Source organism: Actinomycetota bacterium (genome assembly GCA_016700055.1).
Lineage (GTDB): Bacteria > Actinomycetota > Acidimicrobiia > Acidimicrobiales > Ilumatobacteraceae > Kalu-18.
The window spans coordinates 1483118-1538696 of record CP064997.1 but is presented as its reverse complement, the minus strand read 5'-3'; the positions used below and the strand labels follow the sequence as shown (position 1 = coordinate 1538696).

At 69.7% G+C, this 55579-nt stretch carries 56 protein-coding genes, 4 tRNA genes and 1 pseudogene (2 of these 61 cut by a window edge); 41 read left to right on the top strand and 20 right to left on the bottom strand.

The annotated features are described in order from the left end of the window. From ssb to dnaB, 4 genes are all read left to right on the top strand, one after another. Positions 1–409, top strand: the 3' portion of a protein-coding gene (ssb, locus tag IPM43_07440; GenBank protein ID QQS26165.1) for a single-stranded DNA-binding protein. 38 nt of this gene lie to the left of the window's left edge; only the last 409 of its 447 coding nucleotides appear in the window; its start codon lies off the left edge, out of view; it ends in the stop codon at positions 407–409. Positions 410–460: 51 nt separating this feature from the next. Continuing rightward, positions 461–916, top strand: coding sequence for a 30S ribosomal protein S18 (locus tag IPM43_07435; protein ID QQS26164.1), 456 nt, complete (start codon positions 461–463; stop codon positions 914–916). Further along, positions 916–1362 carry a 50S ribosomal protein L9 gene (rplI, locus tag IPM43_07430; protein QQS26163.1) on the top strand — a complete coding sequence of 149 codons (447 nt, stop codon included), beginning with the start codon at positions 916–918 and terminating at the stop codon, positions 1360–1362. The genes IPM43_07435 and rplI overlap by 1 nt, the downstream gene beginning before the upstream one ends. A 180-nt stretch (positions 1363–1542) precedes the next feature. Then, positions 1543–2940, top strand: coding sequence for a replicative DNA helicase (gene dnaB, locus IPM43_07425; protein QQS26162.1), 1398 nt, complete (start codon positions 1543–1545; stop codon positions 2938–2940). 86 nt (positions 2941–3026) lie between these two features. Here the strand turns inward: dnaB and IPM43_07420 are convergent, their stop codons facing one another. Next, entirely contained in the window at positions 3027–3368 is a 342-nt protein-coding gene (locus IPM43_07420) for a hypothetical protein (protein QQS26161.1), read from the bottom strand. Positions 3369–3560: 192 nt separating this feature from the next. Between IPM43_07420 and IPM43_07415 the strand changes: the two genes are divergently transcribed. From IPM43_07415 to IPM43_07375, 9 genes and pseudogenes are all read left to right on the top strand, one after another. Next, positions 3561–4337 (top strand): SDR family oxidoreductase, encoded by a 777-nt coding sequence (locus IPM43_07415; protein QQS26370.1) that lies wholly within the window; start codon positions 3561–3563, stop codon positions 4335–4337. 56 nt (positions 4338–4393) lie between these two features. Then, a complete protein-coding gene (locus IPM43_07410) occupies positions 4394–5170 on the top strand; it encodes a maleylpyruvate isomerase N-terminal domain-containing protein (GenBank protein ID QQS26369.1) in 777 nt (258 codons plus the stop codon). Between the two features lie 61 nt (positions 5171–5231). Beyond that, the gene (locus tag IPM43_07405) at positions 5232–5441 is read left to right on the top strand and encodes a hypothetical protein (GenBank protein QQS26160.1); all 210 of its coding nucleotides are present in this window, start codon (positions 5232–5234) and stop codon (positions 5439–5441) included. Between the two features lie 45 nt (positions 5442–5486). Then, positions 5487–7457, top strand: coding sequence for an EAL domain-containing protein (locus IPM43_07400; protein QQS26159.1), 1971 nt, complete (start codon positions 5487–5489; stop codon positions 7455–7457). Positions 7458–7503: 46 nt separating this feature from the next. Further along, positions 7504–8094 (top strand): ribosome biogenesis GTP-binding protein YsxC, encoded by a 591-nt coding sequence (ysxC, locus tag IPM43_07395; GenBank protein QQS26158.1) that lies wholly within the window; start codon positions 7504–7506, stop codon positions 8092–8094. A 124-nt stretch (positions 8095–8218) separates the two neighbouring features. After that, positions 8219–8353: pseudogene (locus tag IPM43_07390) on the top strand (YbaY family lipoprotein). Continuing rightward, the gene (locus IPM43_07385) at positions 8331–8957 is read left to right on the top strand and encodes an META domain-containing protein (protein ID QQS26157.1); all 627 of its coding nucleotides are present in this window, start codon (positions 8331–8333) and stop codon (positions 8955–8957) included. Before IPM43_07390 ends, IPM43_07385 begins: the two are co-directional and overlap by 23 nt. Positions 8958–9084: 127 nt before the next feature. Beyond that, the gene (locus tag IPM43_07380; GenBank protein QQS26156.1) at positions 9085–9507 is read left to right on the top strand and encodes a nitroreductase family deazaflavin-dependent oxidoreductase; all 423 of its coding nucleotides are present in this window, start codon (positions 9085–9087) and stop codon (positions 9505–9507) included. 7 nt (positions 9508–9514) lie between these two features. Further along, positions 9515–10333, top strand: coding sequence for an isocitrate lyase/phosphoenolpyruvate mutase family protein (locus tag IPM43_07375; GenBank protein ID QQS26155.1), 819 nt, complete (start codon positions 9515–9517; stop codon positions 10331–10333). A 70-nt stretch (positions 10334–10403) separates the two neighbouring features. Here IPM43_07375 and IPM43_07370 read toward each other — a convergent pair whose 3' ends face one another. After that, a complete protein-coding gene (locus tag IPM43_07370) occupies positions 10404–10949 on the bottom strand; it encodes a DUF937 domain-containing protein (GenBank protein ID QQS26154.1) in 546 nt (181 codons plus the stop codon). 193 nt (positions 10950–11142) lie between these two features. Further along, positions 11143–11216 (bottom strand) — tRNA-Gly (locus IPM43_07365). A gap of 81 nt (positions 11217–11297) precedes the next feature. Between IPM43_07365 and IPM43_07360 the strand changes: the two genes are divergently transcribed. The 3 genes from IPM43_07360 to IPM43_07350 all read left to right on the top strand — a co-directional run bounded on the left by IPM43_07360 (position 11298) and on the right by IPM43_07350 (position 14655). Continuing rightward, complete coding sequence (locus IPM43_07360; protein ID QQS26153.1) at positions 11298–11867, top strand: dCTP deaminase; 570 nt, start codon at positions 11298–11300, stop codon at positions 11865–11867. A 57-nt stretch (positions 11868–11924) separates the two neighbouring features. Continuing rightward, positions 11925–13967: a beta-propeller domain-containing protein gene (locus tag IPM43_07355; GenBank protein ID QQS26152.1), complete on the top strand. Its 2043-nt coding sequence runs from the start codon at positions 11925–11927 to the stop codon at positions 13965–13967. A gap of 127 nt (positions 13968–14094) precedes the next feature. Next, positions 14095–14655 (top strand): CAP domain-containing protein, encoded by a 561-nt coding sequence (locus tag IPM43_07350; GenBank protein QQS26151.1) that lies wholly within the window; start codon positions 14095–14097, stop codon positions 14653–14655. A 27-nt stretch (positions 14656–14682) separates the two neighbouring features. Here IPM43_07350 and IPM43_07345 read toward each other — a convergent pair whose 3' ends face one another. The 4 genes from IPM43_07345 to gpmA form a co-directional block, all read right to left on the bottom strand. After that, positions 14683–15555, bottom strand: a complete 873-nt coding sequence (locus tag IPM43_07345; protein ID QQS26150.1) for an SDR family NAD(P)-dependent oxidoreductase — start codon at positions 15553–15555, stop codon at positions 14683–14685. Between the two features lie 10 nt (positions 15556–15565). Continuing rightward, entirely contained in the window at positions 15566–17860 is a 2295-nt protein-coding gene (locus IPM43_07340) for a 4Fe-4S dicluster domain-containing protein (protein ID QQS26149.1), read from the bottom strand. 75 nt (positions 17861–17935) lie between these two features. Then, positions 17936–18361, bottom strand: a complete 426-nt coding sequence (locus tag IPM43_07335) for a cyclic nucleotide-binding domain-containing protein (GenBank protein ID QQS26148.1) — start codon at positions 18359–18361, stop codon at positions 17936–17938. 24 nt (positions 18362–18385) lie between these two features. Next, the gene (gene gpmA / locus IPM43_07330) at positions 18386–19132 is read right to left on the bottom strand and encodes a 2,3-diphosphoglycerate-dependent phosphoglycerate mutase (protein QQS26147.1); all 747 of its coding nucleotides are present in this window, start codon (positions 19130–19132) and stop codon (positions 18386–18388) included. Positions 19133–19197: 65 nt separating this feature from the next. Here gpmA and IPM43_07325 point away from each other — a divergent pair, with 65 nt between their 5' ends. Next, a complete protein-coding gene (locus IPM43_07325; protein QQS26146.1) occupies positions 19198–20895 on the top strand; it encodes a carboxypeptidase in 1698 nt (565 codons plus the stop codon). A 22-nt stretch (positions 20896–20917) separates the two neighbouring features. Beyond that, positions 20918–21748, top strand: a complete 831-nt coding sequence (folP, locus tag IPM43_07320) for a dihydropteroate synthase (protein ID QQS26368.1) — start codon at positions 20918–20920, stop codon at positions 21746–21748. A 39-nt stretch (positions 21749–21787) separates the two neighbouring features. Here folP and glgP read toward each other — a convergent pair whose 3' ends face one another. Genes glgP through IPM43_07305 form a run of 3 tightly spaced genes read right to left on the bottom strand, consistent with a single transcriptional unit; the run spans position 21788 to position 26052 of the window. After that, entirely contained in the window at positions 21788–23938 is a 2151-nt protein-coding gene (glgP, locus tag IPM43_07315) for an alpha-glucan family phosphorylase (protein ID QQS26145.1), read from the bottom strand. Positions 23939–23977: 39 nt separating this feature from the next. Then, positions 23978–25372 carry a HAMP domain-containing histidine kinase gene (locus IPM43_07310; GenBank protein ID QQS26144.1) on the bottom strand — a complete coding sequence of 465 codons (1395 nt, stop codon included), beginning with the start codon at positions 25370–25372 and terminating at the stop codon, positions 23978–23980. Next, positions 25369–26052, bottom strand: coding sequence for a response regulator transcription factor (locus tag IPM43_07305; GenBank protein QQS26143.1), 684 nt, complete (start codon positions 26050–26052; stop codon positions 25369–25371). Before IPM43_07305 ends, IPM43_07310 begins: the two co-directional genes overlap by 4 nt. A gap of 137 nt (positions 26053–26189) precedes the next feature. Here IPM43_07305 and IPM43_07300 point away from each other — a divergent pair, with 137 nt between their 5' ends. The 10 genes from IPM43_07300 to IPM43_07255 all read left to right on the top strand — a co-directional run bounded on the left by IPM43_07300 (position 26190) and on the right by IPM43_07255 (position 36259). Further along, the gene (locus tag IPM43_07300) at positions 26190–26756 is read left to right on the top strand and encodes a hypothetical protein (GenBank protein ID QQS26142.1); all 567 of its coding nucleotides are present in this window, start codon (positions 26190–26192) and stop codon (positions 26754–26756) included. Continuing rightward, entirely contained in the window at positions 26734–27114 is a 381-nt protein-coding gene (locus IPM43_07295; GenBank protein QQS26141.1) for a hypothetical protein, read from the top strand. Before IPM43_07300 ends, IPM43_07295 begins: the two co-directional genes overlap by 23 nt. Then, positions 27114–28088 carry an FAD:protein FMN transferase gene (locus IPM43_07290; GenBank protein ID QQS26140.1) on the top strand — a complete coding sequence of 325 codons (975 nt, stop codon included), beginning with the start codon at positions 27114–27116 and terminating at the stop codon, positions 28086–28088. The genes IPM43_07295 and IPM43_07290 overlap by 1 nt, the downstream gene beginning before the upstream one ends. Continuing rightward, a complete protein-coding gene (locus IPM43_07285; protein QQS26139.1) occupies positions 28088–28660 on the top strand; it encodes a ferric reductase-like transmembrane domain-containing protein in 573 nt (190 codons plus the stop codon). The genes IPM43_07290 and IPM43_07285 overlap by 1 nt, the downstream gene beginning before the upstream one ends. Before the next feature lie 102 nt (positions 28661–28762). Beyond that, positions 28763–30619, top strand: coding sequence for a molecular chaperone DnaK (dnaK, locus tag IPM43_07280; GenBank protein QQS26138.1), 1857 nt, complete (start codon positions 28763–28765; stop codon positions 30617–30619). A gap of 14 nt (positions 30620–30633) precedes the next feature. After that, entirely contained in the window at positions 30634–31188 is a 555-nt protein-coding gene (locus tag IPM43_07275) for a nucleotide exchange factor GrpE (GenBank protein ID QQS26137.1), read from the top strand. Between the two features lie 24 nt (positions 31189–31212). After that, complete coding sequence (dnaJ, locus tag IPM43_07270; GenBank protein QQS26136.1) at positions 31213–32376, top strand: molecular chaperone DnaJ; 1164 nt, start codon at positions 31213–31215, stop codon at positions 32374–32376. Between the two features lie 78 nt (positions 32377–32454). Next, positions 32455–32790, top strand: a complete 336-nt coding sequence (locus tag IPM43_07265) for a MerR family transcriptional regulator (GenBank protein ID QQS26367.1) — start codon at positions 32455–32457, stop codon at positions 32788–32790. Beyond that, entirely contained in the window at positions 32777–33712 is a 936-nt protein-coding gene (locus tag IPM43_07260; GenBank protein ID QQS26135.1) for a DUF3445 domain-containing protein, read from the top strand. The genes IPM43_07265 and IPM43_07260 overlap by 14 nt, the downstream gene beginning before the upstream one ends. 51 nt (positions 33713–33763) lie before the next feature. Next, the gene (locus tag IPM43_07255) at positions 33764–36259 is read left to right on the top strand and encodes an AAA family ATPase (GenBank protein ID QQS26134.1); all 2496 of its coding nucleotides are present in this window, start codon (positions 33764–33766) and stop codon (positions 36257–36259) included. A gap of 205 nt (positions 36260–36464) precedes the next feature. On the opposite strand, the gene IPM43_07250 is transcribed toward IPM43_07255, so the two are convergent. Together IPM43_07250 and IPM43_07245 are read right to left on the bottom strand one after the other, a co-directional pair. Next, entirely contained in the window at positions 36465–37763 is a 1299-nt protein-coding gene (locus IPM43_07250; GenBank protein ID QQS26133.1) for a HAMP domain-containing histidine kinase, read from the bottom strand. A 23-nt stretch (positions 37764–37786) separates the two neighbouring features. Further along, on the bottom strand, positions 37787–38491 hold the full coding sequence (locus tag IPM43_07245) for a response regulator transcription factor (protein ID QQS26132.1): 705 nt from the start codon (positions 38489–38491) through the stop codon (positions 37787–37789). 69 nt (positions 38492–38560) lie between these two features. Between IPM43_07245 and IPM43_07240 the strand changes: the two genes are divergently transcribed. Further along, positions 38561–39838, top strand: coding sequence for an adenylosuccinate synthase (locus IPM43_07240; protein ID QQS26131.1), 1278 nt, complete (start codon positions 38561–38563; stop codon positions 39836–39838). Then, complete coding sequence (locus tag IPM43_07235; protein QQS26130.1) at positions 39835–41163, top strand: adenylosuccinate lyase; 1329 nt, start codon at positions 39835–39837, stop codon at positions 41161–41163. Before IPM43_07240 ends, IPM43_07235 begins: the two co-directional genes overlap by 4 nt. 8 nt (positions 41164–41171) lie before the next feature. On the opposite strand, the gene IPM43_07230 is transcribed toward IPM43_07235, so the two are convergent. Beyond that, positions 41172–41588, bottom strand: coding sequence for a hypothetical protein (locus tag IPM43_07230; GenBank protein QQS26129.1), 417 nt, complete (start codon positions 41586–41588; stop codon positions 41172–41174). Positions 41589–41693: 105 nt separating this feature from the next. Here IPM43_07230 and pyrE point away from each other — a divergent pair, with 105 nt between their 5' ends. Further along, positions 41694–42263, top strand: a complete 570-nt coding sequence (gene pyrE / locus IPM43_07225) for an orotate phosphoribosyltransferase (GenBank protein ID QQS26128.1) — start codon at positions 41694–41696, stop codon at positions 42261–42263. 98 nt (positions 42264–42361) lie between these two features. Beyond that, positions 42362–43252, top strand: a complete 891-nt coding sequence (locus IPM43_07220; GenBank protein QQS26127.1) for a universal stress protein — start codon at positions 42362–42364, stop codon at positions 43250–43252. 36 nt (positions 43253–43288) lie between these two features. Here IPM43_07220 and IPM43_07215 read toward each other — a convergent pair whose 3' ends face one another. Further along, on the bottom strand, positions 43289–44233 hold the full coding sequence (locus IPM43_07215; GenBank protein QQS26126.1) for an enoyl-CoA hydratase/isomerase family protein: 945 nt from the start codon (positions 44231–44233) through the stop codon (positions 43289–43291). Between IPM43_07215 and IPM43_07210 the strand changes: the two genes are divergently transcribed. Both IPM43_07210 and IPM43_07205 read left to right on the top strand, forming a co-directional pair. Continuing rightward, positions 44172–44792: a hemolysin III family protein gene (locus IPM43_07210; GenBank protein QQS26125.1), complete on the top strand. Its 621-nt coding sequence runs from the start codon at positions 44172–44174 to the stop codon at positions 44790–44792. The genes IPM43_07215 and IPM43_07210 overlap by 62 nt on opposite strands. Positions 44793–44806: 14 nt before the next feature. Beyond that, complete coding sequence (locus tag IPM43_07205; GenBank protein ID QQS26366.1) at positions 44807–45613, top strand: thioesterase family protein; 807 nt, start codon at positions 44807–44809, stop codon at positions 45611–45613. Between the two features lie 19 nt (positions 45614–45632). On the opposite strand, the gene IPM43_07200 is transcribed toward IPM43_07205, so the two are convergent. From IPM43_07200 to clpS, 6 genes are all read right to left on the bottom strand, one after another. Continuing rightward, positions 45633–46142, bottom strand: a complete 510-nt coding sequence (locus IPM43_07200) for a hypothetical protein (protein ID QQS26124.1) — start codon at positions 46140–46142, stop codon at positions 45633–45635. Between the two features lie 42 nt (positions 46143–46184). Further along, positions 46185–46260: transfer RNA gene (locus IPM43_07195), tRNA-Phe, on the bottom strand. A gap of 32 nt (positions 46261–46292) precedes the next feature. Continuing rightward, positions 46293–46369: transfer RNA gene (locus IPM43_07190), tRNA-Asp, on the bottom strand. A 30-nt stretch (positions 46370–46399) separates the two neighbouring features. Further along, positions 46400–46475, bottom strand: a tRNA-Glu gene (locus tag IPM43_07185). Positions 46476–46555: 80 nt separating this feature from the next. After that, positions 46556–47035 (bottom strand): DUF2017 family protein, encoded by a 480-nt coding sequence (locus tag IPM43_07180; GenBank protein QQS26123.1) that lies wholly within the window; start codon positions 47033–47035, stop codon positions 46556–46558. A gap of 2 nt (positions 47036–47037) precedes the next feature. Then, the gene (gene clpS, locus IPM43_07175; GenBank protein ID QQS26122.1) at positions 47038–47355 is read right to left on the bottom strand and encodes an ATP-dependent Clp protease adapter ClpS; all 318 of its coding nucleotides are present in this window, start codon (positions 47353–47355) and stop codon (positions 47038–47040) included. 58 nt (positions 47356–47413) lie between these two features. Between clpS and IPM43_07170 the strand changes: the two genes are divergently transcribed. The 7 genes from IPM43_07170 to IPM43_07140 form a co-directional block, all read left to right on the top strand. Beyond that, a complete protein-coding gene (locus IPM43_07170; protein QQS26121.1) occupies positions 47414–48364 on the top strand; it encodes a protoheme IX farnesyltransferase in 951 nt (316 codons plus the stop codon). Positions 48365–48508: 144 nt separating this feature from the next. Next, complete coding sequence (locus IPM43_07165) at positions 48509–50110, top strand: cbb3-type cytochrome c oxidase subunit I (GenBank protein QQS26120.1); 1602 nt, start codon at positions 48509–48511, stop codon at positions 50108–50110. Next, positions 50110–50733: a cytochrome c oxidase subunit 3 gene (locus IPM43_07160; GenBank protein QQS26119.1), complete on the top strand. Its 624-nt coding sequence runs from the start codon at positions 50110–50112 to the stop codon at positions 50731–50733. The genes IPM43_07165 and IPM43_07160 overlap by 1 nt, the downstream gene beginning before the upstream one ends. Before the next feature lie 13 nt (positions 50734–50746). Next, entirely contained in the window at positions 50747–51874 is a 1128-nt protein-coding gene (locus tag IPM43_07155) for a hypothetical protein (GenBank protein QQS26118.1), read from the top strand. A 56-nt stretch (positions 51875–51930) separates the two neighbouring features. Then, positions 51931–53181, top strand: coding sequence for a cytochrome c oxidase subunit II (coxB, locus tag IPM43_07150; protein QQS26117.1), 1251 nt, complete (start codon positions 51931–51933; stop codon positions 53179–53181). Positions 53182–53194: 13 nt separating this feature from the next. Continuing rightward, positions 53195–55195, top strand: a complete 2001-nt coding sequence (gene ctaD / locus IPM43_07145) for a cytochrome c oxidase subunit I (GenBank protein QQS26116.1) — start codon at positions 53195–53197, stop codon at positions 55193–55195. Beyond that, positions 55188–55579, top strand: the 5' portion of a protein-coding gene (locus IPM43_07140) for a cytochrome c oxidase subunit 3 (GenBank protein QQS26115.1). It continues 244 nt past the right edge of the window; only the first 392 of its 636 coding nucleotides appear in the window; its start codon is at positions 55188–55190; its stop codon lies beyond the right edge, outside the window. Before ctaD ends, IPM43_07140 begins: the two co-directional genes overlap by 8 nt.

Here is a 55579-nt window from a genome sequence, read left to right as displayed (position 1 = left end):
CCGCGACCCCGAACTGCGCTTCACGAACGCCGGCAAAGGCGTCACCACCCTCGGCATCGCCGTCAGCCGGCGGTACCAGGTCAACGGGGAGTGGCAGGAGCAGACCTCGTTCATGAACGTCGTCGCCTGGGACCAGCTCGGCGAGAACGTCGCAGCATCGCTGCACAAGGGCACGCGCGTGCTCGTCACCGGGCGGCTCGAGGTGCGTGAGTACACCGACCGCGACGGCAACAAGCGCACCGCGGTCGAGATCGTCGCCGACGAGATCGGCCCCTCCCTGCGCTGGGCCACGGCCCAGGTCGAGCGCACCTCGCGCTCATCCGAGGCAGGAGCTGGCGAGCGCCCGAGCGCTGCCGGCACCGCCCGCCCCGCTGAAGGGGCCTACTACGGCGACGAAGAGCCGTTCTGACCCGCACCCCACAAGTACGCGTAAACGACCGACGAGGAACGAACCCACCCCATGGCCAGCAAGAAGAGCAGCCCACGGACCCGCAGCCCGAAGGACTCCGGGCGCAAGCCGAAGAAGAAGACGAGCGTGCTCGTCACCGAAAAGGTCGAGTACATCGACTACAAGGACGTCAACCTGCTGCAGCGGTTCATGTCCGACCGCTCCAAGATCCGCGGTCGCCGGGTCACCGGCAACACGGTGCAGCAGCAGCGTGAGGTCGCGACGGCGGTCAAGAACGCCCGCGAGATGGCCCTGATGCCATACACGAAGCGGGTGGCGAGCGCCGGACGCCCGGCCAGGGGCCGTCGTGACGAGGAGTCACAGTCCTCCGGGCGGGGCGAGGCGGAGTCCTCGGCCGAGGCGGTCGTCGACCAACTCGACACGGTCGCGGCGATCGATGCGGTCGACGCGGTCGATGCGGTTGTCGGTGACGCGGTGGCCGTTGGCGGAGAGGAAGGTGAGCCGTGATGAAGGTGATCTTGCGTGCCGACATCGACCAGCTCGGCAAGCGTGGCGACATCGTCGACGTGCGTGACGGTCACGCCCGCAACTACTTGTTCCCGCGCGGCCTCGCGATGACGGCCTCAGAGGGTGCCGTATCGCAGGCGGCGGCCATGCGCCGTGCCCGTGACCTGCGTGACACGGCAGACCGCGAGGCGGCCCAGACGGTCGCTTCGGCGCTCGTGCCGAAGGTGATCACGATGCCGGTGAAGGCCGGTGCAGAGGGCCGCCTCTACGGATCGGTGACCGCTGCCGACGTCGTCGAGGCGGTCGAGGCCCAGACGGGCATCGTTCTCGACCGCAGGCGGCTGGCGATGCCGGACCACATCAAGCAGACCGGCGAGTACCACGTGATGACCAAGCTCCACCAGCAGGTCGAGTTCCCGATCACGATCGACGTCGTCGCCAAGTGATCCCGCCGGCCAGCCGTTGGCGGCCGGTGACGAACTGACGAATGGGCCCCGGCTGAGCCGGGGCCCATTTCGCGTGGTGGTCCACAGGTCGCCGGGGTTGTCCACAGCGCGCCCACAGCGATGTCACAGGTCTGTGCTACTAGCAACCCACAGGCAAGACCGACGACAGTGAGACCACCCATGTCCGAGCTCATCGACTACCCGAGAAGAGGGTCTCGCCGCGCAGGGCGCGACGACGCTCCCCGCCGACGCACCGATCAGCGGGTGCCCCCGCACAACCTCGACGCCGAGGAGTCCTTGCTCGGAGCGCTACTGCTGTCGCGCGACGCGGTGGGCACCGTCGCCGAGCTTGGCCTGCTCGCCGGCGACTTCTACAAGCCCGCCCACCAGCTCGTCTACGAGTCCGTCAGGGTCCTGATGGCCGCCGGCCAGCCCGTCGACGCGGTCACCGTCGCCGACGAGCTGCGTCGCGCCGGCCTGCTCGAGGAGATCGGTGGCATCGATCTCCTGCTCGAGCTGCAGAATGCGACGCCGGCGATCTCGAACGTCGGGCGGTACTGCAAGATCGTCCAGGACACCTCGGCGCTACGGCGGCTGATCGCCGTAGCGAGCGACATCGCCGAGATCGCCTACCTCGAACCTGACGACGTGGCGAAGGCCATCGACGAGGCCGAGACGAAGGTGTTCGAAGTGAACGAGCGCCGGGTGTCCGACTCCGTGCGCCCCCTCGGTGAGCTGCTGCAGATGGTCAGCGATCATCTCGAGGCCACGTACGAGCGGGGCACCTCGATCATCGGCACCGCCACCGGCTTCCACGACCTGGACGAGCTGCTCTCCGGGCTCCAGCCGTCGACGTTGAACATCATCGGTGCTCGGCCGGCGGCGGGCAAGACCTCGCTCGCCCTCGGCATCGCCACCCACGTGGCGCAGACCACGAACCAGCCGACGCTCGTGTTCTCGCTGGAGATGGGCCACGTCGAGATCGCCCAGCGGATCCTGTCGAGCGAGGCGCGCGTCGACTCTCAGAAGCTGCGCACCGGCCGCTTGAGCGAGGCGGACTGGTCCAAGATCGGACGCGCCATCGGCCGGCTGGAGGTGCCGCTCTTCATCGACGACAACCCGAGCGTGACGGTGATGGAGATCAGGGCCAAGGCTCGCCGGATCAAGGCCCGGTTCGGCTCGCTGGCGCTGATCGTGATCGACTACCTGCAGCTCATGACCGGTTCCACCGGTGCCGAGAACCGCCAGCTGGAGGTGTCCGAGATGAGCCGCAACCTGAAGGTGCTCGCCCGTGAGCTGGAAGTGCCGATCGTCGCGCTCAGCCAGCTCTCCCGAAACCTCGAGTCACGCGCGGACAAGCGACCGATGCTGTCCGACCTGCGCGAGTCGGGCTCTCTCGAACAAGACGCCGACGTCGTGATGTTCATCTACCGAGACGAGATGTACAACCCCGACAGCCCCGACAAGGGGTCGGCCGAGGTGATCGTGGCCAAGCACCGCTCCGGCCCGATCGGCACCAAGCGCTTGGTGTACCTCGCCTCGTACACGCGCTTCGACAACGCCGCCCGCGGGGTGTAGGGCTCAGCCCCGCCGCGGCGCCAGGACGCGAAAGAGGCGGAGCCGGCTCGGCGGCTCCGCCTCTTTCAGATACGCGCGACTCGAACTTACGCGGCCTTCACGACCCTGGTGGCGGGCTTGCGCACCCGCGGCGTCGCCGGCGCCTTCGTCTCCATCTTGACGAGTGCAGGGTGCATGGCCTTCATCATCTTGCGAACGAAGGCTGCCTGCTCATCGACCAGGCGCTTGCGGAACTTCAACTGCGAATCGACGAACTCGCTGAACGTCGGGACGTCCTCGAGGAACTCCCAATCGGGGCGCTCCGGGACGTATTCGGACACCGCGTCGGCGGCCTTCTCGGTGTACTTGAGCACCGGCTCTTCCACCTTGGCGACGAGCTTGAAGTACCCGTCTTGCCAATCCTTCATCTTCTCCATTACGGCTGACACTTTCAGCACCTCCTCTGGGCTCCTCGCCCAACAACAAGAATATGCCGAAGTGCTAACTATTGCAAGCGGTTGGGGGTGTGACAGTTAGCACTGCGATCCGCCGGCGACGAGCAGATCTCCATATCATCGGCCTCGCGCGCCACCCGGGCGCGAGGGGGGCAAGGGCGCGATGGGATGCGGAGTCCGATGAAGATCGAGGAGCTGTTCGCGATCAGCGACAAGGTGGCCGTGGTCACCGGCGGGTCGCGGGGGATCGGGCGGATGATCGCCCATGGCCTCGTGGTCAACGGGGCGCGCGTGTACATCACGGCGCGCAAGGCGGAGGCGTGCGACGAGACCGCGCGGGAGCTGTCCGAGCTCGGTACGTGTGTGTCGCTGCCCGCAGACCTTTCCGACGCCGAGGGCAGGGAGAGCTTTGTCTCCCGGCTCGCCGAGCGTGAGGACGGCCTCGACATCCTCGTCAACAACGCCGGGGCGGCGTGGGGCGCCCCGCTCGGGGAGTTCCCCGAGGCCGGCGTCGACAAGGTGCTCGACATCAACGTCAAGGCGCCGTTCCTGCTGACCCAGTCGCTGCTCGCGATGCTGAGCGCCCGCGCCACCGCCGAGGACCCTGCCCGCGTGATCATGATCGGGTCGATCGACGGCATCAGGGTGCCTATCGGCGACAACTACTCGTACTCCGCCTCGAAGGCCGGGGTCCACATGCTCGCCCGGCACCTGGCCCACCACCTCGTGCAGCGGCACATCACCGTCAACACGATCGCGCCGGGACCGTTCGAGTCGAAGATGATGGCCTACCTGTTGGAGGATCCGTCGAGCCGCGACGCGATCGCGCGCTCGGTACCGCGCGGGCGCATCGGCACCCCCGAAGACGTCGCCGGAGCGGTGATCTTCCTCGCCAGTCGCGCCGGCGCCTACCTCACGGGCACGGTGATCCCCGTGGACGGCGGGATCTCTACTCACGGGTAGGGTCCGCCCCAGACGAGCGGTCGAGCAGCCGAGAGGAGTACACGGTGAGTGATCGGATGCGCACGACGGACGCGCTCGAGCGGTGCTGGAGCTCACTCGATGCGCTGTTCGCAGGCCTCGACGAGGAGCAGTGGCAGGCGGCGACGCTCTGCCCGGGTTGGAGCGTGCGCGACGTCTGTGCCCACCTCGGCGGGATCGAGCACATGCTGACCGACTGGTTCCCCGAATCGGCCGAGACCCCGCTGCCGTTCGCGCGGATCGGCGAGTTCCTCACCGAGACCGCAGCACTCGACTCGACCGCGCTGCTCGCGCGCTACCGCGCGCTCATCGAGCGCCGCCGAGGACAGCTCGGCGCACTTTCCGACCTCGAGTGGGACATGCCATCGATGACCCCCGTCGGCCCCGGCACGTACGGCGGCTTCATGGCGATCCGCGTCTTTGACTTCTGGGTGCACGAGCACGACGTCCGCAGCCCGCTCGCGTTGCCCGGCCACGACACCGGTCCGGCCGCCGAGATGGCGCTCGACCAGGTGCAGGGCTCGCTCGGCTACATCGTCGGCAAGCTCATCGCGCTGCCCGACGGGATGTCGATCACCTTCTCGCTGACGGGACCGGTGGTGCGAGAGATGCACGTGCAGGTCTCCGGCCGCGCCCGGGTGGTGCCCCAGCTCGCGGACGCGGACGTCGTGGTCACTGCGGACTCGCTCACGTTCATGCAGCTCGCCTGCGGGCGCATCGACCCCCAAGAGCAGATCGCCGCGGGCCGGATCAGCTGGACAGGGTCAACGGAGTGGGGAGAACGCGCGGCCCGCAACCTGCGGTTCACGATGTAGCCGACCCCTCCGTCGCCCACGCGATCTGCGCCTCCGGGCGCGTCGAGGCCAATATGGTTCGATGTTCCTCGGAGAGGATCTCCTCGCGTGGTTGGTGCTCGCCCTCGGCGGCGCGCTCTTCGTCGGGAACATGCTCGCGATGTTCAAGCCGCCGCCGAGACCACAGGCCGAGGGCGACCTGCAGCGAGCGCCGGTCGGTCGCAGCTTGCTGATGGCGCTCGCCGGGTTCGTCGCCGCCGTCTGGGCGCTCGGCTCGCTCGTCTCCGGCTGAGCGCGATCGCCGCCACGCCTCGCTGCGAGAAGTACTGTCGCCCCGATGGCAGGCACCGACGTGGGGAGCGGGCCGGCGAAGGGGAAGTCGTGGCGCACCGCGGTGCAACTCGGGCTCACCTCCGTCGTCGTCGCATCGCTCGCCGCGGTGCTGCTCTGGCGACATCCGCGAGACACCACGACCACCGAGCTGGTGGCCGTCGCCCTCGCCGGGACCGTTCTCGCGACGCTCGTCGCGCTGTGGAGCCGGCACGGGCGGCGCGCTGGCGTCGGGCAAGGCGGTGAACTCGACGACGCGGCTCGTGCGCCAGCACCCGTGGAGCTGCGCCCGGCGGCGTCTCTGCCGGCCGACCACTTCGCCGACTTCGTCAGCCACGTCCACTTCGGCGTATTGATGCTGCGTCATCAGTCCGGCGACGATCCGGAGTCGATCGTGATCACGTCGGCCAACTCGGCGATGCAGCGCTACCTCACGGTGCCACCGCCCGACACCGTCGGATTGCGGCTCGTCGACGTGTTCCCCGGGCTCCAAGCGCCGCCCGGCCAGGCCCTGCTGGAAGGCCTCCGCACACTGCACGAGCAGGCCGAGACGGTGTGGGTGCAGATCGAGACCGAGCTGTGGCCGGGGCTCGGCATCCAACACCTCGCCCTCGGAGCGGTGCCGCTCACCGCGCAGTCGATCGCCGTCGTCGTCGACGACGTCACGGCGCGCGTCAACGCGGAGCGCGCCCTCGCGGAGCGGGCCAGCTCCGACGCGCTGACGGGACTGGTCAACCGCGGCGAGTTGCTCGACCGGCTGCGCCGGCGTCTCGAACAGCGCGACGCCGGCGACGTCACGCTGCTCATCGCAGACCTCGACCGGTTCAAGGACGTGAACGACACGTTCGGCCACGAGCGGGGAGACCAGTTCTTGAAGAAGGTGAGCGAGCGCCTTCAGCTCGTCGCCCCGACCGGGGCGACGGTGGCCAGGATCGGCGGTGACGAGTTCGCGCTGTTGCTCGCCCCCGGGGCGACGACGCAGGACGGCGTCCTCGCCGCCGAGGCCATCGAGGAAGCGCTGCTCGAACCGGTCTCGGTCACACCGTGGCTGCAGCTCCACGTCGGCACGAGTATCGGCATCGCCAGCGCCCCTCTGCACGCCCGCGACGCGGACACCCTGGTGGTGCGGGCCGATGTCGCGATGTACGAGGCGAAGCGCACCTGTATCGGCCACCAGGTGTACGAGCCCTCGCTCGACCGTTCTTCCGTGCGCCGGATGGTGCTGCTCGGCGACCTGCGGCGGGCGATCGCGAACGGCGAGCTCGTGCTGCACTACCAGCCGGTCGTCGATCCCGACGGCTCGATCGTCGCCCTCGAGGGGCTCGTCCGCTGGCGCCACCCGGATCTCGGCACCGTCCTGCCCGGTGAGTTCATCGAGCTCGTCGAGCTCGGCAGCCTCAGCCAGCCGCTCGCGTTCACCGTCGTCCGGCAGGCCGTGGCGCATGCGATCACGTGTCGCGAGATGGGCAACGACATCGGCGTCAGCATCAACCTGACGCCGCGCAACCTCACCGACGCCGGCTTGCTCGACGGCCTCGAGCGTGTGGTCGGCGAGGCGAAGCTGCCGCCGGGAACCTTGACCGTGGAACTGACCGAACGCCATCTGCTCGCCGACTCGCCCGAGACGCACGAAGCGCTCGGTCGGCTGCATCGGGCGGGGCTGCGGGTGGCGATCGACGACTTCGGCACCGGCTCGACCTCGCTGTACGTGCTGCGCAGCCTGAACGTCGACGAACTGAAGATCGACCGGGTGTTCGTGGACGACCTCCGCCAGGGCCACGACGCCGTGGTGCGCTCGATCGTCGACCTCGCCCACGATCTGGGGCTGACCGTCGTCGCCGAAGGTGTCGAGGACCTCGCCACCCAGCGCCGGCTGGTGGAGCTCGGCGTCGACCGCATGCAGGGCTTCGCCATCGGGAGGCCGGTACCCGCGGACACCTCCACCCGCCTCGTCGCCGCCGGCGCGCGCTCGAACTGATCCGCTCGAGTCGCCCGGCGGGGGCGTCTGCCTACACTTCGGCGCGATGTCGAGCCCGCTGCAGCTGAGCTTCGTCCGCTCGGCGACGGCGGTGAGCCAGCTGCCGCCCTCGCCCGTCGAGGTGGCCTTCGTCGGGCGCTCCAACGTCGGCAAGTCCTCGCTGATCAACGCGCTCGCCAACCGCAAGCAGCTCGCCCAGGTGTCGAACACGCCGGGGCGGACCCAGTTGATCAACCTGTTCGTGCTCCCCTCCGGCGCGACGGTGGTCGACCTGCCCGGCTACGGCTATGCCGCGGTGCCAGGTCGGGTGAAGCGGGGCTGGCAGCAGATGATCGAGGGCTACCTGCTCGGGCGCGAGGAGCTGGCGCAGGTGTTCGTGCTCGTCGACGGCGAGATCGGCCCGACCAAGCTCGACGACCAGATGCTGGCCTGGGCGCGGGCGAATCGAATCCCCCACACGATCGTCGCGACGAAGATCGACAAGGTGAAGCCTTCGCGCCGTGATGCCCGCAAACGCGAGCTCGCCGCTGGCTGTGCACTCGAGGTCGGCGACGTGGTGTTCGCGAGCGCGACCACCGGGCTGGGCATCGACCGCCTCCGCTCCCTCGTCGCCGCTCACCTCGTGCTCCCACCGTGAGCGCGAGCCCCGTCGCCGGTCCCCCCGCGTTCTCGGTCGGATCTGTGACACATAGCGCGCCTGATCCGACCGAGAATGGGAAGCGGCAGTACCTTTTCGGGCGGGTCGAGAGAAAGGGATTGTCATGGGCGAGGTTGCCAAGAGCTCGGTGAGCGGATCGGCCGCGTACAGAGAGCGGATGGCTCTTCCGCCGGGAGCGGTGTTCGAAGCAGTTCTGGAGGACGTGTCCAAGGCCGATGCTGCCGCGGAGGTTCGGGACGGCGCGCATCGAGGAGCCCGGGAACCCGCCTTTCGACTTCCGCATCGACTTCGATCCCGCTCGCATCGACGAGCGCCACACCTACGCCGTTCGCGCCCGCATCCTGGTCGACGGCAAGCTGTTCTTCACCACCGATCAGCACCACCCGGTGCTGACCCGCGGCGCACCCGACACCGTGACCATGGGAATGAAGCACGTCGCGGGCGAGGCAGGCGTTGCCAAGCCGCTCGGGCCGACCCCGACGGGGCCAACCGCCACCTTGGAGGGCACCTACTGGAAGCTGACCTGGCTGGCCGACGCGCAGGTCGAGGTGGTCGAGGGCCAGCGCGAGCCCCACATCGTCTTCGACGCGGAAAGCATGGGGGTGCACGGCTCCGGTGGATGCAACCGGTTGACGGGGAGCTACATGTTGGAGGGTGACAGCCTCACGTTGGGACCCGTCGCCACGACCATGATGGCCTGCATCGACGGCATGGAGACCGAGTATGCCTTCCTGAAGGCTCTGGGGCTGGTCACGGGCTACAAGCTCGACGGCGAGAAGCTCGAAGTGAGCGACGCTGCGGGACAAGCGCTCGCCAGGTTCGAAGCCGTATACCTGCGCTAGGACCCTCCACCGTCTCAAACCCCCTCAAGTTCTCGGTCGGATTTGTGACGCATAGCGCGACAGATCCGACCGAGAACGCGTGGGAGTATGCGGAGGACGGAATTGTCCTTGCCCCGGGGGTGCACCGATGCTGAGGTTGCTCAACACCTTTCACACCTGGGTCTACCGCACCACTCGGGGTCGTCTCGGGCGACGCCTGCTGTGGGTGCCCTGCCTGCTGCTGATCACGACCGGTCGTAAGACCGGCAAGAGGCGGGAGACCGCGCTCGTGTACGCCGAGGACGGGGACCGATACGTCGTGGTGCCCTCCAACGCCGGAGCGGACCGTGCGCCGGGCTGGCTGCACAACCTGCGCTCCAAGCCCGACGTGGAGGTGTACGTCGGGCGGCGTCACGTGACGGCGCTCGCTCGGGTCGTCGGGCGCGACGAGCCCGACTTCGCTCGCCTGTGGAAGCTCGTGAACGAGAACAACGGCGGGCGGTACGACAACTACCAGTCGAAGACCAAGCGCCAGATCCCTGTCGTCGTGCTCGATTCGACCGCAGGCTGAACGTCGCATGGCCGAACTCACCGGTACTGCTGGGCACTTCCTCGCCATGCATCGTCGCGGCCGGCCGCTGCTGCAGCCCAACGCGTGGGATGTCGGGTCGGCGCGGCTACTCGAGTCGCTGGGCTTCGAGGCGATCGCGACTACGAGCAGTGGCTTCGCCGCGACGCTTGGTCGCCTGGACGGTGCGGCGACGCGCGAAGAGACGCTGGCGCATGCAGCCCAGCTCGCCACCGCGGTCGAGGTGCCGGTGGCGGCCGACACCGAGAACGGCTTCGCCGACGATCCCGCCGGAGTTGCCGAGACGGTCCGGCTGGCCTGTGAGACGGGTCTCGCCGGTTGCTCGATCGAGGACTACACGGGTCGAGACGACGATCCCATCTACGACGCCGGGCTGGCTGTCGAGAGGGTGGCCGCAGCTGCCGAGGCGGCGCATCGCGGCCCGACTCAACTGGTGCTCACTGCGCGAGCGGAGAACCTCATCCACGGTGGTGACGACATCGCCGACACCATCGCGCGCCTGGCCGCCTACCAGGAGGCAGGTGCCGACGTCTTGTTCGCCCCCGGTCTGCGGTCGATCGACGACATCCGCTCGGTCGTGTCGTCGCTCGATCGACCGGTCAACGTCCTCGCCCTGCCCGGCTGCCCGTCGGTGGACGAGCTTGCCGAGGCAGGTGTGGCCCGCATCTCGGTCGGCGGCGCGTTCGCCTACGCAGCCCTGGCGGGTCTGATCGACGCTGCTCGCGAGTTGAAGGACTCGGGTACGTACGGTTACTGGGACCGGGTGGCCGGCGCCCGATCGGTGATCCGCGACGCCTTCCAACCCTGACCACCCTCAGGTTCTCGGTCGGATTTGTGACACATAGCGCGACGGATCCGACCGAGAACGCGGGGACTTCCTAGCGCTTGCCGCCGCCGAGCAGTCCGCCGAGCAGGTCGCCCAGGCCCCCGCCGCCGCTGTCGCCACCGAGGCCGCCGCCGCCGCCGAGCAGGCCGCCGAGCAGGTCGCCGAGGCCCCCGCCCCCTCCGCTGTCGCCGCCGAGGCCGGCGGACGATCCACCGCTCGACTTCGAGAGGAACGACATCACGAGCGGTGCCAGCATCGAGAGCAGGCTCCCGATGCCGCCGCCTCCGCCGAGCCCGCCGAGTTGCTGGGCGACGGCGTCGGTGTTGTCACCGAAGACGTTGCGCACGATCTTCTCGCCGTCGGCGGTGTCGACCTGGTCGAAGTCGATTCCACCGTCGAGGAGGTCGTTGTCGTGCTCGCTCAGTGCCGCGGACAGCGACGCGGCACCCGCGGGATCTTCCGCATTGGCCGCGAGGCCGCTGAGCAGTGCGGGAAGGGCGCGGCTGACGGCCGCCTGGGTCTCCTCCTCGCCGAGGCCGAGCTTGCCGGCGAGTTGGCCGATGGGGATCTGGCTCAGAAGGTCTTCGATGGTGGCCATGGCGTTCTCCCTGGGTGATGTCTTGTCGTGGAGGGATGTCGAACCGACACGTCGCTCCCAGACCCTCCAGCGTCAAAAACCGTAGCCATGGCCCCCGCTGGCCACTGCATCGGACACGTCCTCGCGGTTCTCGGTCGAATTTGTGACACATAGCGCGACGAATCCGACCGAGAACACTGGGGGGCCGAGCAACTGGAGCGGGTGACGGGAATCGAACCCGCGTTCTCAGCTTGGGAAGCTGATGTTCTGCCTCTGAACTACACCCGCGAGGATTGCGCCGGCGAGGCTAGCGCGACGCACCGACGGAGGCCACGGCGCTCCCCGGCGGGCTTCACTAGGGTGCGGCACGTGATCCTCTCCGACCGGAGCCTGCGCGAGGCGATAGCTGCCGGACGCATCGTGATCGATCCCCTCGACGAGGCGCTCATCCAGCCGTCGTCGATAGACGTGCGTGTCGCGAACCTGTTTCGGGTGTTCCGCAACCACACCGCGGGTGTGATCGACGTCAAGTTGGACATGCGGATGCTGACCGAGCTCGTCGAGATCCCCGACGACGGCGTGTTCATGCTGCACCCCGGGGAGTTCGTGCTCGGCTCGACGCTCGAACGCATCACCGTGCCCGACGACCTCGTCGGCCGGGTGGAGGGCAAGTCGAGCCTCGGACGGCTGGGACTGCTCATCCACTCGACGGCGGGTTTCATCGACGCCGGCTTCGACGGCCGCATCACCTTGGAGCTGGCGAACGTCGCCAGCTTGCCGATCACGCTGTACCCGGGCATGAAGATCGGCCAGGTCAGCTTCATGGAGATGACCACGCCCGCCGACCGTCCGTACGGTGCCGGGGCGACCGGCTCGAAGTACCACGGCCAGGAGGGCCCCACCCCGAGCCGGTACTTCGAGAACTTCCGCGACGCCTGAGCGCCGCGGACTTGTTCAGCGCGGGAACCAGCTGATGGCGACCGTCGTCACACTGCCATGACCTCGTTCGCCAGCCGCCGCCCCCGTCTCGTCGGCCATGGGGCACCCGTGTTGGTCGCCTTCGCGTTGATGCTCGCCGCCTGCAGCACCGGCGACGGCGCGTCGATCGACACGACCAACGACACGACCAACGACACGACCAACGACACGACCAACGACACGACCGACGACACGACCGACGACACCGGTCCGGGGACCGTCGTCGGTGGCGGTCCGGGCGCGGCGGTGCAGCCCTACCAGGAGTTCGGCGACTGCGACGCCTTCCTCGGATGGACGAAGGAGCGGATGCTCGAGCGCGTCGGCCCGTACGGCCTCGACGGCGGCGGCTACTGGCGCGGTGAGGACGGGGACTTCGTAACGGCGCCCGCCGCCACCGATGCTCCGAGCGACGACAGCGGGCGCGCGCCGGACACCGCGGTGACCGGTGAAGGCACCGGCGGCACGTCGACGACGAACACCCAGGAGGCCGGCGTCGACGAGGGCGACCTCACTGAGACGGACGGCCGCTTCGTATACAGCGTGATCGACCACACGCTGCGCAGCGTCGACCTGGCCACGCAGACCCTGCTCACCGAAGAGGCCGTCCCCCAGGGTGAGCACCAGATGATCCTGTCCGGCGACCGCTTGCTGCTCGTCACCCAATCGTGGACGGGAGCCGCGTCGGACACGGTGGCCGCGATCTACGAGGTCGCCGACGGCGTACTGACCCTGGCCGGGCGCAGCCACCTCGAGGGCTACGTCCTCGCCACCCGCGCGATCGACGGGACCGCGCGCATCGTGCTGCGCGCGGGGCTCACCGACCGGGTGCCGTTCGTCTACCCGCGGCGGGGGACCGAGGAGTCCGAGGCGCAGGCCCTCGAAGAGAACACCGCCGTGATCCAGGCGATCGAGGCCGAAGACCTGCTGCCGCGTGCGTTCACGGTCGGGCCCGAGGGCGATCGCTCACCGCTGGTGGCGGCGCTCGATTGCGCCGCGATGGGGCACCCGGGTGACTTCTCCGGGTTCGGGCTCACCTGGGTGGCCACGATCGACATGGCTGCGGAGGAGCCAGTGGTGCAGGGCACGAGCGGCCTCGTCGCCGACGCCCAGACCGTGTATGCCTCGTCGACCACGATGTACGTCGCCACCGTGCGCTACGACGACTCCTTCGGCGAGACGGTGCCGGTCGTGCCCGAGCCGCCGCACACCGACTTGCACGCCTTCGACCTCGCCGACGCGGCCGGTTCGGCCTACCTCGCGTCGGGATCTGTCGACGGCACCGTGCTCAACCAGTACTCGCTCTCGGAGTACGAGGATCATCTCCGTGTGGCGACGACCACCCAGGGCTTCGGCTTCGGCGAGGAGCAGGCGTCGGGTGTGCACGTGTTCGAGCGAGACGATTCCGAGCTGGTCGAGGTGGGCGCCGTCACCGGGCTCGGGGTCACCGAGCAGATCCAGGCGGTGCGCTTCCTCGGCGACCGCGGCTACGTGGTGACGTTCCGCCAGGTCGACCCTCTCTACGTGCTCGACCTCTCCGACCCCGCCCATCCGACGCTGGAGGGTGAGCTGAAGATCCCCGGCTTCTCCACCTACCTCCACCCGATCGGCGAGGGCCGCGTCCTCGCCGTGGGCTACTCGGCCACGGACCAGGGCGCCGTGACGGGCACGCAGCTCTCGCTCTTCGACGTCGCCGATGCGTCGGACCCGAAGCTGCTCGACACGCTCGAGGTCGGCGAGACGACCGAAGCGGCCTTCGACCCGCATGCGTTCTTGTGGTGGGCCGAGACCGGCACCGTGGTCGTGCCGCGCGAGCTGGTCTGCGTGCGAGCCGCCGGCCCGGGCTGCGAGTCGGCGGTGGTGGCCCAGGTGGTCGGCGACGATCTCGTCGAGCAGGGCCGGCTGTTCCACTGGTTCCCGATCCGGCGCTCGATGGTGGCAAGTGGCGACCTGGTGACGGTCAGCGCCGGCGGGCTGCGCGCCCACGACCTCTCCACCCTGGCCGAGCTGGCCGACGTCCGCTTCGACATCCCGGGCACCACCGCCGAAGACGATCTGCCTTGAGTCGGGCCGCCTAGCTGCCGATACACAGGTGCGAGCGCGTCAGCTCGCATGATGTGTTACAGTTTGATGACGTCGACCGTTCGCGGTTGATCGACCACTGGGAGCGGGTGTGATCGGAGAAGCGCAGATGATTCAGCACCATCGCCTGGCGTGGCGTGCTCGGCAGTGGCGTCCCCGGCGGATGGGCGTCTACGGCGCAATCGCTGTCGCGGCGCTGATGGGCTCTTGTGCCCCTGCGCCTGGCTGCACTCCGGTTCCCCCGCCGAACCCGACGCCGACCACGACCCTGCCCCCGAGCACGGCGAGCTCGGTGCAGACCCAGGTGGTGCAGATCGTCAACCAGCACCGGGCGGCGGCGGGACTCCCGGCGCTGGCCGTCAACACCAAGCTCACCGCTGCCGCGCAGTCGCACTCGGCCGACCAGGCGGCGCGTCGCACGATGACCCACACCGGCGCCAACGGCTCCAACCCCGGCCAACGGATGACGGCCGCCGGTTACGTCTGGCGGGCGTGGGGCGAGAACGTCGCCGCCGGGCAGCGCAGCGCCACCGACGTGATGTCGGCGTGGATGGGCAGCGCCCCGCACAAGGCGAACATCCTGTCGGCCAACTTCACCGAGATCGGCGTCGCCGCCGTGGCCTCCTCCGACGGCACCCTCTACTGGACGATGGACCTCGGCAGGCGCTGACCGGCGGGAGCGCGGTCGGCGGACCGCTCACTTCTTGAGGTCAGCCGCGTACCGGGCGATCGCGTCGGTCACCGGGCGCGGCAGCAGCGGTGCCGTGGCCGCCAGGGTCATCGCGTCTATGCCGACGAGGTAGCGCCGCAACGGTCGGCGAGCCTCGACGGCCTTGACGATCGAGCGGCCGACGATCTCGGGCGGCGGCGCGAGCGACGACACCAGCCCCGCCGTTGAGCGCAACCGGCGGTACGCCGACCGGTACGGCGAACCGCCTTCACCGGCCTCGGCTCCGGCCTCCAACCGCTCGGTGGCCTGCTGCGCGGCGCGGGGCTCGATCTCGGTCCGGAAGAACCCCGGTTCGACGACGATCACCTTCACACCGAAGGCGGCGACTTCCATCCGCAGCACGTCCGACAGCGCCTCCAGGCCGAACTTCGAGGCGTGGTACCAGCCGTTCAGCGGCAGCAGCGCCGCCCTGCCCGCGATCGAGGACACCATCACGATTCGGCCGGCACCGCGGTCACGCATCGCCGGCAGGGCACAGGCGGCGACGACCGCGGGGGCGACGAGGTTGACGTCGAGTTGGCGTCGAGCTTGCTCGGCCGGGACCTCTTCCACCGCGCCGAGCTCGGAGTAGCCGGCGTTGTTGACCACCGCGTAGAAGGCCGGCAGTGACGGCCAGCGTTCCACCACGGCGGCGTGGTCCGACACGTCGAGCACCACGGGGTGGACCAGGTCGGCGTCGATGCCGGCGACGCGCGCCGCGTCGCGGAGCTGAGCCGCCTTTTGCGCCGAGCGCACCGTGCCCCAGGTGTCCCACCCGCGAGCTGCGAAGCGCAGCGTGGCGGCCAGCCCGATGCCCGAGTTGGCTCCCGTGACGAGTACGGGCCCGGGGCGCTCGGACAACGTCGTCGCCCTATTCGCCGAGCACCGGCGCCTGGTCGAGGCCGAGCAGCGGCGCCGCGGGGCTGTCGAGCGCGCGCTCTCCACGCTCGATCGCGTCGAGCAGGTGGATCGCGATGTCGGCCACCTTCACCTGGTCCTCGTCGGCCCCGGCCGCCTTCACGCCGTCGTCGAGCATGATGTAGCAGAACGGGCACGCGGTGGCGATGCGGCTCGCCCCGGTGGACAGCGCCTCTTTCGCGCGCTCGTCGTTCACCTTCACGCCGACGGACTCCTCCATCCACATCCGTGCCCCGCCGGCACCACAGCACATCCCCTTCGTGCCGTTGCGCTGCATCTCCACCACCTCGACGCCCTTGATCGAGCCGACCACCTTGCGTGGCGCGAGGTACACGTCGTTGTGCCGGCCGAGGTAGCACGAGTCGTGGTAGGTGATCCGCTCCTCCAGCGTTGCCATCGACACGTCGAGTCGACCGGTATCGATGAGATGCTCCAGCAGCTGGCTGTGGTGGATCACCGCGTAGTTGCCGCCGAGCTGGGGGTACTCGTTCTGCAAGGTGTTGAAGCAGTGCGGGCACTGGGTGATGATCTTCTTCACGCCCATGCTGTCGAGCATCTCGATGTTCGGCATCGCGAGCATCTGGAACAGGTACTCGTTGCCGCTGCGCCGGGCGGAGTCGCCGGTGCACATCTCCGAAGGCCCGAGCACGGCCACGTCGATCCCGGCGCGCTTCAACAGCTTGGCCATCGCCTGGGTGACCCGCTTGTTCTTGTCGTCGAAGCTGCCTGCGCACCCGACCCAGTAGAGGTACTCCGCGGTCAGCTCGGTGCCCGGCTCTACGACGGTGACGTCGAGCCCCTTGGCCCAGTCGGCGCGGTCGCCCTGGCTCATCCCCCACGGGTTGCCCTGGTTCTCCATCGCCCGGTACGCGTTGCCGAGCTCCGCGGGGAAGTTGGACTCCATCAGCGACAGGTACCGGCGCATGTCGAGGATCTTGTCGAGGATCTCGATGTTCACCGGGCAGATCTCGTCGCACGCCTTACAGGTGGTGCATGCCCACACCTCTTCGGCGGTGATGCGTTCGAACAAGCTGTTGGCGCCGATCGTGATCTCGCGATCGACGCCGATCGGGGGGCTCACCGAGCCTCCAGGGGCGTGGGCGGCGGTGGCCGCCATCACCTCGCCGGTCTTCAGCACGATCTCGCGCGGGTCGAGCGGCTTGCCGGTGGCGTGCGCGGGGCACACGCTGGTGCAGCGCCCGCACATCGTGCAGGCGTCGGTGTCGAGCAGTTGCTTCCAGGTGAAGTCCTCGACCACCGATGCCCCGAAGCTCTCCAGCTCGGTCTCCGTCAGGTTGGGCATCGCCTTCATCGCGCCCTTCGGGCGCTCCTTGTCGCGCAGGTACATGTTGAGCGGCGAGGTGAACACGTGGCGCAGCATGGTGATCGGCAAGATGGCGAGGAACACCAAGAACGCGACGATGTGGAGCACCCACCACACCTGGTGCCAGAACTGGAGCGTGTCGACGCTCGAACCGTCGACGAGCTGCGCGAGGGGATAGCTCACGAACGCCCAACGTTCGTGGTCGAGGTTCTCGCCCGCCGCGGTGCCCTCGGCGATGCGGAACACCTCGGTCCCGAAGCCGCTGACACCGATCGTGAACAGCACCGCGAGGATCACGGCGTGCTCGGGCTTGGTCTTGATGCGGATGCGGTACGGACGTTGCACGTATCGGCGCAGGACCGCCCAGACGACTCCGGCGGTGAACACGACACCGGCGAGGTCACCGACGAGGGCGTAGCCGCGGTACACGTCACCGTGGAGGAACTTCAGGTCCTCGGGTAGCTGGTGGTCGACTTCGAGCACGGTCGTCACGCCGAGCAGCACGAGGAAGCCGAAGTAGATCATCGAGTGCATCAACCCGGCGGCGGGGTCGCGCAGCAGCGTGCGCATGTAGACACCGGCGCGGAAGTCGGCGAGACGCCGCTTCACGTTCTGCTTGGTGGTGCGGCGGCGGTCCGGCCCGCCCCGCTCCCAGTTGCGAATGCGGTCGGCGAAGCGGAAGGCCCCCCACAGCACGAACACCGGAACGATGGTGTAGAACGCGAGCTTCATTGCGCCGGGGATGCCGCCGAACACCTCGCGGTGGATCGGCGAGTCGTTCTCCCAGCCGGTGACCAGCGGCAAGATGCCGGACACGACGATGAAGATCGCCATCAACGTGCCGATGGCGATGGAGAGCTGGTAAGGCCTCAGGCGCCGCGACGATTTGGGCGCCGGCGCGTCGGGGGTGATCTGCGTTCCCATGACGCGCCCGACGCTAGTTCCTCAGGTGGTGACGGCCCATTCCCGCGCTGGGGCGCCGGCCCCGCCGGGGCTGGTTCAGCCGAAGTACTGGCGGTCGAGGTCGCGGACGCGACCGGCGAGGGTGGCGAGCAGCTTGTGGGATAGAGCTGGCACCTCGTCGAGGACACCGAGGAACTGACGCTGGCCGATGACGAACAGCGTGCATTCGGACTCGGCGACGACGGCCGCGGTGCGCGGCCCGTGGTCGAGCAGCGACAGCTCGCCGAGCACGGCGCCGGGCCCGAGGGTGGCGATCTTCTTGCCGTTGCGGCGCACCGTCGCCGTGCCGTCCATGAGGACGAACGCCTCGCTGCCGGTCTGGCCCTGGTCGACGATCAGGGAACCAGCGGGCATGCGCACCTCGTCGCCGGCCTTGGCGATCTTTTCGAGATCCTTGTTCGAGCACCCGGCGAACAGAGAGACCGGACGCAGGTGCTCGATGAACGCCTTCTTGCTGAACATCAGCCCAGCATAGGCGCGCCCGAATCAGCCGCCGGCCTGCTTGGCCACGGCGTCGGCGGCGGCGGCGATCGCTGCCGCGTCGCCGAGGTACTCAGCAGACGTGATCGCGACGTCGCCGTCGAACGTGTACCGGCGCGGCGCGCCGGTCGGGATGTTGAGCCCGGCGATCTCTTCGCGCGAGATCCCCTCGAGGTGCATCACCAGCGCGCGAAGCGAGTTGCCGTGGGCCACGACGAGTACGTCGAGCCCCGCGCGGAGCTGGGCCACGATGACGTCGTGCCAGTAGGGCAGCACGCGGGCGACGACGTCGGCCAGGCACTCGCTCGCCGGCAGCACGTCGGGTGCCAGCCGGTGGTAGCGACGGTCGTTCACGGGATGCTCGGGGCTGCTGCGCTCCACCGCCGGCGGCGGCACGTCGTAGCTGCGCCTCCACAGCTTGGTCTGCTCCGCGCCGTGGCGCTCGGTGGTCTCTTTCTTGTCGAGGCCCTGCAGCGCGCCGTAGTGGCGCTCGTTCAACCGCCAGTGGCGCTGCACCGGCAGCCAGACGAGCCCCATCGCGTCGAGCGCGAGGTTCGCGGTGACCACCGCCCGCGTCAGGACGCTCGTGTGCACAAGGTCGAACGTGAGGCCGGCGGCGGCCATGGTGTGGCCCGCGGCGGTGGCCTCGGCGCAGCCCTGGGCGGTGAGGGGCACGTCGCGCCAACCGGTGAACAGGTTCTGCTCGTTCCACGTGCTCTGGCCGTGACGGACGATGACGAGGGTGCCGGTCATGGCAGAGACACTAAGACGTCGGGTACCGAGACGGCCTTGGCGCGGGCGCGGTTAGCGTCCGCCCGGTGAGCGACCTTCCGTACGACTTCGATCGCTACTTGGACCACGAGCAGTTGACCGCGTGGCTCCAGACGATGGCGGACACGCATTCCCACCTGGTGTCGCTCGAGAGCTACGGGCGCTCCCACGAGGGCCGTGAGCTGTGGCTCGTCACCGTCACCGACCGCTCCACCGGCGAACCTCAGGACAAGCCGGCACATTGGACCGACGCCAACATCCACGCCACCGAGCTGACCGGGGGCGTCGCCGCGCTGTTCCTCGTCCACCACCTCGTCGAGCGCTACGCCGCCGGGGAGGCCGCGGTCGTCGAGGCGTTGCGCACCCGTACGTTCTACGTCGCGCCCCGCGTGAACCCCGACGGGGTCGAGGCGGCGCTCGCCACCCCGCCGCGCCTGCTGCGCTCGAGCGTGCGTCCCTGGCCGTGGATCGACGACCATCGCTGGCCCGGCCTGCACGAAGAAGACGTCGACGGCGACGGGCGCATCCTGCACATGCGTCTGGCCGATCCCGATGGCGCCTGGATGGAGCACCCCGAGGACGCCAGGGTGATGGTGCCGGTCGGCCCCGCAGGTGCCCCCGTCGGCACCACGCGCTACCGCCTGCTGAGCGAGGGGGTGCTCCACGACTACGACGGCTTCACCGTCCCCACGCCGCGTGACCCCTCCGGGCTCGATCTGAACCGCAACTTCCCTGCGGGCTGGGGGACCGAGGTGGCAGGGGCGGGGGATCACCCGATGTCGGAGCCCGAGATCGACGCCCTCGTGCGGGCGGTCTCCAGCCGCACGAACGTGTGCAGCTACAACGCGTTCCACACGTTCGGTGGGGTGCTGCTGCGCCCGAGCAGCACCAAGGCCGACAGCACCTTGGCGCCCGCAGACGTGTGGATGTGGAAGGAGCTCGGCCGGCCCGGAACGGAGCTGACCGGCTATCGGGTGCACTCGGTGTTCGAGGACTTCACGTGGGACAAGTCCGCCACGATGAGCGGCGCCGCCGACGACTGGGCGTACGAGCACCTCGGTGTGTACTCGTGGACCACCGAGTTCTGGGACGTGATCGCGGCGGCCACCGGCGAGCGGGCGCCGACCGACATCTGGTACGTCGGCCCGACTCCCGAGCAGGAGCTCGCCGTCGCCCGCTGGGCAGACGAGCACGCCCCCGGCGCGTACGTGCCCTGGTACCCGTTCGAGCATCCCGAGCTCGGTCCGCTCGAGCTCGGCGGGGCCGACTGGCTGCACGTGTGGTCGAATCCGCCGACGCCGCTGCTGCGGGCAGAGGTGGCTCCCCACGCGGAATGGGCCGTTCATCTGGCCCTCGCGTCGCCGCGGCTCGAGCTGCTCCTCGCCGACGCCGAACCCCTCGGCGACGCGGCCGACGGGCTGTGGCGCGTGCGCGCCGGTGTCGCCAACACCGGGTGGCTCCCGACCGACGTCACGAAGCTGGCGCGCAAGCTTCGCCTCGTGCTGCCGCTCATGGTGGAGGTCACCGGTGAGGGCGCCACAGTCGTCGGGTCGCCCGCCCGGGCGAAGCTCGCCCAGCTCGAGGGGCGGGCCGCGCACCGGATCGGCGGATGGTCGCCGAACGACGGCACCCCCGACCGCGTGCTGCACACCTGGGTCGTGCGCGCGGCACCCGGTACCGAGGTGACTGTGTCCGCGGCCCATCCCCGCGCCGGCAGGGTCGCCCGGTCGGTGCGACTCGGCTGAGGCAACGGCGATGCCAGCACCGATGCTCGACTGCCGCGGTCGGCTGCTCGGGCTCGAGCGCCCGTTGGTGATGGGCATCGTCAACGTCACGCCCGATTCGTTCAGCGACGGCGGGCGCTTCTCCGGCACCGCCGCCGCAGCCGCTCACGCGCTCGCGCTCCTCGCGGAAGGTGCCGACATCGTCGACGTGGGCGGTGAGTCGACACGTCCGGGCGCGGACCCGGTACCCGTCGCCGAGGAGCTGGCGCGGGTCGTCCCGGTGGTCGAGCGCATCGCGGCCGCTGCACCGCACGCGATGATCTCGGTCGATACGTCGAAGGCCGAGGTGATGCGCGCCGCCGTCGGGGCCGGGGCGTCGCTCGTCAACGACGTCTACGGGCTGCGCGGTGAAGGCGCGCTCGCCGCCGCCGCGTCGCTTGGGGTCGCGGTGTGCCTGGTGCACATGCGCGGCAACCCGCGCACCATGCAGGACGAGCCCGTCTACGACGACGTCGTCGGTGAGGTGGCCGAGTTCTTGCGCGCGCGCGTCGACGCGTGTGAGGCGGCGGGGTTGAAGCGCGACAGCATCGTCGTCGATCCCGGGTTCGGCTTCGGCAAGTCTCCGGGGCACAACGTCGAGCTGTTGCGCAGGCTGCCCGAACTGGCCGCCGCGACCGCGTGCCCGATCCTGGTCGGTCTGTCACGCAAGCGCACGATCGGCGAGCTGACCGGCCGGCCCGTCGGGGAGCGGCTCGTCGGCTCGGTCACGGCGGCGGTGCTCGCCGTCCAGCGCGGCGCCTCGATCGTGAGGGTGCACGACGTCGCCGCGACCCGCGACGCGCTCGCCGTTCTCGCCGCAGTCGAAGCCGGCTGACCCGGTCGAAGCCGGTTGACCCGGCTGACCCCCGGCCGTTCAGACGGCGTCGGCGCCCGGATACACCGACGTGGCGTATTCGCGGACCATGCGCGTGGCCGAGAAGCGGGGCCCGCTGGTGCGCAGGCTGGCCCGGATCATGTCGACCCAACGCTGCGGGATGCCCTGCGCGTCACGGTCGTGGAACATCGGCACCACCTCGTGTTCGAGCAGGTCGAACAACTGCGCGGCGTGCCGCAGGTCCTGGGCTCCGTGGTCGGCGTCGTTGGAGCCGTCGATCGCCCAGCCGTTCGTCCCGGCGTAGCCCTCGGCCCACCACCCGTCGAGCACCGAGAGCTGCAGGCCGCCGTTCAAGACCGACTTCATCCCGCTGGTGCCGCTCGCCTCGAGCGGCGGCCGAGGCGTGTTCACCCACACGTCGCACCCGGCCACGAGCCCGACGCCGAGGCGCATGTCGTAGTCCTCGAGGAACGCCACCCGCCCGGCCACCTGCGGCGCCCCCTTCAGAGTGAAGAGCGCGCGAACGACCTCCTTCGCCTCGGCGTCGGCCGGGTGGGCCTTCCCGGCGAAGACGAACTGCAGTGGTCGCGGGCCGTCGATGAACGCGAGCGCGCGCTCGGGCATCAGCGACAGCAGGTGGAGCCGCTTGTAGGTCGCCAGCCGGCGTGCGAACCCGATCGTCAGCCGGTCCGGGTCGAGCCCGGTCCCTGCGGCGGCGGCGTAGTCGAGTGGCTCACCACGACGTAGCCGGTCGCTGGTGGAACGGTGCGAGACCAGCTCGATCAGCCGGCTCCTGGCCGCGTTGCGCGCCGCCCACAGCTCGACGGCGGGGATGTCGTCGACGGCCTCCCAGGTGGCCGGATCGTCGGCTCGACGCAGCCAGTCCTCGGGCAGGTAGCGGTCGAGCAACGCGCGCATCGAGCCGCGCAGCCACGTCGGCACGTGCACACCGTTCGTGACGTAGGAGATGGGCACCTCGTCGACGGAGCGACCGGGGAAGATCGGTTGCCACATCTCGCGCGCCACCTGGCCGTGGCGGCGACTGACGCCGTTCGCGCTGCGGCTCATGCGCAGCGCGAGGGCGGTCATTCCGCTCGGTTCCGACGTGTCACCGGGGTGCAGCCGCCCCTCGGCCAGGGCGCGCTCGCGGTCGCCGGCCAGGTCGGCCACCCGGCCGAGCACGGAGACGATCTCTTCCCGGCTGTATGTCTCGTTGCCTGCGGGAACGGGGGTGTGGGTGGTGAACACCACCTGCTCACGCACGGCCTGCCACGCGGCGTCGTCAGGTACGCCGCGCGAGCGGAGGCTGGCGAGCATCTCGAACGCGCCGAGCACGGGGTGTCCCTCGTTAAAGTGGTTGACCGCCGGTTCGATGCCGAGCGCGCGAAGTGCCCGCACACCGCCGACCCCGAGCACCGCGTATTGGGCCAGGCGGATCTCCCGGTTGCTCTCGTAGAGCCGCGAGGTCACCCATCGGCCGACGTCGCTGTTGGTCGGCAGGTTCGTGTCGAGCAGATAGAGCGGCACACGTCCGACGTCGACCCGCCACACCTGCGCGGAGATGTCTTCGTCGTCGACGGGCACGGTCACGATCACCGGCCGACCCTCCGGGTCGGTGACCTGCACGCACGGCAGGTCGTCGGGGTCGGACTCCAGCCAGTACTCGTGCTGCATCCCGGTGACGTCGATCCGCTGGTGGAAGTAGCCGGTGCGGTAGAGCAGGCCGATGGCGACCATCGGCACGGCGAGGTCCGAGGCCTCCTTCAAGATGTCGCCCGCGAGCACGCCGAGACCGCCGGAGTAGATCGGCAACGAGTCGTGCACGCCGAACTCGGCGCAGAAGAAGGCGACCGGGTGCTCGGTGTCGATCGCGCGGTCGGGCTGGGGCGGCCAGGGGCGATTGCGATCGGTGGCGAGCTCGGCCGCGAGGCGCTCGACGCGCGCGACGATCGCGTCGTCGTCGTTCACGCGCTCGAGCAGGGCCCGCGGCGCACCCACCAGGAAGCGCACCGGGTTGTGCCCGACGCTGTGCCAGCGGTCCGGGTCGAGCGCGGCGAACAACGCCGGTCCGTCGGCGCTCCAGACCCAGCGGTAGTCGTAGGCGATGCGCGCCAGCGCGACGAGGCGTGCGGGCAGCGCCGCCGCCAGCTCGTCGACTGCGGCTTCGATGTCGTGATCGCCCGGAAACATGGCGGTGAGTCTGTCACCTGCCGGCGGGCGTCACCCCGGCTAGGGCCGGGCGGCGCAGAGGCGTACTTCGGCGACCAGCCCACCCTCTTCGCGTCCGCGCAGGGTCACCGTGCCCTCGCTCGCCTCTACGAGCAACGCTACGACGGCGAGCCCAAGGCCCGACCCGCCCGCGGGAGCGTCGCCGGCCCGCCAGAAGCGGTCGAACGCCCGATCGATCTGGGCGTCGGTCATCCCCGGGCCGCGGTCCTCGACCCGCACGACGACAGTCGCCGTTTCCTCCGAGGCAGCGGTGACGTCGACCGCGGTACCCGGCGGAGCGACCCGCAGGGCGTTGTCGATCAGGTTGTCGAGCACCTGCTCCAGGGCGCCGGGCACGGCGGTGACGTCGAGCCTGCCCGGCACGAGGGCCGCCAGGTGGACGCCTTGCTCGCCGGCCAGCGCCTCCCACACGGCGACCCGCTCTCTGCAGACCGCGGCGGCGTCCACAACTTCGACCCGGCGCGCGCCTTCCTCGGCCCGCGCGAGGGTGAGCAGGCCGTCGACGAGATGTTGCAGGCGCTCGGTCTCGTGCGCCGCGGACTCGAGGTGGGGTCGCACGGCGGCTGGATCGGTGTCGAGCAGCTCGGCGGCCTGCTCCAGTCGCAGCCGCAGCGCGGTGAGGGGTGTGCGGAGCTGGTGCGATGCATCGCCGGCGAACGCTCTCTGGCGGGTGAGGTTGCGCTGCAGGCGTTCGCCCATCGTGTTGAACGAAGCCGCCAGCCCGCGCACCTCCGGCGGTCCCTCGTCCTGCTCGGCCCGCACGGAGAGATCACCTGCGGCGAGCTGCTCGGTGGCCGCGCGCAACCGGCGCAGCGGACGGGTGACCGTCGCCGCGAACGCGAGTGCCGCGGCGAGCGCGACGGCGAGGGAGATGGCCGCGGCGACGGCGAGACCGCGCACGCGGGACTCGACGCGGTCGTCGATCTCGCCGGCGGGGTACGTGATGCGGACGCTGCCGACGATGTCCTCGCCGCTCAGCACCGGCACCGCCACGTAGAGCAGCCGCGTGCCGAGCGTGACGGAGTCGCGCTCGCCCGACGTCGGTTCACCGCCGAGGGCGGCCGCGATCTCGGGCCGGGTCGAGAAGTCGTTGCCCGTGCCGGCTTCCTCGTCGGAGGTCGCCACGGCGATGCCGGCCGAGTCGGTGACCACGACGCGCCCCCCGGTCTCGGTGCTGTACGTGACGAGCCTGCCGGCGAGGCCGGCGGCGAGCTCGGGGTCGGCGAGCTCCAGTGCTTCCTCTGCCCGCCCCGCCAAGGTGAACGCGTCGCGCTCCAGCCCGGTGACCATCCGGTCGCGCTCCACCCGGCGGAGGTGGGCGGCGAGGGGTACGTCCTGGACGAGCAGGATCATCGCCGTGATGCCAACCAGCACGGCGACGAGTCGCAGCCTCACCCCGGGGACTCCAGGCGGAAGCCGACGCCGCGCACGGCCTCGATCCACCGCGCGTCGCCGAGCTTCTTGCGGATCCCGGCCACGTGGGCGTCGACGGTCTTAGTCGGGCCGTACCAGTGCTCGTCCCACACCCGCTCGAGGATCTCGGTACGGGTGCGCACCGCTCCTGGGTCGCTCGCCAGGAACGCGAGTAGGTCGAACTCCTTCGCGGTGAGCTGCACGAGATCGCCTGCGAGGTGGACCCGCCGCGTGCGCCGGTCGATCTCCAGCGAACCGATCGCCTGCACCGAGTCCCCCGACCCCACCAGCTCGGAGCCGGCCGTGCCCGCCCGCCTGGTGACGGCGCGGATGCGGGCGACGAGCTCGCGCAGGCTGAACGGCTTCGTCACGTAGTCGTCCGCGCCGAGCTCCAGCCCGAGGACCCGGTCGAGCTCGTCGGACCGCGCGGTGCAGATGATGATCGGCACGTTGGAGGCGGCACGCAGTTTGCGGCAGACGTCGCTGCCGTCCATGTCCGGCAGGCCGAGGTCGAGCAGCACGATGTCGGCCACCGCCGCCACGTCGGCCGCGAGGGCACCGGCGCCGGTGGCCACGTGGCGCACCTCGTAGCCAGCCGCCTCGAGACCGTCGACGAGCGAGACCGCGATCGCCGTGTCGTCCTCGACGACCAGGATCCTCATCTGGCCATTCTGGACCGCGCCGCGGTGTCGCCCGCTGCGCAACGGCGCGCTCTTGGCAACAACAGGGCGAGGTCTTGGACGTTCCTTGGATGTTCACGGTGCGACCCGTGGACGTGGCCTACGTACCTTCGACAGCCATGAAGACACGCACGGCAACGGTGCTGTCGGTGGCCGGGGTTCTCGCCGCCGGCTCGGCGGCAGCTCTCGTCAACTCCCAGGTGCTGCAGAGCAGCGCGGCCGACTCCACCGCCCTGGCGGCGTTCGCGTCCACGTCGGTCCCCGCACCGTCGGCCGAGGTCACGGTGGAGCCCTCCGCTGCGCCTACCTCCACGCTGGTCAGCTTCGATCTCGGCCCGACGGGCATCGTCACCTTCGACTCCGCCGGCGGCCAGCTCGCGCTCGCGTCGGTCGAGCCCGGGCCCGGCTGGACCCACGTCGCCACCGAGCAGAACGCGATCGGTGGTCTCGACGTCGTGCTCGCGTCGAGCGACACCGAGGTGCGCTTCTCGGCGCTCCTCGCCGACGGGGAGGTGGTCACCTCCGTCGGCTCCCGGGCCCTCGGCGGCGGCGGTGCCTTCGACGACCACGACGACGATCACGACGACGACGATCACGACGACAGCGACGACGACGATCACGACGACGACAGCGACGACGACAGCAACGACGACAGCGACGACCATGGCCGCGACGACGACGACTGACTCGGCGACGACCGACGCGGCGGCCGCACGCCTCGCCGCTCTGCATGCCCGGAGATCCTCCACCGCCGAGCGCCGCCCGCAGGTGGCCGAGGTGGGCAAGATCGTGTCGGCCGCTCTCGCCTCTACGGCCGTGCTCGGGCTGACCGCCGCGTACGGATGGTCGGCCCGCGCCGCCGAGACCGAGCAGGTTCCGCCGGCGCAACCCGGCGCGGCAGCGACGGCGGACTTCGCCGGATCGCGGGGTCTGGTGCCGGTGCCCACCGCACCGGCTGCGACGCAGCTCGCCGCAACGGCGGCTGCGCCGGTACGCGTGGAGGTGCCGGTCCCGGTGCATGCGACGAGCGAGGCCTCCAACTGATGGCACCGGCGCCGGCGACGCGCCCGACCACCCGCCGGCACACGTGGCGCGCGATGGCGTGCCGGGCCGAGGTGCTGGTCGTCACCCCCGACGACTCGCCCGACGCTTTCGCCGACGCGCTCGTCGCGCGCGCAGTCGGCAGGGTCGCCGAGCTGGAAGGACGGTGGAGCCGCTTCCTGCCCGGCAGCGAGATCAGCAGGCTCAACCTCGCCGCCGGGAGCCCGTGCACGACGAGCGCCGACACCGTTCGTCTCGTCGTTCACCTCGTCCAAGCGGCGCGGGCCACCGGCGGCGCGTTCGACCCGACGCTGCTGCCGGCGCTCGTCGCCCTCGGCTACGAGGCGAGCTGGGACGACCGGCGCTGCTCGACGATGCTCCCCTCGGGGGCACGGGTGCGGGGCGACGTCGAGGGCGTGCTCGTCGACGAGATGGCGCAACTGGTGCAGCTCCCGCGGGGGACGACCCTCGACCCGGGTGGACTCGGCAAGGGCCTCGCCGCCGACCTCGTCGCCGCGGAGCTGATCGCGGCAGGGGCCACTGGCGCCCTCGTCAACCTCGGCGGCGACGTGAGGGTGGTGGGCTGCCCCGGCGGCGGGCAAGCATGCTGGTCGATCGCCGTCGCCGGCAACGGACCCGGCACGGCGCGGGTCAGCCTCGCGGAAGGCGCCGTGGCGACATCGGGCACGCGGTGGCGGTCGTGGAACACGGCCGGAGTCCGCCGTCACCACCTGCTCGACCCACGCACTGCCGAGCCGTGCGCGACGGCCGTACCGGGCCGGGGGGATCTTGTCGCCGCCACCGTCGTCGCCGCGAGCGCGGCGTGGGCCGAGGCTTGGACCAAGGCGGTGTTCGTCCTCGGTCCCGACACGGCACTGCGCGCCGGTGGCGTGCTCGACATGCACGGCCTGGGCGGCCGCGCGGTGCTGGACGACGGCTCGACGATCACGAACGAGTCGTGGGAGCTGTACTCGTAGTGAACGAGCAGGTGTGGTGGTACCTCGCGCGGGCGAGCGGGCTGGTCGCCTGGGCGTTGCTCGTCGCGAGCGTGGTGTGGGGGGTCCTGCTCGCGACGCGGGTCCTGAAGCCGGCCGACCGGCCGGCTTGGCTGGCCGCGATGCATCGTTGGCTGGGCGGTCTCGCCGTGTGGTTCACGGTCCTGCACCTGGTGGCGCTCGTCGCCGACAACTACGTGCACTTCGGCTGGGCCGACCTGCTGGTGCCGGGAGCGTCGTCGTGGCGTACCGGGGCCGTCGCCGTCGGCGTCGTCTCCTTCTGGCTGCTCCTCGGCGTCCAGGGCACCTCGTTGGCCCTGCGGCGCATGCCGCGGCCGTGGTGGAAGGGCGTGCACTACACGAGCTACGTCGCAGTTTGGGGGGTCAGCGTGCACGCCGGCCTCGCCGGCACCGACGTCACCAACCGCGCTTACCAGGCGCTGGCGCTGCTGCTGACCACGGTCGCGGTCGCCGCGGCGGTGGTGCGCGTGCTGACGCCGATCACCGCCAGGCGCCGTCGCCCGAGCACCCCCGGGGCCTCGGTCTCAACCTGAGTCGAACCGACTCAAGTTTTCTTCGTCTCACGTTGGCGAGCAGCGAATGCTGCTCCTAGGCTGGCGTCACCCCAGAACGCGATCTCCCCAGGAGGCACCGCTATGCCCAAGGCCGTCGGCATCGACCTCGGCACCACCAACTCCGTAGTCGCCGTGCTCGAAGCCGGCGACCCGGTGGTCATCCCCAACTCCGAGGGAGCGCGCACGACCCCGTCGGTGGTCGCCTTCTCGAAGGCCGGTGAGGTCCTCGTCGGCGAGGTAGCCAAGCGTCAGGCGATCACCAACCCGGACCGCACGTTCCGCTCCGTGAAGCGCCACATGGGCACGTCGTGGAAGACCGACGACGTAGACGGCAAGCGCTACACCCCCCAAGAGATCAGCGCCCGCACGCTGATGAAGCTGAAGCGCGACGCCGAGGCGTACCTCGGCGACACGGTCACCCAGGCGGTCATCACCGTGCCCGCGTACTTCGACGACGCCCAGCGCACGGCGACGAAGGAAGCCGGCCAGATCGCCGGGATGGAGGTGCTGCGGATCATCAACGAGCCCACCGCGGCGGCACTCGCCTACGGCCTCGAAAAGGGCGCCGAAGACGAGACCGTGCTCGTGTTCGACCTCGGTGGGGGCACCTTCGACGTGTCCGTGCTCGAGATCGGCGACGGGGTGTTCGAGGTCAAGTCCACCCACGGCGACACGAGCCTCGGCGGCGACGACTGGGACCAGCGGATCATCGACTGGCTGGTCAAGCAGTTCAAGGCGGCCCACGGCATCGACCTGTCCACCGACAAGATGGCCGGCCAGCGCCTGAAGGAGGCCGCCGAGAAGGCGAAGATGGAGCTCAGCCAGGTGCAGCAGACCCAGATCAACCTGCCGTTCATCACCGCCACTCCCGAAGGGCCTCTCCACCTCGACGAGAGCCTCACCCGCGCCAAGCTGCAGGAGATGACGGCCGACCTGATCGAGCGCTGCCGTGTGCCGTTCGAGCAGGCGCTGAAGGATGCCGGCGTCACCAAGGGCGAGCTCAACCACGTCATCTTGGTCGGCGGCTCCACCCGCATGCCCGCGGTGCAAGAGCTGGTCCAGTCGCTCACCGGCAAGGAGCCGAACAAGACCGTCAACCCCGACGAGGTCGTCGCGATCGGTGCCGCCATCCAGGCCGGCGTGCTGAAGGGCGACGTGAAGGACGTGTTGCTGCTCGACGTCACCCCGCTGTCGCTCGGCATCGAGACCAAGGGCGGCGTGATGACGCGACTGATCGAGCGCAACACCACCATCCCCACCCGGCGCACCGAGGTGTTCACCACTGCCGACGACATGCAGCCCTCGGTAGAGATCCACGTGCTGCAGGGCGAGCGTGAGATGGCGGCGTACAACAAGACGCTCGGCAAGTTCCAGCTCGTCGACCTGCCTCCCGCGCCGCGCGGCGTGCCCCAGATCGAAGTCACGTTCGACATCGACGCGAACGGGATCGTGCACGTGTCCGCCAAGGACCGGGCCACGAGCAAGGAGCAGTCGATGACGATCACCGGCCAGTCCACTCTCGCGAGGGACGACATCGACCGGATGGTGAAAGACGCCGAGGCGCACGCCGAGGAAGACCGCCAGCGCCGGGACGAGGCCGAGATCCGCAACAACGCAGACTCGCTCGTTTACCAGACCGACAAGGTGCTGCGTGAGCAGGGCGACAAGGTCTCCGCCGACGAGCGCGCCGCCGTCGAGCAGCCCCTGAGCGACCTGCGCAAGGCGCTCGAAGGCAACGACTACGCGGCGATCAAGTCCGCCACCGAAACGTTGATGTCGGCCAGCCAGGGGTTCAGCCAGAAGCTCTACGAGGCCGCGGCGCGTGACACCGACGCGGCAGGCACCTCCGCCTCGGGCCAGGACTCGCCCCCCGCCGGCGCACCCGGTGGCGGAGACGACGACATCGTCGACGCCGAGATCGTCGACGACGAGCAGTGAGCGGCGGTCCCCTCATGGACTCGCCGACCGAGAACGACATCGCCGCGACGCCGACCGAGAACGACTCCACGGCGACCGACTTCGACGCGCAGCTCGACGCCGCGGTCGAAACCGACGCCGAGGCGACCGAGACCGCCGAGGAGCAGTTCGAGCACGACGTCGACGCCCTGCTCGCGGAGCGCGACCAGTTCAAGGACATCGCCCTGCGCCTGCAGGCCGACTTCGAGAACTTCCGCAAGCGCGTCGCCCAGCAGCAGTCCGACGAGGTGCAGCGCGCTACCGGGCGCCTCGTCGAGGCGATGCTCCCCGTGCTCGACGCGGCCGAGCAGGCCTATCTCGCCCACCCAGCCGAGGTCGAACCGCTGTTCAACCTGTTGCTGGCCGAGCTGCGCAAGCAGGGGCTCGAGGTGCTCGACCTCGACGGCGCGGCATTCGACCCCGCCGTTGCCGAGGCGGTCCTTCACGAGCCGGGCGAGGGCAGTGGCCCGGTGGTGGCCGAGGTGCTGCGCACCGGCTACTTGTGGAAGGGCAAGGTGCTGCGTGCGGCGATGGTGAAGGTGCGGGGCTGACCCGCGTCGGAAGGTCGGTGACTCGTGGCCCCGCAACGTGAGTGGTTCGAGAAGGACTACTACCGCGTCCTCGGCGTCGCCGAAGGCGCGACGCAGAAGGAGATCACCAAGGCGTACCGCAAGCTGGCCCGTGAGCTGCACCCCGACGCCAACCCCGGCAACAGCACGGCCGAAGATCGGTTCAAGGACGTATCCGCGGCGTACGACGTTCTCGGCGACGAGGCCAAGCGGGCCGAGTACGACGAGGTGCGCAAGCTCGGTCCGATGGGCCCGATGGGTGGTGGCTACGGGGCCCAGGGCGCGCAGGGCCCGGGTGGCTTCCGATTCAACGTCGGCGACGCCGGCGGCCTTGGTGACGTCCTCGGGCAGATGTTCGGCGGCGGGCGTCGCCGCTCCGGTGGCTCGGGGGCCGGCCCGCGTCGCGGCGCCGATCTCGAGGCCGCGCTGACGCTCGACTTCGTCGACGCCGTACGGGGGATCACGACCACTCTGTACCTCACCACCGACGCGTCGTGCACCACGTGTGGGGGCAGCGGCGCGAAGCCCGGCACCACACCCGTGCCGTGCTCGCAATGCGGCGGCCGAGGGGTGATCGACGACAACCAGGGTCTCTTTTCGTTCTCGACCCCGTGCACGCGTTGCCAGGGCACCGGCGTGACGATTCCCGATCCCTGCCCCACCTGCCGCGGCGCGGGCATCGAGCGCCGGCCGCGAGAGGTGAAGGTGCGCATTCCCGCCGGCGTCGCCGACGGCCAGCGCATCCGTCTCAAGGGGCGCGGCGCCCCGGGACGCAACGGCGGCCCGGCCGGCGACTTGTTCGTCGAGTGCCACGTCACCCCGCACCGCGTCTTCGGCCGAGACGGGAAGAACCTCACGGTGCGCGTGCCGGTGACGTTCGCCGAGGCGGCGCTCGGCGCGACGATCGACGTGCCGACGCTCGCCGGGCCGGCCGTCTCCTTGCGGATCAAGCCCGGCACCCAGTCCGGCTCGCGCCACCGCGTACGGGGTAAGGGCATCGCCTCGTCGAAGAGCGCCGGCGACCTCATCGTCACCGTCGACGTCGCCGTGCCGAAGTCGCTCACCGCGGCCGAGCGCGCAGCGATCGAACAGCTAGCGAGTGCTACTACCGTCTCACCCAGGTCTCACCTGCCGGGCGCCTCGAGCGCACCGGACGACCACGAGAACTGACCAGGGGAGGTGCCCCGACCCGTGCGAACCCACACCCAAGCCGTCTACGTGATCTCGGTGGCCGCCGAGCTCGCCGGTATGCATCCCCAGACGCTGCGCATCTACGAGCGCCGCGGCTTGGTGCTGCCGGCGCGCACGCAGGGGGGCAATCGCCGTTACTCCGACGCCGACATCGACCGCCTGCGCCGCATCGCCGAGCTCGCCGCCGAGGGGATGAACCTGGCGGGCATCCGCCGGGTGATGGAGCTCGAGGCGGAGAACGATCGGCTGCGGGCCGAGCTCGACGCCGCACGGCGCGCGGCGCGCGACGCCGACGACGCTGCCGAGCGCCGCCAGCGCCGTGACCTCGTGCCTCTCCGCCAGCAGATGGCGGTCTTCGCCAAGCGCGCGGCGGTCTTCGATGCCGACTCCTGAGGCGAACCTGCCGGCGGGGGGCGACCCGGACTACCAGCCGTACCAGTCCGGGGAGTTCCGCTGGAGGTTGGGGCTGCGGCCTCTCGATCTCGCCAACTGGATCGAGATCTGTCCCCGCTACGACGAGGACCTCGCCGCGAAGCGGGAGATCCTCGCCGCGCATCCGTCCACGGTGCTGGCCTGGCTGGAGGGGATCGAGCCCGAGGCGCGCGAGGTGCTCGCTGCCCTGCTCGCGCACCTCGACGCGCACCGTCCGGGGCTCATCGCCCGACACCACGGCGCCGAGGGCGAAGAGATCGAGAACTGCCGCACGGGGGAGCGCTGGCGGGTGGCCGAAATCCATCCCCTCGACCTCGCCGGCAGGCTGGTGCAAGAAGACCTGGTGCTGATGGTCGAACGGGGTGGGAGCCTCGTGTTCGGCGGCGGCAGCGTGTGCTTCCCCAACCGGTGGGATCTCGCATCCAAGCTCGGCCGGCCGCTCGCCGATGTGCACGCACCCGTCGCTCGGCTGAACGAGCAGCTCGCGGCGCCGATCGATGCGTTCCTCGCGAGGCTGAGCCCGGAGAAGAGCTTCTGGCGCCTCGGCTGGGGGGTGCTCGACACCTCCGAGCGCTACCAGGCCGTCGACGGCACGGCTCCGGCACCGCCGCAGCTGCCGAGAGTGGGCGACCCCACCGCCGGCGAGCAGCTGTTCTTGCGCGTCGAGCGCGAGACGCTGCGCCGCTTCCCCGACACCGGGTGCGTGCTGTTCACGATCCGCACCTACCTGCGCCCGCTTTCCGAGCTCGCCACTCGCCCCGACGACGCGGCGCGCCTCAGCGCGGCGCTCCAGGCGCTGCCCGACGACGTGGCGCGCTACAAGCAGCTGGTCGACCTGGCTCCGGCCGCCGTCGAATGGCTGCATAACGTCTCCGAAACTTGATACAGGTAGTGTCAACCTTCATGCGTAGCACCTGAGTAGAATGGCCCTTCTATGGTGCTGAATCCGAAGCAGTGGACGCTGAAGACCCAAGAGGCGGTCGCCGCCGCGATCGACGACGCGAAGGGCCGCTCCAACCCCGAGCTGACCGCCGATCACCTGATGGCGGCGCTGACGCGCCAGGACGACACCGTCGTTCCGGGGGTGCTCGCGAAGCTCGGGCAGGCGCCGCTGATGGTCCGCAACCGCGCCGACGAGGCGATCGCCAAGCTGCCGAAGGCGTACGGCGGTGACGAGCCGCGCATGAATCGTGAGCTCACGGCGGTGTTCGAAGCCGCCGAACGCCATCGTGGGGAGCTGAAGGACGACTACCTGTCGGTCGAGCACCTGCTGCTCGCGATGGGCGGGCGCCTCGGCGTCGGCAGCGAGGAACTGCTCCAGGCGCTGCGTGAGGTGCGCGGCAGCCACCGGGTGACGAGCCCCAACCCCGAGGAGTCGTTCCAGGCTCTCGAGCGCTACGGCCAGGATCTCACCGAGCGGGCCCGCGAAGGCAAGATCGATCCGGTCATCGGCCGCGACGACGAGATCCGCCGCGTCATCCAGGTGCTCAGCCGGCGGACGAAGAACAACCCGGTGCTGATCGGGGAACCCGGCGTCGGCAAGACGGCGATCGTCGAGGGGCTCGCGCGGCGCATCGCCGACGGCGACGTTCCCGAGGGCCTGAAGCACAAGCGTCTCGTCGCTCTCGACATCGCGAGCATGCTCGCCGGCGCCAAGTACCGCGGCGAGTTCGAGGAGCGGATGAAGGCGGTGCTGAAGGAGATCACCGATGCAGCTGGCGAGGTGATCACGTTCGTCGACGAGCTCCACACCATCGTCGGTGCAGGTGGCGCCGAGGGAGCGGTGGACGCCGGCAACATGATCAAGCCGATGCTCGCCCGGGGCGAGCTGCGCATGATCGGCGCGACCACGCTCGACGAGTTTCGCAAGTACGTCGAGAAGGACCCCGCGCTCGAGCGCCGCTTCCAGCAGGTGTACGTCGGCGAACCGAGCGTCGAAGACACAGTCGCCATCTTGCGCGGGCTGAAGGAGCGCTACGAGGTGCACCACGGGGTGCGCATCCAGGACTCGGCGCTCGTCAGCGCGGCAGTGCTCTCCGATCGCTACCTCACCAACCGCTTCCTGCCCGACAAGGCGATCGACCTGGTCGACGAGGCGGCGAGCAAGCTGCGGATCGAGATCGACTCGCTGCCGACCGAGATCGACGTCGTCGAGCGGCGCATCCTGCAGCTCGAGATCGAGCAGGTGGCGCTCGCGAAGGAGACCGATGCCGCCTCGCAAGAGCGCCGTGAGGCTCTCACCGTGGAGCTCGAGGCCCTGAAGTCGCAGTCGGCGGAGATGAAGGAGCACTGGGAGGCCGAGAAGCAGGCCATCGACGCCATTCGCCTGTTGAAGGAAGAGCTCGAACAGCTCCGCATCCAGCTCGAGCGCGAGGGCGACCTCAACGTGGCGGCCGAGATCCGCTACGGGCGGATCCCCGAGCTCGAACGGCGCATCGCCGAAGCCACCGGCCACCTCGACGAGCTGCAGGCGGGGAACCGCATGTTGAAAGAAGAGGTCGACGCCGAGGACATCGCCGAGGTGGTGTCGAAGTGGACCGGCGTTCCTGTCACGCGCCTGCTGGAGGGCGAGATGTCCAAGCTCGTCCATCTGGAGGAGCTGCTCCACCGCCGCGTCATCGGCCAGGACGAGGCCGTGGCCGCGGTTGCGAATGCGGTGCGGCGCAGCCGCGCAGGGCTGTCGGACCCCAACCGGCCGATCGGGTCGTTCATGTTCCTCGGCCCGACCGGCGTCGGCAAGACCGAGCTCGCCCGCGCCCTCGCCGAGTTCTTGTTCGACGACGACAAGGCGATGGTGCGCATCGACATGGGCGAGTACATGGAGAAGTTCTCCGTCACCCGCCTGATCGGGGCGCCTCCTGGCTACGTGGGCTACGACGAGGGCGGCCAGCTCACCGAGGCGGTGCGGCGCCGCCCGTACAGCGTGATCCTGCTCGACGAGATCGAAAAGGCGCACCCGGACGTGTTCAACGTTCTGCTCCAGGTGCTCGACGACGGGCGTCTCACCGACGGCCAGGGCCGCACCGTCGACTTCACGAACGCGGTGCTGATCATGACCAGCAACCTGCCCGGAGACCCGCTCGGGTTCTTCAAGCCCGAGTTCATCAACCGGGTCGACGAGATCATCCGCTTCCGCTCGCTGACCGAGGACGACATCGGGCGCATCGTGGACATCCAGCTCGCCCACCTGTCCGAGCGCATGGCCGAGCGGCGGATCACCCTGCAGGTCACCGACGCGGCGAGGAAGCGCCTCGCCCACGACGGATACGACCCTGCGTTCGGTGCCCGCCCGCTGAAGCGGCTGATCCAGCGCGAGATCGGCGACCGCTCCGCCGTCGCGATCCTCGAAGGACGCGTCGGCGAGAGCGGCACGATCACCGTCGACGTCGTCGACGGAGCCCTCACTGTGGAGCCCGACCAGGCAACCTGACGCGCTTTGCACAACGTTGACGTCCTCGGGGGGTCAACCTCACCGTCTGTTCACGTGCCGGCAGCGATGATGCGTTCACGAAAACACACGGCGATCCGCCCAGGTGTGGTGCCGAGTAGGTCAACTCCGCCGCGGCCTAGCTCGATACCCCTGGGCGGAACGCACAACCGCATTGCCAGCCGGCTGGAGAGCTTCCCGCCCTGTACTACCCAACGATCCTGCCGGCTGGCGGCGGTGGTGTGAGACGATCCGACTCGCCATGCGGGCCGCCGTCGCCGTTGTCGCCGTGGTCGACCGAGAGCCTGTACCGGAACTCGGTCGGCGATGCGCTGACGAGCTCGATCGAGCCGCCGTCGGCCTCGGCCAGGCGGCGAGCGAGGGCCAACCCTCTGCCGTGCTCCGCGCCTGGGTCGCTCGGGCCGAGGAACAGCTCCGCCGCGGCGGAGGCCGTGATCTCGCGCCCTTCGTCGCGAACGACGACTGCGTCGCGCTGGAGAAGCACCGACACCGCCCCTGCACCGTGGCGCAGCGCGTTGTCGAGCAGCACGTCGACGACCTGCCCGGCGAATCCGGGGGTGCCGAGCACGCGGTTCGACTCCCCGCTCACCGACAGTGCACGCCCTGCGCGCGCGAAGCCCTGACGCGCGTCGTGCACGTGGGCGGTGACGAGGCGCCCGAGGTCGAACGAAACGCGATGGATGGTGCGCCCGTGACGGGCCAGGGCGAGCAGCCCGTCGATGGTGTCGTTCAGCTGGGTGGTCTGGTCGAGCGCGGCGTCGGCCTCGGCTCTCACCTCGCCGTCGGGGTGCCGGGCGAGCATCTCGAGCCGCAGCGTGAGGCCGGTGAGGCCGGTGCGCAGCTGGTGTGAGGCGTCTCCGGCGAAGGAGCGCTCCGCGGCCAGCATCTGGTCGATGCGTGACGCGCTGACGGCGAGCGCGTGGGCGATGTCGTCGATCTCGCGCACCCCTGATTCCCGCGGCACGACGGCGGAGAAGTCTCCCTCGCCGAGTCGCGAAGCCGCGGTGCTCAGCTGCTCGAAAGGGCGGGCCATGCGACGGGCGGCGATCCACGAGAACAACGCCGCGGCGGCCACCCCGACGAGCACGAGCGTGCCCAGCGCGACCACGTAGCGCCCGACGCGCTCCTGGACGACGATGTCCGGTGAGCGCACGGTCAGCCGCACGCCCCCGAGGGAGGTCGCGGTGCCGACCAGCAGTGCCCCACTCGGCGCGTCGCCCGTCTCCAGCCGGACGGTGCCGTCGGGCTCCTGGATCGTGATCTGGTCGCCGAGCGGCACGTAGCGGACGAGCTCGTCGATCGGAGGGACTCCACCTCCGTCGAGGATCTCCTGGAACTGGGTGACGATCCGTTCGGCGATGTCGTCCTGGCGCTGCTCGGCCTCGTCACGAGCCGCGTCGCGCAGCACGACGAAGATCGGCCAGGCGATGGCGAGCAAGACGCCGAGCGCGACCCCGACCGTGGTGAGCAGCAGGCGTCGACGCACGGAACGACCCTCGTGCCCCTCGCTCAGCCCTCGAACCGGAACCCGACCCCGCGCACGGTGACGACGAGGCGCGGCGGGTCGGTGGTGTCGCCGAGCTTGCGCCGCAGCGTGGAGACATGGGTGTCGAGGGTGCGGGTCGGGCCCCACCAGTGCTCGTCCCACACCTCGGTCATGATCTCTTCGCGGCGCACCGCGCGCCCTGCCTCACGCATCAACAGCGCGAGCAGGTCGAACTCCTTCGGCGTGAGCTCCGCCTCGACGCCGTCGACCCACACTCGCCGGGCGTCCGCGTCGAGCACGATCCCCGAGCCCTTCAGCACGCCGCCCGCTCCGGCTGTGGCGGCGCCGGCTCCTGCCGCGGTGGGCGCCGTCGGACGCAGCCGCGCCTGGATGCGGGCGAGCAGCTCGGCCACCCGGAACGGCTTCGCCACGTAGTCGTCGGCGCCCGCGCCGAGTCCGACGACGACGTCGACCTCCTCGCCGCGCGCCGTCAGCATGACGATCGGAAGCTGGGGGTCCTGCGCGCGCAACGTCCGGCAGACGTCGATGCCGTCGATGTCCGGCAGCGTCAGGTCGAGCAGCACCAGGTCGGGTCGCTCGTCGCGGATCGCCTGCATCGCCGCGCTCCCCGTGCTGTGCAGGTCGACGTCGAAGCCCTCCACTTGGAGCATCCGCGTCAGTGGCTCGCTGATGCGCGTGTCATCCTCGACGAGCACGATTCGGGCCATTCGCCCCGCAGCGTAACGGCCTTCACCGATAGGCTCGGCCGACGTTTCGCGAACGCGAGGAGCGTAGCCATGCCCGTCACCGTCGTCGTCGGCACCCAGTGGGGTGACGAGGGCAAGGCCAAGGTCATCGACCTGCTTGCCAAGGAGCACGCCTACGTCGTGCGGTATCAGGGTGGTCACAACGCCGGTCATACCGTTGTTGTCGGCGAGGAGCGCTACGCACTACAGCTCGTTCCGTCGGGGATCCTCTACGACTTCGTCACCCCGGTGATCGGCAACGGCGTGGTCGTCGACCTGCCGACGCTGTTCGACGAGGTCGATCGGCTGGAGTCGCGGGGGATCTCCTGCGATCGGCTGAAGGTGTCGACGCACGCCCACCTGATCTTCCCCTGGCACCAGGCCCACGACGTGTTGGCCGAGCGGATTCGCGGCGAAGACAAGATCGGCACCACGCTGAAGGGCATCGGCCCGGCGTACGCCGACAAGGCCCGCCGGGTCGGGATTCGAGCCGGCGACGTGCTCGATCACGAGGGCTTCCTCGCCGCCGTCGCCGAGCGCGCCCGCATCGAGAGCGAGATGCTCGAGCGCCTGGGCGTCGCGCCGCTCGACGTCACTGCGATCGTGACGAGCTTCGGCGAGCTGGCCGCGCGGCTCGTGCCGTATCTCGCCGACACGGTCGGCCTGCTCCATGAAGCGCTTGCCGCCGGTCAGCACCTGCTGCTCGAAGGCGCGCAGGCGACGTTCCTCGACCTCGACCACGGCACCTACCCGTACGTCACGTCGTCGAACCCCACTGCCGGAGGCGCGTGCGCCGGCACCGGCATCGGCCCGCGCGACATCGACCGCATCGTCGGCATCTCGAAGGCGTACACCACCCGGGTCGGTTCGGGCCCGTTCCCCACCGAGCTCCACGACGAGCTCGGCGACCGCCTGGTGGAGGTCGGCCACGAGTACGGCACGGTCACCGGCCGGCGCCGCAGGACGGGTTGGCTCGACTGCGTGATGCTGCGCCAGGCGGTGCGGCTGAACTCGCTGAGCGAGATCGCGCTGACCAAGCTCGACGTGCTCGACAGCTTCGAGACGGTCAAGGTCTGCACCGGCTACCGAGTCGACGGGCGGCTGCTGCCCACCTATCCCGACCGCGCCGAGGTGCTGGCCCGCGTCGAACCGGTCTACGAGGAGCTGCCCGGGTGGGGTCAGTCGCTGCGCACGGCGCGAGAGGCCGCCGAGCTTCCTGGTGCGGCACGCACCGTGGTCGAGCTCGTCGAGTCCGAGGTGGGCGTGCCAGTGCGCATCGTCGGCACCGGCCCCGGCCGTGACGAGTACGTGCTGAGGGCAACCGCGTGATCGAGCGGTACTCGCTGCCGGAGATGGCGGCCGTGTTCTCCGACACCGCCCGCTTCGGGCGGTGGCTGGAGATCGAGCTCCTCGCCACCGAGGCCCATGCCGCGCTCGGCAGCCTGCCGGCCGGCGCGGCGGCGGCGTGCCGGCAGCGGGCACCGCGTGTGGACGAGGCCTTCGTGCGCGCCGTGGCCGAGCGCGAGCGCACCACCGATCACGACGTTGCCGCGTTCGTCGACGTCGTGCAGGACCGCATCGGCCAGCCCGAGGGCTCCTGGATCCACTACGGGCTCACGTCGAGCGACGTCGTCGACACCGCCTGGTGCTGGATGCTGCGCGACGCGTCCGACCTGCTGATCGACTCGTCGTCGAGGCTGCTCGCCACGCTCGTCGAGCTGGCCGGGCGTCACCGCGACACGGTGATGATCGGGCGCACCCACGGCGTCCACGCCGAACCGACGACGTTCGGGGCGAAGGTGGCGCTGTGGGCGCTCCAGGTGGCCCGTGACCGGCAGCGGTTGAAGGCGGCCCGCCGGGCGATCGCGGTGTGCAAGCTTTCCGGAGCCGTCGGCACCTACTCGAACGTCGACCCCGCCGTCGAGCGTCACGTCGGTGCCGCACTGGGGCTCACCCCGGTGCCGGCCACACAGGTGATCGCTCGCGACCGCCATGCCGAGTACCTGTGGGCGTGCGCGGCGGTCGGCGCCACGGCAGAGCTGATCGCGGTGGAGCTGAGGCATCTGCAACGGACCGAGGTGCGTGAGGTGCAGGAGGGCTTCAAGCCGGGTCAGAAGGGCTCGTCGGCGATGCCCCACAAACGCAACCCGATCTCGGCCGAGACCATCAGCGGGTTGGCTCGCGTGCTGCGCGGCAACCTGCTCGCCGGCATGCAAGACGTCGCCCTGTGGCACGAGCGCGACATCTCGCACAGCTCCGTCGAGCGGATCGTGCTGCCCGACTCCTCCCTGCTCGCCTACTACGTGATGCAGCGCCTGCAACGCCTGCTCGCCGGGCTACAGGTGTTCCCCGAGCAGATGGTGGCGAACCTCGAGGCGAGCCATGGTCTCGTCTTCAGCCAGCCGGTCTTGCTCGCTCTCGTACAGGCCGGGATGAGCCGCGACGACGCATATCGAGTCGTCCAGGACAACGCGATGCGCGCATGGGACGAGAGACGCGACTTCCGCGAGCTGATCGAGTGCGACGAACGCGTTCGTCACGTGCCCGCAGCAGCGATCGACCAGGCGTTCGACCTGAAGAGGTCGTTGTGCCGGATCGGTTCGGTGTTCGAAGCGCTCGACGAGCTGAGGGTGCCGGACGTCTCTGAATCCTGAAAGAGCCCTCAGGCGCCGCGCCCGATTCCCGCACGCTTCAGTACGGCGGGCTCGACACCCACTTGTCTCCATGCGCTGTAGGAGATGCCGTTTCGTGCGCCGTAGCGCGCGGCGGTCTCGACGAAGGCCGTTTCGAGCGCTGACAGGTCTACCTGTGATCCAGAGGCTTCGAGCTCACGCGTGAGATCGAGGCGTTCCTGCACGAGCTTCAGCTCGGCGACCGCGTCGGCATCTGTCAACTGGGCATCGATCTTGTCGAGGCGCTTATGGATCGAATCGGGTGTGCGCTTTCGGCCACGACGTGGCTTGTTGGCCCTCAAGGCCTCGAGGTAGTCACGCACCACCTTGCCTTCGGCACGGCCTGCGGCCAGTGCTGCCTTGTGGGCGTCTGTCAACGGTCCTTTCGGGCCTCTCTTCGCTGCCATGTGACGAAGGATAGTTGTGAATCGACACGCTGCAAGTGACGTCATTGATCGAAGCGAGCACGGTGGCAGCAGGGCCCGAGGCCACACGGGGCTAGCTTTCGCTCGATGCCGGAGCTGCCCGTACTCGACGCGGCCCGTGAAGCGCTCCGCGACCACGTGATCGCGCACTCTCTTAAGAAGGGACACTTCGCCTTGAAGTCGGGCCGGCGCAGCAGCTGGTTCCTCGACGCGAAGCAGACCGCTTGCCGCCCGGAGGGGATCCTGCTCGTCGCCGACGTGGCGCTCGCGACGATCCCCGCCGACGCGACGGCGATCGGCGGGTTGACGATGGGCGCCGACCCGGTGGCCTTCGGCATCGCGGCCATCGCGGCCAGCAGAGGTCGAGCGCTGCGCAGCTTCAGCGTGCGCAAGGAGGCGAAGGATCACGGCGTCACCGGGCGCATCGCGGGGGCGCTGTTGCCCGGCGATCGAGTGGTGGTCACCGAGGACACCGTCACCCGCGGCAGCTCGATCATGGAGGCCGTCGACGTGGTGCGCGCCTTCGGCGCGGATGTCGTCGCGATCACCGTCGTCGTCGATCGCGGCGGAACCTGCGCGGAGCTCGCCGCCTCTGCAGGCATTCCCTACTTCCCGATGCTCACCGCCCCCGACCTCGGGTACGAATACGGCTCGTGATCGACACGGCGGTGGTCGCGCCGTGACCTCCGGCTCTTGGCACCCTGGCGCGGAGCCGCGATGCTGGGGCCGGACCACCTAAGGGAGGCGATCAGGGAATGTCAAGTGCGCCCGCCAACCGCATCGTGATCGGCATCGACGGCTCTGCGGCCGCGGATCGAGCCCTTGCCTGGGGGCTCGACGAGGCCGAGCGCCGTGGTGTCGAGGCTCACCTCGTCGCCGTCTACAGCCTGCCGGTGGTGACGAGCATCGGTCACGTCGGCGGGTACGTCGGCCCGGCTCTGACCGCCGACGAGATCCGTGAGCTCCAGGGCACCCACAAGCAGGCCCTCGACGACCGCGTGGCGCGCGCCGCGACCACGCATCCGGGCTTGCACGTCACCTCTGCCCTGCACCAGGGCGCGCCCGGGCCGGTGCTGCTCGAGCAGGCCGAGGATGCCGGGTTGATGGTGGTCGGCACGAGCGGGGCAGGGGCGTTCGAGCACCTGCTGCTCGGCTCGGTCTCCCACACTCTCGCTCACCGTTCGAAGTGCGCGGTGGTGCTCGTGCCCGCCTCCGCCGCGGCCGGTGGTCCGCGCCGGGTGGTCGTCGGCGTCGACGGCTCCGCCGCGGCTGACGACGCGCTCGACTGGGCCGTGGCCGAGGCGACCCTTTGCGGTGTCGACCTCGTGGTGCTCCACGCCTGGGACCACCCCTATCGGGAAGCCGGTGACGACGCCCACACGGGCATGGAGCGCGACGCCGCGCAAGTGCTCGACAAGGCCCTCCACCGGGCCAAGCAGCACGAGACCGCCGACCTCGCCGTGCACGGGCTGCTGTCCGAGCTCGGGGCGGCGGAAGCGTTGTGCGAGACCGCCGCCGAGGACGACCTGCTCGTCGTCGGCGCCCGCGGCCGTGGCGCGTTTCGTGCCGCGCTGCTGGGCTCGACCAGCTCGTCGGTGATCCACAACACGCGAGCTCCGCTCGCGATCATCCGCCACCACCACTGAGCCGTCGTCACCTGCGGGGCCTGGGCTGGAGCCGGATCAGGCCCAGTCGGGCCAGTCCTCGGCGACGCTTCCCCGCCACTGCGGGTCGCGGCGCTCGATGAACGCGAGGACGCCCTCTCGGGCATCTGGTCGTCCCATCAGATGCAGGTGCCAGCGGCGTTCCGCTTCGTCAAGGTCGTCGCTCGCCGCCACGTCGCCCCACAGCATCTTCTTGGTGGCAGCCATCGACAGCGGTGCGCCGTGCGTGGCCAGCTCGTGTGCCCAGGCGAGCGCGGTGGGCAACACCTCGGCTGCAGCCACGACGGTGTTCGCCACTCCGAGCCGGCTTGCGTCGGCCCCCACGTAGCGGCGGCCGCCGAGCAGGATCTCGGTTGCCGCGGACATGCCGACGAGGCGCGGCAGCAGGAAATGGGCGCGACAGTCCGGAACCACGCCGCGGCGCACCTGCACGATCCCCCAGCGCGCCTCGGCGGCCCAGATCCGCAAGTCGCAGTGCAACGTCATGGTGCAGCCGATGCCGATCGCGTGGCCGTTGACGGCCGCGATCACCGGCTTGCGGCATTCCCAAGCGTGGAAAGCGAACGGGTCGCTGCGAAACGAAGTTCGGTCCGCAGGGGCGTCGAACACGGCGTCGCCGCGCGCCGACACGTCGGCGCCTACGCAGAACGCGTCCCCGGCCCCGGTCAGCACGACGGCGCGGACAGCGTCGTCCGCGTCGCAGTCGCGGTAAGCCTGCGACAGCTCGTCGGCCATCTGCTGGCTGAACGCGTTGCGCGCCTCGGGACGGTCGAGGGTGAGCACCGTGACCGCGCCGTCTCGTTGCACACGCACCTGCTCGTTCACCGCCGCTGAAGGTAACGCCTGCGCGGCGGGTACGGTTGGCCCGGTGACGGAAGTGGTGGTGGCTCCAAAGCCCCTGATGCGCGGGTGGTCCCACGTCGTCGCGGCCGTCGTCGCCGCGACGCTCGGCGCCGTGCTCATCGGGTTCGCGCCCGGGGTGATCGGGCACACCACGATGGCCGTCTACGTGGCCGGCATCTGCGCGATGTTCACGGTCAGCGCGCTGTACCACCGCCTGCCCTGGCGCGGCCAGGCGTTGCGGCGGATGTCCAAGCTCGACCACAGCACGATCTTCCTTGCCATCGCCGGGACGTATACACCGGTCGCTGTGCTCGGCATCGACGGCACCCTCGGCACGGTGGTGCTCGTCATGGTGTGGGCCGGTGCCTTGGCCGGGATCGCCATCCAATGGCTGCCCTTCGAGTTGCCTCGCTGGCTGTCGACCGCGGTGTACGTGCTCGTCGGGTGGGTGGCCGTCATCGCCTTGCCGGAGCTGTTCCACGATCTCGGCGGCGCCGGGCTCGGTCTGGTCCTCGCCGGGGGCGTCTGCTACACGCTCGGGGCTGTCGTCTATGCAACGCGGCGCCCCGACCCGTGGCCGCGGGTGTTCGGCTTCCACGAGGTGTTCCACGCGTTCACGGTGGTAGCTGCCGCACTGCACATGAGCGCCGTCGGTCTCGTCGTGCTCCCCAGCGCCTGATGTCGCTGCGGGCGCTGTTCGAGCTCGAACCCCACGGGCCGGACACCTACGTTGGCACCGGTCTCCACTACCCGTGGGGCGGGTTGTACGGCGGCCACATCGTCGCCCAGGCGCTGCGGGCAGCGGCGTCGACGGTGGAGGCGGACCTCGTGCCGCACTCGCTGCGCGCTTACTTCATCCGCCGCGGCGACCACGCCGAACCGGTGCGCTACGAGGTGGACCGCATCCGCAACGGCCGCAGCTTCGCCACCCGCCGCGTGGTGGCACGCCAAGCGATCGGCGCGATCCTCAACCTCGAGGCCAGCTTCCAGCGGCCCGAGCAGACCGCCGACGTCGAGACGGTGCGCATCCCGGCAGACATCCCCGGCCCCGACGAGGTGGCGGGCGAGAGCTGGAGCGAGTTCTTCGAGCGGCGCTTCCTGCCCGGTCGCCACCGGCCCGACGACGCCCGCACGGGAGCCGGTCGGGCGACGGCGTGGCTGAAGGTGTCCGAAGCGCTCGGTCCGCCCGACGACCCGACCGCCCAGCTCGTCCACCGATGCGCTCTCGCGTACCTCTCCGACGACCTGCCCACCGACGCCGTGCTGCGCGCGCACCCGAGCTTCGCCGACGCCGATGGCGGAGCGCAGTTCTACCCGGCGAGCCTCGACCACACGATCTGGTTCCACCGTGAGGTGCAGGCCGACCGCTGGCACCTGCACGACTTCACTTGCCACGGCTACGTCGGCGGGCGTGGCCTCGCCATCGGCCACGTCTTCACCGGGGCGGGCATCCACGTCGCCACCGTCGCCCAAGAGGTCCTCCTGCGCGAGAAGCGCTGACGCGCCCCACGCCCCACGTTCAGGGCGGCCGGGCGTTCTTGATCCGAACGATGCTGAAGTCCCAAGGCCCGCGGCTCGCAAGATCCCGTAGCGGGTGCAGCGAGGGCACGGCTCGAAGCTCGATGCCCGCCTCGACGTGGCGGTCTGTGAGATCGGTGATCGCCTCGACGTCGAGCGGCTCGATGGTCTCCTCGGCGATCCACTGGCCCGAGGCGTCAGGCCAGGGACGAAAGGTGGAGGCATCGAATCGGTACCGGTAGAGCGTCGTTCGCGTCAGCGTCGCCAGCCACCCCAGCTCGATGGCGTGGACTCGCCACGACGTGGTGCAGAAGGCGGCCCGGAACGCTGCCCGCTCGACGTCATCGCGTGGCCACGCGGTGACGCGCGGGCAGTCACGCGGGAACCAGTAGAGCGGCGAGTGCTGCTCGTCGATGGCCCACACCCCTGGCGAGTGCGACGGGTTGGACACCGGCACATGGGGCGTGAACCGTCGGATCGCCGGGTCCTCGCTGAAGTGGAAGAGATCCACGTTCCGAGTCTGGCGGGGGACAGCCCCGGTTAGGGCTCTTGCTGGTGGTCGAGACCGGCGTCGATCCGGTGACCTTCCGCTTTTCAGGCGGACGCTCTGCCGACTGAGCTACTCGACCGTGTGGACGGATGCCGATAGGCACCCGCCGACTGGCGGTCCCGACGGGACTCGAACCCGCGACCTCCGGCTTGACAGGCCGGCGTGAACTCCAACTTCACCACGGGACCAGGATCTGGCGTGACCTGGAAGAACTGCCTTGGCACCCCCAACGGGATTCGAACCCGTGCCGTCACCTTGAAAGGGTGATGTCCTAGGCCACTAGACGATGGGGGCGTGGGACTTCTCCGGTTGAGAGCGGGGAGACTCTAGCAGCACGCCTGTGCAGTTGCGCCAGCCACCCCAGCCGGGGTGGCTCACCTGGCGCTCAGCGCGCGGACGGCAGCGTCGAGCAACCAGCCCAGGTAGTGGTAGAGGTTGAGCTCGGGCGCGAGGGGATCGTCGTCGGGGACGAGGTCGGGGTCGGAGTCCTCCGAGACGTCGAGCATCGTGCCGAGCACCAGACGCACGGCGTTCAGCGACTGCATGAACCCGATCAACTCGTGCTCGGCGAGCGAACTGCCCTCGATGGCCCGTTCGACTACCTCGATCGCCCCTAGACGGGACGCGACGAGCTCTTCACGCATCAGGCGCTGGTATTCGTCGTCGAGCTCGGCATCGTCGTGGTAGGCGGTCGGGAAGAGGCGGCGCAACCTCGGGTCGGCGGGCTCACCGCGGAGCAAGAGCTCACGCAGCTCGGCCATCAGGCCCCCGACGATCTCGGCCTCGTGGTCGCCGAGGCGCACCTGGAACCCGTCACGGCCGCGCTCGATCGGACCCCTGGAGCGGCGGGCCACGATCAGGCGCGGTCCCGTTCCATCGTCGCCCAGAGTCCGTGCTCGTGCAGGCGGAACACGTCGAGCTCTGACTTCTCACGGGTTCCGCTCGAGACGACCGCGCGGCCCTTCTCGTGGACGTCGAGCATCAGCGAAGTCGCCTTCTCGAGGCTGTAGCCGAACAGCTTCTGGAAGATGAAGGTGACGTAGCTCATCAGGTTGATCGGGTCGTTCCACACGATCACCACCCACGGCCTGTCGAGCGTCACCGCCTCGTCGACCACCGTGTCGGTGTCCGGGGTGGCCGTCGTAGGAGCAGCGGTGGGCGTCGCAGTCGGCATCGCGCCGTCATTCTCGCGGTTGGCCGCCCCCGGCACACCCCCGTACGCTTGATCCGTCATGGCCGTAGGCGCTCGCCCTCTCGTACCTTCGCGAATCGGGGTCGGTCGCCGTAGCGGCTCCGCCCACGGTTCGCAGCGGGCACCACGGTCGGTGGTCGGCGCCTACATCGCGCTGACCAAGCCGCGGATCATCGAACTGCTGCTGATCACGACCGTGCCGACGATGGTCCTCGCCCAGGGCACCTGGCCCTCGATCGGCCTGATGGCGGTCACCGTCGCCGGGGGCACGCTCGCTGCCGGCGGCGCGAACGCCGTGAACATGTACGTCGACCGCGACATCGACGCGGTGATGAAGCGCACGCAGGGCCGCCCGCTCGTCACCGGGATCATCGAGCCGCGCAACGCGCTGGTCTTCGCCGTGCTGCTCGAGATCGTGGCGTTCGGCGTGCTGTGGACGGGTGCCAACCTGCTCTCCGCGTTGCTTGCCCTCGCCGCGGCCCTGTTCTACGTGTTCGTCTACACGCTGTGGTTGAAGCGCACGAGCACGCAGAACATCGTCGTCGGCGGCGCGGCGGGCGCGGTTCCGGTGCTCGTCGGGTGGGCGGCGGTACGCGACTCGCTCGACTGGGCACCGATGCTGCTGTTCCTGGCCGTCTTCCTCTGGACGCCGCCCCACTTCTGGGCGCTCGCCATCAAACACGCCGACGACTATCGGGCGGCGAACGTTCCGATGCTGCCGGCGGTCGCGCCTGCCGTCGCCGTCGCGCGGAAGATGGTGGTGTACACCGCGGCGCTCGTCGCGACGACCCTCCTGCTCGTTCCGGTGGCCGAGCTCGGCTGGATCTACGGGGTCGCCGCCGGTCTGCTCGGCGCGGCGTTCCTCGCGGGCACGATCGACCTTGCCCGCAATCCGAGCGCCTCACGCTCGATGCGGGTGTTCGCCTTCTCGATCACCTACGTCACGCTCCTCTTCGCAGCGATCACCGTCGACGTCCTCGTGCGGTCCTGATCGAATCCGAGCCTCACCGCGCGCTCGGCAGATTTCGGAGCGCGGAGGCGGCGGTGGGTAATGTCGGCCCGACAACGGATCCGCATCCCGTCGTCCCGGGTCGTCACGCGTCCCGGCCATCAGACGTGAAATGAGCACCTGCCCATGAGCACGATCGACACCCATCCCGAGGCCGCGGCGAGTACGCCGCGCGAGCTGCCGGCGCTGGCCTCGTGGATCCTGTCCGCGGACCACAAACAGGTGGGACGTTTGTTCGTCGGGTCCGCGCTCGTCGTCGCGGTCGGCTCTCTCGTGGTGGCGATCATGCTCGGCGTCGAGCGCATCGACGCAGAAGGCTTCCAGCTGCTCGAAGACGGTGCCGTCGTGCAGCTCTTCTCCCTCTACCGGGTGCTCGTCGCGTTCGGCGTCGTGGCCCCGATCCTGCTCGGGGTCGCGGTCGCGATCGTGCCGCTGCAACTCGGGGCCCGCTCGATCGCCTTCGGGCGTCTGGCCGCGGCCGGCTTCTGGACCTGGCTTGTAGGCATCGTTCTCACCGTGGCGTCGGTCCTCGCGAACGGCGGTCCGGGCGGAGGCGACGCCGACATGGTCGATCTCTTCCTCGCGTCGATGGTGCTCGTCGCGCTTGGGCTGGCGATGGCGGCCGGCTCCGTCGCCACGTCGGTGCTCACCACCCGGGCGCCGGGAATGCGCCTCAGCCGTGTGCCGATGCTGTCGTGGGCGGGCCTCGTCGGCTCGGTGGCGCTGCTCGTGACGTTGCCGACGATGGTCGGGACGCTCATCTACATGTACGTCGACCACCACTACTCACGTGCCGCGTTCGGCGGCAACACCGGGGTGCTCGGCTGGATGGACTGGACCTTCAGCCAGCCGCACACGTACGTGCTGGCCCTCATCGCGCTCGGTGTGGTCGCCGACGTGCTGCCGGTGATGGCCAGGGTGCGCCAGCCGATGCGCCACGCGATGGTCGTCGCGATCTCACTCGCCGGAGTGGCGATGCTCGGCGCCGTCACCCAGGTGACCGCCCGGGTGCCGTGGGCCGGCGGTGCGGCCGAGAAGATCGCCGACCTCTTGCCCTACCTGCTGTTCTACGGCGTACCCCTGCTCGGTGCGTTCTTGGTGCTCGCCGTCGGTCTGGTCGGGCTGCGCAGCGGCCGGCCACGAATGAGCGCCCCACTGGCGTTCTCGGTGCTCGGGCTCCTCTTGCTGCTCGCCGGCATGGCCTCGCAGATGCTCTTCGCCTGGAACGACCTCGATCTCTCCGGGACCGTGTTCGAAGAGGCCCAGTTCACCTTCGTCAGCTACGGGGCCTTGCTCGTCTCGCTGGGTGCGGTCTGCTACTGGGGACCGAAGTTGTGGGGCAGACGCATCCCCGACACTGCCGCAGTGCTGCTCGCGCTGCTCGGTGCCCTTGCCGTGCTCCTCGCCGGCGGGGCGTACTTCATCGCCGGGTTTGCAGACCAACCGGCCTTCTCCCTCGACGGCTTCGACTACAGCGGGCCGCAAGAGGCGTTGAACGCGGCGGCGACGGCGGGCCATGGCTTGCTCGCGATCATGGTGCTCGCCTTCGTCGTGCTGGCGGTGCGCTCGTTCGCCACCGGTGATGCAGCCGGTGACGACCCCTGGGACGCCCAGACCCTGGAGTGGGCCACGTCGTCGCCTCCGCCGGCACACAACTTCGCCGAGTTGGCCGTGGTCAGCTCGCCAGAACCCCTCGCCGATCTCAAGCCCCGTGGGAGCGTCGCCTGATGCACGCCGCGTCTGCACTGCCCTCTCTGCCGCCCGGTCCCGTGCCCGCACCTCGGCGCCAGGTCTTCGTCGGCGCCGCTCTCGCGGTGGCGGCCGGCACGATGCTCGTCGGCACGATGATGGCGATGTGGCTGCGCTTTCGCGCCGCTGCGCCGCTTCGCGCGGGAGGCGCGCCCGAGCGCGAGCTGATCAAGGACTGGATGCCGGCCGACATCTTCGTGCCCGAGGTGGCGGTGAACATGGCGCTGATCGGCTTCGCCGTCGCCTGTGTGATGGCCCAATGGGCGGTGTACGCGGCGCGGCGGGGTTACGGCTCGCAGGTCGGGCTGGCACTCGGCATGACGTTCCTGATGGGCCTCGCCGCCCTGAACGCGCAGTTCTTCGTCTGGACCGAGATGGGTGTCGGCGTCAGTGACGGCGCCTTCGGCTCGATGTTCTACGCCGCCACCGGCACGATGGCCGCGCTCGTCGTGATCGGCCTGCTCTTCACCGCCGTCGTCGCCTTCCGCTACCTGGGTGGGCGGGTCCGCGGCGTCGAGTACGTCTCGGCCCACGCTCTCTACTGGTACTTCCTCGCCGCGGCATTCGCCGTGGTGTGGTTCGTCGTCTACGTGCAGAAGTGAGGCGGCACTCCCGATGATCACCACCGGATCCAAGCTGTTCTTCGGCATGGCGGCTGCCGCCGTGGTCGGGATGCTGCTCTGGGGCTTTGCCACCGACTGGGGTGCCCTCGGCACCGTCGGCCTGGCCACCTTGTCCGTGGCGCTCGTGTTCCTCGGCGCGGTCACCTCGTTCGTCCGTGACGCGGATGTGGCCCCGATGAACACCGCTGCCCACGTCGCCTCGGCGGCGAACCAGCCCGCCACACGGCGGAGCATGTGGCCGCTGGCGCTCGCCCTCGGGGCCGGGGTCACCGTGTTCGGACTGGTCTCCTACCCGCCGATCTTCATCGTCGGGCTGGTGCTGATCGTCGCCGCCGGAGCCGAGTGGATGGTGCAGGCCTGGTCGGAGCGGGCATCGGGCGACGCCGTCTACAACGCCGACGTCCGGCAACGGGTGATGCACCCGCTGGAGCTGCCGATCGCGGGCGCGTTGCTGCTCGGGGTGATCATCTACGCCTTCTCGCGGATCATGCTCGCCATCGACGCCGACGCGGGCGTGCTGGTCTTCGCGCTGATCGCCGCGATGGTGCTCCTGTTCGGAACCCTCATCGCCTTGCGCCGCCGGCTGTCCTCCGGACTCGTCGCCGGCATCGCCGGTATCGCCCTCGTCGGTCTCGTCGTGGTCGGAATCGTGGCCGCGCTCGTCGGCGAGCGCGACGATCTCGCCTCGGCAGCCGAAGAAGACCACTACGCCACCGAGCACCGCATCTGTGACGCCTCCGAGCAGCCGTGGGACGAGGACGCGACGGGCTCGGTGGGGTTGAAGCCGAACGTCCTTGCCCGGGTGGTGCTGGCCGACGACGGACGGCTTTACGCCGTGGTCGAGGGCTTGCCCGGTGAGCAGACCTCGGTCACCGTGCAGCGCGCCAACCAGACGAGCCTGCTGTTCCGCAACGACAGCTCCGAAAGCCGCCGCCTGACGGTGAGCTATGGCACCGACGACGAGGGTCAAGCGCTCGAGACGTGCACGGCCATGACGGGCCCGGGCCAGGCGCAGTTCGTCACGTTCTCCGTGCCCAAGGCCTCCGCCGGCGCCGAGACCCCGTATTCGTTCTTCGTCCCCGGCGTCGACGGCGCCGTCATCGAGATGCTTGTGCCGTGAGCCCCAACCCCTGCCGAGGATCGACCGCTGAAGAGATGATGACTACCGTGCAGCAAGTGAACCACCGAGAGCGCGGCGCGGCCGATGCCCGCGAGGCGCCCAGCCGTCGCCGTCGCCTGGCCGCTGCGGCGCTTGCCCCCGCCGGCGCGCTGGCCCTCTTTGGCTGTGCCAACGACGCTCCCCAGGACACCTGGCAGGCCGCGGGCCCGAACGCCCAGAAGATCGACGATCTGCAGCGGCCCGTGTTCTACGTGGCCGGCGTGGTGGGCTTGATCGTCTTCGCCGTCGTCGGCTGGGTGGTGTTCCGCTTCCGCGACCGCGGGCAGGCGGTGCCCGAGCAGACCCACGGCAAGCCGGCGCTCGAGGTGGTGCTGACCATCTTGCCGGTGATGATCCTGATCGGCGTCGGCGTGCCGACGGTGAGCGTCATCTGGGACCTGGCGAAGATCGACGACACCGAGATGGTCATCAACGTCACCGGCCAGCAGTGGTGGTGGGAGTACGACTACCCGGCCCAGGGCGACTTCGGGATCGAGGCGCCGATCGTCACCTCCGGTCAGCTGATCATCCCCGAGGACACCAACGTGCTGCTGCGGATCACCAGCCGCGACGTGATCCACTCATACTGGATCCCGAAGCTGAACGGCAAGAAGGACGCGGTCCCCGGTCGGGTGCACACGCTGCGGATGGAAGGCAGCACTCCGGGGATATACGCGGGTCAGTGCACGGAGTTCTGCGGGCTGTCGCACGCCAACATGCGGATGGAGGCCGTCGTGCTCACCCGCGCCGACTTCGACACCTGGATCGCGAACCAGCAGCGCAACGTCGAACGACTCACCGTCGAGGGTGGGGCGACCGAGGCCCAGCTGCGTGGCCAGGACACCTTCGAGCAGCAGTGCTCACGCTGCCACCAGGTCAACGGTGCGACGAACGAGGCCGGTGACGCGATCATCTCCACCCCCGAGACCCAGGTGGTCGCGGGGGCTGCGCCGAACCTCACCCACCTGATGAGCCGCAACACGTTCGCCGGCGCATCGTTCGACCTGCTCACCGAGGCATGTCGGGCCGACGTATGGGAAGCCACGCCGGACGAGTTCGGCAAGCGCTACCTCGAAGGCGTCACCACCGAGTGCCTGAACGAGCGTGACCTGCGCGCCTGGATCCGCAACGCACCGGCGATGAAGCCGATGTACGCCGACCCCGCCGACGCGGAGGACACCGGCGGCCGGGTCCGCGGCATGCCGTACCTCGCCCTCGGTGAGGACCAGATCGACGACCTCGTCGCCTACCTGCTCGAGCTGAAGTGACCGGAGAGCTCTGATGGCCATCATCGAACGTCCAGAGTCCGCCGCCGGCGCAGGTGTCGCCGTCGTGTCGCCCAGCCAGGCGCTCGGCGTGCTGAAGCGTCCCGTTGCGGCCACCGGTTGGCGCGACTGGGTGGTCACCGTCGACCACAAGAAGCTCGGCATCATGTACGGCGTCCTCGCCTTCGCCTTCTTCCTCCTCGGAGGGCTCGAGGCACTGCTCATCCGCCTGCAGCTCGCCGGGCCCGACGGCACCGTGCTGTCTGCCGACGTCTACAACCAGATGTTCACCATGCACGCCACCACGATGGTGTTCCTGTTCGTGATGCCGATGACCACGGCCCTCGCGAACTACATCGTGCCGCTGCAGATCGGCGCTCGCGACGTGGCCTTCCCGCGCATGAACGCCCTCGGGTTCTGGCTGGTGCTGTTCGGCGGGCTGTTCTTGAACAGCTCGTGGTTCCTCGGCGGCGCCGCAGACGGCGGTTGGTTCATGTATGCGCCCAACTCGAGCACCCTCTACTCACCGACCAACGGCATCGACTTCTGGGTGCTCGGCCTGCTGATCATCGGCATCGGTTCGCTGACCAGCTCGATCAACCTGATCGTCACCGTGCTCAACATGCGTGCGCCGGGGATGAAGATGATGCGCATGCCGATCTTCACCTGGATGGTGCTGGTCGTGCAGTTCCTGCTGCTGTTCGCGATGCCGGTGATCACCGTCGCGTTCGTGCTGCTCAGCTTCCAGCGTGAGTTCGACGCGACGTTCTTCGACGTCGCCGCCGGAGCCGACCCGCTGCTGTGGCAGCACCTGTTCTGGATCTTCGGCCACCCCGAGGTGTACATCCTCATCCTGCCGAGCTTCGGGATCGTCTCCGAAGTGATCCCCGTGTTCTCGAAGAAGCCGCTCTTCGGCTACCCGATCGTGGCCATGTCCGGAGCGGCGATCGGCTTCGTCGGCTTCGGCGTCTGGGCGCACCACATGTTCGCCTCTGGCCTCGGGCCGGTCTCCGTGACGGTGTTCTCTTTGGCGACGATGGCGATCGCGGTGCCGACCGGGGTGAAGATCGTCAACTGGGTGATGACGATGTGGGGCGGCAAGCTCGTGTTCTCGACGGCGATGCTGTTCGCCGTCGGGCTCGTCGTCCAGTTCACCATCGGCGGCCTGTCCGGGGTGACTCACGCCGTCTCCCCGAGCGACACCCAGCAGACCGACACCTACTACATCGTCGCCCACTTCCACTACGTGCTGTTCGGCGGTGCCGTGCTCGGTCTGTTCGCCGGCTTCTACTACTGGTGGCCGAAGATCTTCGGCAAGATGCTGAACGAGGGCCTCGGCAAGTGGAACTTCTGGCTGATGACGATCGGTCTCAACCTGACCTTCGGGCCGATGCACATCATGGGCCTTCAGGGCCAGCCCCGGCGCATGTACGTGTGGACCGAGGAGCGCTCCGGTGAGGGGTTCTTCAACCTCGGCTTCTGGAACCTCATTGCGACGATCGGTGCCCTGATCATCGGCGTCGGCGTGCTGATGTTCGTGATCAACGTCATCTACACGCACAGCTCCTCCAAGGTGGGCAAGGCGCCGCTCGACCCGTGGGATGCCCGCACCCTGGAGTGGCTGACGACGAGCCCGCCCCAGGAGCACAACTTCGACGCGATCCCGACGGTGCACCACCTCGACGAGTTCTTCCACCGCAAGTACGAAGAGGACGAGCGCACCGGCGAGATCCGCAAGGTGGCCGAGGCCGAGGAGGTGCTCGCCGAGTTGAGGTCCCACCCGGACGAGCACATCCACCTGCCGTCACGCTCGTACTGGCCGATCCTGCTCGCCTCCGGGCTGCCGGTGATCGGCTACGGCCTCATCTTCAACCGCATCATCGGCTTCGTCGGAGCGGCGATCGTGCTGCTGGCCAGCTTCGGCTGGGCACTCGAGCCCTCCGTCGCCGACGACTCCGACTACGACCCGACCACCGGCGACGGTGGCCCGACCAAGGAGGTCGCGCCCCTTGTCTGACGTCGCTGTCGCCCACGCCGCCGACACCGGCCACGCCGAGGCCCACAGCCACGGCGCCCACCCGGAGACCTCGACCGGGCTGTCCAACAACAAGCTCGCGATGTGGCTCTTCCTCGGCTCGGAGTGCCTGCTCTTCGGCGGGCTGATCTCCACGTACATGCTGTACCGCGGCCGTACCGCCGACGGGCCCCAGCCGAACCAGATCTTCGACATCCCGTTCACCTCGGTCAGCTCGTTCGTGCTGCTGATGAGCTCGCTCACGATGGTGCTCGCGGTGTCGTCGGCAAGTCGGCATGACGACCAGCGCACCACGTTGTGGCTGACGGTCACGGCGTTGCTCGGCGCGACGTTCGTCGGTGGCCAGGTGTACGAGTTCACCGCTTT

What these genes read in the sequence shown, in the direction of transcription:
- glgP (QQS26145.1), bottom strand. Translation starts at nt 23,938, where the DNA reads ATGTTTCCGGGCGATCACGACATCGAAGCCGCAGTCGACGAGCTGGCG.
- IPM43_07335 (QQS26148.1), bottom strand. Translation starts at nt 18,361, where the DNA reads ATGTTCAGCAAGAAGGCGTTCATCGAGCACCTGCGTCCGGTCTCTCTG.
- IPM43_07305 (QQS26143.1), bottom strand. Translation starts at nt 26,052, where the DNA reads ATGAGGATCCTGGTCGTCGAGGACGACACGGCGATCGCGGTCTCGCTC.
- IPM43_07295 (QQS26141.1), top strand. Translation starts at nt 26,734, where the DNA reads ATGGCCGCGACGACGACGACTGACTCGGCGACGACCGACGCGGCGGCC.
- IPM43_07255 (QQS26134.1), top strand. Translation starts at nt 33,764, where the DNA reads ATGGTGCTGAATCCGAAGCAGTGGACGCTGAAGACCCAAGAGGCGGTC.
- IPM43_07265 (QQS26367.1), top strand. Translation starts at nt 32,455, where the DNA reads ATGCATCCCCAGACGCTGCGCATCTACGAGCGCCGCGGCTTGGTGCTG.
- IPM43_07435 (QQS26164.1), top strand. Translation starts at nt 461, where the DNA reads ATGGCCAGCAAGAAGAGCAGCCCACGGACCCGCAGCCCGAAGGACTCC.
- ysxC (QQS26158.1), top strand. Translation starts at nt 7,504, where the DNA reads ATGTCGAGCCCGCTGCAGCTGAGCTTCGTCCGCTCGGCGACGGCGGTG.
- IPM43_07210 (QQS26125.1), top strand. Translation starts at nt 44,172, where the DNA reads ATGCGCGGGTGGTCCCACGTCGTCGCGGCCGTCGTCGCCGCGACGCTC.
- IPM43_07240 (QQS26131.1), top strand. Translation starts at nt 38,561, where the DNA reads ATGCCCGTCACCGTCGTCGTCGGCACCCAGTGGGGTGACGAGGGCAAG.
- pyrE (QQS26128.1), top strand. Translation starts at nt 41,694, where the DNA reads ATGCCGGAGCTGCCCGTACTCGACGCGGCCCGTGAAGCGCTCCGCGAC.
- IPM43_07385 (QQS26157.1), top strand. Translation starts at nt 8,331, where the DNA reads ATGCTGCCGCGGAGGTTCGGGACGGCGCGCATCGAGGAGCCCGGGAAC.
- IPM43_07350 (QQS26151.1), top strand. Translation starts at nt 14,095, where the DNA reads ATGATTCAGCACCATCGCCTGGCGTGGCGTGCTCGGCAGTGGCGTCCC.
- IPM43_07290 (QQS26140.1), top strand. Translation starts at nt 27,114, where the DNA reads ATGGCACCGGCGCCGGCGACGCGCCCGACCACCCGCCGGCACACGTGG.
- gpmA (QQS26147.1), bottom strand. Translation starts at nt 19,132, where the DNA reads ATGACCGGCACCCTCGTCATCGTCCGTCACGGCCAGAGCACGTGGAAC.
- IPM43_07370 (QQS26154.1), bottom strand. Translation starts at nt 10,949, where the DNA reads ATGGCCACCATCGAAGACCTTCTGAGCCAGATCCCCATCGGCCAACTC.
- IPM43_07170 (QQS26121.1), top strand. Translation starts at nt 47,414, where the DNA reads ATGGCCGTAGGCGCTCGCCCTCTCGTACCTTCGCGAATCGGGGTCGGT.
- IPM43_07300 (QQS26142.1), top strand. Translation starts at nt 26,190, where the DNA reads ATGAAGACACGCACGGCAACGGTGCTGTCGGTGGCCGGGGTTCTCGCC.
- IPM43_07230 (QQS26129.1), bottom strand. Translation starts at nt 41,588, where the DNA reads ATGGCAGCGAAGAGAGGCCCGAAAGGACCGTTGACAGACGCCCACAAG.
- IPM43_07260 (QQS26135.1), top strand. Translation starts at nt 32,777, where the DNA reads ATGCCGACTCCTGAGGCGAACCTGCCGGCGGGGGGCGACCCGGACTAC.
- IPM43_07380 (QQS26156.1), top strand. Translation starts at nt 9,085, where the DNA reads ATGCTGAGGTTGCTCAACACCTTTCACACCTGGGTCTACCGCACCACT.
- folP (QQS26368.1), top strand. Translation starts at nt 20,918, where the DNA reads ATGCTCGACTGCCGCGGTCGGCTGCTCGGGCTCGAGCGCCCGTTGGTG.
- IPM43_07165 (QQS26120.1), top strand. Translation starts at nt 48,509, where the DNA reads ATGAGCACGATCGACACCCATCCCGAGGCCGCGGCGAGTACGCCGCGC.
- clpS (QQS26122.1), bottom strand. Translation starts at nt 47,355, where the DNA reads ATGCCGACTGCGACGCCCACCGCTGCTCCTACGACGGCCACCCCGGAC.
- IPM43_07220 (QQS26127.1), top strand. Translation starts at nt 42,362, where the DNA reads ATGTCAAGTGCGCCCGCCAACCGCATCGTGATCGGCATCGACGGCTCT.
- IPM43_07160 (QQS26119.1), top strand. Translation starts at nt 50,110, where the DNA reads ATGCACGCCGCGTCTGCACTGCCCTCTCTGCCGCCCGGTCCCGTGCCC.
- IPM43_07405 (QQS26160.1), top strand. Translation starts at nt 5,232, where the DNA reads ATGTTCCTCGGAGAGGATCTCCTCGCGTGGTTGGTGCTCGCCCTCGGC.
- rplI (QQS26163.1), top strand. Translation starts at nt 916, where the DNA reads ATGAAGGTGATCTTGCGTGCCGACATCGACCAGCTCGGCAAGCGTGGC.
- IPM43_07355 (QQS26152.1), top strand. Translation starts at nt 11,925, where the DNA reads ATGACCTCGTTCGCCAGCCGCCGCCCCCGTCTCGTCGGCCATGGGGCA.
- IPM43_07375 (QQS26155.1), top strand. Translation starts at nt 9,515, where the DNA reads ATGGCCGAACTCACCGGTACTGCTGGGCACTTCCTCGCCATGCATCGT.
- IPM43_07410 (QQS26369.1), top strand. Translation starts at nt 4,394, where the DNA reads ATGCGCACGACGGACGCGCTCGAGCGGTGCTGGAGCTCACTCGATGCG.
- ctaD (QQS26116.1), top strand. Translation starts at nt 53,195, where the DNA reads ATGGCCATCATCGAACGTCCAGAGTCCGCCGCCGGCGCAGGTGTCGCC.
- IPM43_07245 (QQS26132.1), bottom strand. Translation starts at nt 38,491, where the DNA reads ATGGCCCGAATCGTGCTCGTCGAGGATGACACGCGCATCAGCGAGCCA.
- IPM43_07340 (QQS26149.1), bottom strand. Translation starts at nt 17,860, where the DNA reads ATGGGAACGCAGATCACCCCCGACGCGCCGGCGCCCAAATCGTCGCGG.
- dnaK (QQS26138.1), top strand. Translation starts at nt 28,763, where the DNA reads ATGCCCAAGGCCGTCGGCATCGACCTCGGCACCACCAACTCCGTAGTC.
- dnaB (QQS26162.1), top strand. Translation starts at nt 1,543, where the DNA reads ATGTCCGAGCTCATCGACTACCCGAGAAGAGGGTCTCGCCGCGCAGGG.
- IPM43_07400 (QQS26159.1), top strand. Translation starts at nt 5,487, where the DNA reads ATGGCAGGCACCGACGTGGGGAGCGGGCCGGCGAAGGGGAAGTCGTGG.
- IPM43_07275 (QQS26137.1), top strand. Translation starts at nt 30,634, where the DNA reads ATGGACTCGCCGACCGAGAACGACATCGCCGCGACGCCGACCGAGAAC.
- IPM43_07215 (QQS26126.1), bottom strand. Translation starts at nt 44,233, where the DNA reads ATGAGCACGGCGCCGAGCGTCGCGGCGACGACGGCCGCGACGACGTGG.
- IPM43_07155 (QQS26118.1), top strand. Translation starts at nt 50,747, where the DNA reads ATGATCACCACCGGATCCAAGCTGTTCTTCGGCATGGCGGCTGCCGCC.